The organism is Mucilaginibacter sp. P5_A6, from assembly GCF_056400585.1.
The window spans coordinates 57,672-114,898 of sequence record NZ_JBFUKZ010000001.1 but is presented as its reverse complement, the minus strand read 5'-3'; the positions used below and the strand labels follow the sequence as shown (position 1 = coordinate 114,898).

General features: G+C 42.5%; 56 protein-coding genes (2 of these 56 cut by a window edge). 27 read left to right on the top strand and 29 right to left on the bottom strand.

Features of this window, described 5'->3' with window-relative positions:
* The 3 genes from AC1DO4_RS00575 to AC1DO4_RS00565 form a co-directional block, all read right to left on the bottom strand.
* A protein-coding gene (locus AC1DO4_RS00575) for a glycoside hydrolase family 65 protein (RefSeq protein ID WP_477411957.1) crosses the window boundary here: on the bottom strand, window positions 1-2,220 show its 5' portion. 90 nt of this gene lie to the left of the window's left edge; the window shows 2,220 of its 2,310 coding nt (coding positions 1-2,220); its start codon is at window positions 2,218-2,220; its stop codon lies off the left edge, out of view.
* A gap of 68 nt (window positions 2,221-2,288) precedes the next feature.
* A complete protein-coding gene (gene pgmB / locus AC1DO4_RS00570; protein ID WP_477411955.1) occupies window positions 2,289-2,936 on the bottom strand; it encodes a beta-phosphoglucomutase in 648 nt (215 codons plus the stop codon).
* A gap of 44 nt (window positions 2,937-2,980) precedes the next feature.
* Window positions 2,981-4,843: a glycoside hydrolase family 13 protein gene (locus AC1DO4_RS00565; protein ID WP_477411953.1), complete on the bottom strand. Its 1,863-nt coding sequence runs from the start codon at window positions 4,841-4,843 to the stop codon at window positions 2,981-2,983.
* 192 nt (window positions 4,844-5,035) lie between these two features.
* On the opposite strand from AC1DO4_RS00565, the gene AC1DO4_RS00560 reads away from it, so the two are divergent.
* The gene (locus tag AC1DO4_RS00560) at window positions 5,036-5,398 is read left to right on the top strand and encodes a hypothetical protein (RefSeq protein WP_477411951.1); all 363 of its coding nucleotides are present in this window, start codon (window positions 5,036-5,038) and stop codon (window positions 5,396-5,398) included.
* 110 nt (window positions 5,399-5,508) lie between these two features.
* Complete coding sequence (locus AC1DO4_RS00555; RefSeq protein WP_477411949.1) at window positions 5,509-6,039, top strand: ferritin; 531 nt, start codon at window positions 5,509-5,511, stop codon at window positions 6,037-6,039.
* Between the two features lie 102 nt (window positions 6,040-6,141).
* On the opposite strand, the gene AC1DO4_RS00550 is transcribed toward AC1DO4_RS00555, so the two are convergent.
* Window positions 6,142-6,402 carry a (2Fe-2S) ferredoxin domain-containing protein gene (locus AC1DO4_RS00550; protein ID WP_477411947.1) on the bottom strand — a complete coding sequence of 87 codons (261 nt, stop codon included), beginning with the start codon at window positions 6,400-6,402 and terminating at the stop codon, window positions 6,142-6,144.
* A gap of 128 nt (window positions 6,403-6,530) precedes the next feature.
* Entirely contained in the window at window positions 6,531-7,679 is a 1,149-nt protein-coding gene (locus AC1DO4_RS00545) for a DUF3095 family protein (RefSeq protein WP_477411945.1), read from the bottom strand.
* Between the two features lie 228 nt (window positions 7,680-7,907).
* Here AC1DO4_RS00545 and AC1DO4_RS00540 point away from each other — a divergent pair, with 228 nt between their 5' ends.
* From AC1DO4_RS00540 to AC1DO4_RS00525, 4 genes are all read left to right on the top strand, one after another.
* A complete protein-coding gene (locus tag AC1DO4_RS00540) occupies window positions 7,908-8,264 on the top strand; it encodes a glyoxalase superfamily protein (protein ID WP_477411943.1) in 357 nt (118 codons plus the stop codon).
* Window positions 8,265-8,475: 211 nt separating this feature from the next.
* Window positions 8,476-9,051 (top strand): thermonuclease family protein, encoded by a 576-nt coding sequence (locus AC1DO4_RS00535; protein ID WP_477411941.1) that lies wholly within the window; start codon window positions 8,476-8,478, stop codon window positions 9,049-9,051.
* 34 nt (window positions 9,052-9,085) lie between these two features.
* Window positions 9,086-11,527 carry a penicillin acylase family protein gene (locus AC1DO4_RS00530; RefSeq protein WP_477411939.1) on the top strand — a complete coding sequence of 814 codons (2,442 nt, stop codon included), beginning with the start codon at window positions 9,086-9,088 and terminating at the stop codon, window positions 11,525-11,527.
* Between the two features lie 5 nt (window positions 11,528-11,532).
* A complete protein-coding gene (locus tag AC1DO4_RS00525) occupies window positions 11,533-11,868 on the top strand; it encodes a hypothetical protein (RefSeq protein WP_477411937.1) in 336 nt (111 codons plus the stop codon).
* 51 nt (window positions 11,869-11,919) lie between these two features.
* On the opposite strand, the gene AC1DO4_RS00520 is transcribed toward AC1DO4_RS00525, so the two are convergent.
* The 3 genes from AC1DO4_RS00520 to AC1DO4_RS00510 form a co-directional block, all read right to left on the bottom strand.
* Entirely contained in the window at window positions 11,920-12,588 is a 669-nt protein-coding gene (locus tag AC1DO4_RS00520; RefSeq protein ID WP_477404757.1) for a lipid-binding SYLF domain-containing protein, read from the bottom strand.
* A 131-nt stretch (window positions 12,589-12,719) separates the two neighbouring features.
* A complete protein-coding gene (locus AC1DO4_RS00515; RefSeq protein ID WP_477411935.1) occupies window positions 12,720-13,391 on the bottom strand; it encodes a lipid-binding SYLF domain-containing protein in 672 nt (223 codons plus the stop codon).
* Between the two features lie 94 nt (window positions 13,392-13,485).
* The gene (locus AC1DO4_RS00510; RefSeq protein ID WP_477411933.1) at window positions 13,486-13,965 is read right to left on the bottom strand and encodes a DUF1203 domain-containing protein; all 480 of its coding nucleotides are present in this window, start codon (window positions 13,963-13,965) and stop codon (window positions 13,486-13,488) included.
* A 235-nt stretch (window positions 13,966-14,200) separates the two neighbouring features.
* Between AC1DO4_RS00510 and AC1DO4_RS00505 the strand changes: the two genes are divergently transcribed.
* The 3 genes from AC1DO4_RS00505 (at window position 14,201) to AC1DO4_RS00495 (ending at window position 17,103) form a co-directional block, all read left to right on the top strand.
* Window positions 14,201-15,187, top strand: a complete 987-nt coding sequence (locus AC1DO4_RS00505; RefSeq protein ID WP_477411931.1) for a LuxE/PaaK family acyltransferase — start codon at window positions 14,201-14,203, stop codon at window positions 15,185-15,187.
* A gap of 59 nt (window positions 15,188-15,246) precedes the next feature.
* A complete protein-coding gene (locus AC1DO4_RS00500; protein WP_477411929.1) occupies window positions 15,247-15,939 on the top strand; it encodes a PH domain-containing protein in 693 nt (230 codons plus the stop codon).
* Window positions 15,940-16,122: 183 nt separating this feature from the next.
* Window positions 16,123-17,103 carry a type I phosphomannose isomerase catalytic subunit gene (locus AC1DO4_RS00495; RefSeq protein ID WP_477411927.1) on the top strand — a complete coding sequence of 327 codons (981 nt, stop codon included), beginning with the start codon at window positions 16,123-16,125 and terminating at the stop codon, window positions 17,101-17,103.
* Between the two features lie 137 nt (window positions 17,104-17,240).
* On the opposite strand, the gene AC1DO4_RS00490 is transcribed toward AC1DO4_RS00495, so the two are convergent.
* The 7 genes from AC1DO4_RS00490 to AC1DO4_RS00460 all read right to left on the bottom strand — a co-directional run bounded on the left by AC1DO4_RS00490 (window position 17,241) and on the right by AC1DO4_RS00460 (window position 23,343).
* Window positions 17,241-18,722 (bottom strand): PAS domain-containing sensor histidine kinase, encoded by a 1,482-nt coding sequence (locus tag AC1DO4_RS00490; RefSeq protein ID WP_477411925.1) that lies wholly within the window; start codon window positions 18,720-18,722, stop codon window positions 17,241-17,243.
* Between the two features lie 432 nt (window positions 18,723-19,154).
* Window positions 19,155-19,808 (bottom strand): DNA alkylation repair protein, encoded by a 654-nt coding sequence (locus AC1DO4_RS00485; RefSeq protein WP_477411923.1) that lies wholly within the window; start codon window positions 19,806-19,808, stop codon window positions 19,155-19,157.
* 4 nt (window positions 19,809-19,812) lie between these two features.
* Window positions 19,813-20,277 (bottom strand): YciI family protein, encoded by a 465-nt coding sequence (locus tag AC1DO4_RS00480; RefSeq protein ID WP_477411921.1) that lies wholly within the window; start codon window positions 20,275-20,277, stop codon window positions 19,813-19,815.
* Between the two features lie 88 nt (window positions 20,278-20,365).
* A complete protein-coding gene (locus AC1DO4_RS00475) occupies window positions 20,366-20,665 on the bottom strand; it encodes a type II toxin-antitoxin system RelE/ParE family toxin (RefSeq protein WP_477411919.1) in 300 nt (99 codons plus the stop codon).
* Window positions 20,650-20,895: a hypothetical protein gene (locus AC1DO4_RS00470; protein ID WP_477404229.1), complete on the bottom strand. Its 246-nt coding sequence runs from the start codon at window positions 20,893-20,895 to the stop codon at window positions 20,650-20,652. Before AC1DO4_RS00470 ends, AC1DO4_RS00475 begins: the two co-directional genes overlap by 16 nt.
* Before the next feature lie 96 nt (window positions 20,896-20,991).
* Entirely contained in the window at window positions 20,992-22,116 is a 1,125-nt protein-coding gene (hppD, locus tag AC1DO4_RS00465; RefSeq protein ID WP_477411917.1) for a 4-hydroxyphenylpyruvate dioxygenase, read from the bottom strand.
* Window positions 22,117-22,185: 69 nt separating this feature from the next.
* A complete protein-coding gene (locus AC1DO4_RS00460; protein WP_477411915.1) occupies window positions 22,186-23,343 on the bottom strand; it encodes a homogentisate 1,2-dioxygenase in 1,158 nt (385 codons plus the stop codon).
* A 392-nt stretch (window positions 23,344-23,735) separates the two neighbouring features.
* Here AC1DO4_RS00460 and AC1DO4_RS00455 point away from each other — a divergent pair, with 392 nt between their 5' ends.
* Window positions 23,736-24,731: a fumarylacetoacetate hydrolase family protein gene (locus AC1DO4_RS00455; RefSeq protein WP_477411913.1), complete on the top strand. Its 996-nt coding sequence runs from the start codon at window positions 23,736-23,738 to the stop codon at window positions 24,729-24,731.
* 13 nt (window positions 24,732-24,744) lie between these two features.
* Complete coding sequence (locus AC1DO4_RS00450) at window positions 24,745-25,638, top strand: flavin reductase family protein (RefSeq protein ID WP_477411911.1); 894 nt, start codon at window positions 24,745-24,747, stop codon at window positions 25,636-25,638.
* Window positions 25,639-25,886: 248 nt separating this feature from the next.
* On the opposite strand, the gene AC1DO4_RS00445 is transcribed toward AC1DO4_RS00450, so the two are convergent.
* Window positions 25,887-27,197 (bottom strand): flavin monoamine oxidase family protein, encoded by a 1,311-nt coding sequence (locus tag AC1DO4_RS00445; RefSeq protein ID WP_477411909.1) that lies wholly within the window; start codon window positions 27,195-27,197, stop codon window positions 25,887-25,889.
* A 202-nt stretch (window positions 27,198-27,399) separates the two neighbouring features.
* Between AC1DO4_RS00445 and AC1DO4_RS00440 the strand changes: the two genes are divergently transcribed.
* From AC1DO4_RS00440 to AC1DO4_RS00415, 6 genes are all read left to right on the top strand, one after another.
* Window positions 27,400-27,807, top strand: a complete 408-nt coding sequence (locus AC1DO4_RS00440; protein WP_477411907.1) for a LiaF transmembrane domain-containing protein — start codon at window positions 27,400-27,402, stop codon at window positions 27,805-27,807.
* A gap of 401 nt (window positions 27,808-28,208) precedes the next feature.
* Window positions 28,209-29,066: a LiaF transmembrane domain-containing protein gene (locus AC1DO4_RS00435; RefSeq protein WP_477411905.1), complete on the top strand. Its 858-nt coding sequence runs from the start codon at window positions 28,209-28,211 to the stop codon at window positions 29,064-29,066.
* A gap of 179 nt (window positions 29,067-29,245) precedes the next feature.
* Window positions 29,246-29,581 carry a DUF4288 domain-containing protein gene (locus AC1DO4_RS00430; RefSeq protein ID WP_295714116.1) on the top strand — a complete coding sequence of 112 codons (336 nt, stop codon included), beginning with the start codon at window positions 29,246-29,248 and terminating at the stop codon, window positions 29,579-29,581.
* Between the two features lie 28 nt (window positions 29,582-29,609).
* Window positions 29,610-30,644, top strand: coding sequence for a sensor histidine kinase (locus tag AC1DO4_RS00425; protein WP_477411903.1), 1,035 nt, complete (start codon window positions 29,610-29,612; stop codon window positions 30,642-30,644).
* Window positions 30,641-31,387, top strand: a complete 747-nt coding sequence (locus tag AC1DO4_RS00420; RefSeq protein ID WP_477404249.1) for a LytR/AlgR family response regulator transcription factor — start codon at window positions 30,641-30,643, stop codon at window positions 31,385-31,387. The genes AC1DO4_RS00425 and AC1DO4_RS00420 overlap by 4 nt, the downstream gene beginning before the upstream one ends.
* A 453-nt stretch (window positions 31,388-31,840) precedes the next feature.
* Window positions 31,841-32,545, top strand: a complete 705-nt coding sequence (locus AC1DO4_RS00415) for a hypothetical protein (RefSeq protein ID WP_477411901.1) — start codon at window positions 31,841-31,843, stop codon at window positions 32,543-32,545.
* 93 nt (window positions 32,546-32,638) lie between these two features.
* On the opposite strand, the gene AC1DO4_RS00410 is transcribed toward AC1DO4_RS00415, so the two are convergent.
* The gene (locus AC1DO4_RS00410) at window positions 32,639-33,019 is read right to left on the bottom strand and encodes a hypothetical protein (protein ID WP_477411899.1); all 381 of its coding nucleotides are present in this window, start codon (window positions 33,017-33,019) and stop codon (window positions 32,639-32,641) included.
* Window positions 33,020-33,544: 525 nt separating this feature from the next.
* Between AC1DO4_RS00410 and AC1DO4_RS00405 the strand changes: the two genes are divergently transcribed.
* Window positions 33,545-34,072 (top strand): dihydrofolate reductase family protein, encoded by a 528-nt coding sequence (locus AC1DO4_RS00405; RefSeq protein ID WP_477411897.1) that lies wholly within the window; start codon window positions 33,545-33,547, stop codon window positions 34,070-34,072.
* 810 nt (window positions 34,073-34,882) lie between these two features.
* On the opposite strand, the gene AC1DO4_RS00400 is transcribed toward AC1DO4_RS00405, so the two are convergent.
* The gene (locus AC1DO4_RS00400; protein WP_477411895.1) at window positions 34,883-37,297 is read right to left on the bottom strand and encodes a TonB-dependent receptor; all 2,415 of its coding nucleotides are present in this window, start codon (window positions 37,295-37,297) and stop codon (window positions 34,883-34,885) included.
* 227 nt (window positions 37,298-37,524) lie between these two features.
* Here AC1DO4_RS00400 and AC1DO4_RS00395 point away from each other — a divergent pair, with 227 nt between their 5' ends.
* Both AC1DO4_RS00395 and AC1DO4_RS00390 read left to right on the top strand, forming a co-directional pair.
* Window positions 37,525-38,646 (top strand): sensor histidine kinase, encoded by a 1,122-nt coding sequence (locus tag AC1DO4_RS00395; protein ID WP_477411893.1) that lies wholly within the window; start codon window positions 37,525-37,527, stop codon window positions 38,644-38,646.
* Between the two features lies 1 nt (window position 38,647).
* Window positions 38,648-39,361 carry a LytR/AlgR family response regulator transcription factor gene (locus tag AC1DO4_RS00390; RefSeq protein ID WP_477411891.1) on the top strand — a complete coding sequence of 238 codons (714 nt, stop codon included), beginning with the start codon at window positions 38,648-38,650 and terminating at the stop codon, window positions 39,359-39,361.
* Window positions 39,362-39,614: 253 nt separating this feature from the next.
* Here the strand turns inward: AC1DO4_RS00390 and AC1DO4_RS00385 are convergent, their stop codons facing one another.
* From AC1DO4_RS00385 to AC1DO4_RS00365, 5 genes are all read right to left on the bottom strand, one after another.
* Window positions 39,615-40,373 carry a carbonic anhydrase family protein gene (locus AC1DO4_RS00385; protein ID WP_477411889.1) on the bottom strand — a complete coding sequence of 253 codons (759 nt, stop codon included), beginning with the start codon at window positions 40,371-40,373 and terminating at the stop codon, window positions 39,615-39,617.
* Window positions 40,374-40,840: 467 nt separating this feature from the next.
* Window positions 40,841-41,602, bottom strand: a complete 762-nt coding sequence (locus AC1DO4_RS00380; RefSeq protein ID WP_477411887.1) for an SDR family NAD(P)-dependent oxidoreductase — start codon at window positions 41,600-41,602, stop codon at window positions 40,841-40,843.
* Window positions 41,603-42,041: 439 nt separating this feature from the next.
* Entirely contained in the window at window positions 42,042-42,629 is a 588-nt protein-coding gene (locus AC1DO4_RS00375) for a Crp/Fnr family transcriptional regulator (protein WP_477411885.1), read from the bottom strand.
* A 379-nt stretch (window positions 42,630-43,008) separates the two neighbouring features.
* Window positions 43,009-43,632: an NADPH-dependent F420 reductase gene (locus AC1DO4_RS00370; RefSeq protein WP_477411883.1), complete on the bottom strand. Its 624-nt coding sequence runs from the start codon at window positions 43,630-43,632 to the stop codon at window positions 43,009-43,011.
* A 62-nt stretch (window positions 43,633-43,694) separates the two neighbouring features.
* Window positions 43,695-44,450 carry an SDR family NAD(P)-dependent oxidoreductase gene (locus tag AC1DO4_RS00365; protein WP_477411881.1) on the bottom strand — a complete coding sequence of 252 codons (756 nt, stop codon included), beginning with the start codon at window positions 44,448-44,450 and terminating at the stop codon, window positions 43,695-43,697.
* A 101-nt stretch (window positions 44,451-44,551) separates the two neighbouring features.
* On the opposite strand from AC1DO4_RS00365, the gene AC1DO4_RS00360 reads away from it, so the two are divergent.
* Entirely contained in the window at window positions 44,552-44,929 is a 378-nt protein-coding gene (locus AC1DO4_RS00360) for a winged helix-turn-helix transcriptional regulator (RefSeq protein WP_477411879.1), read from the top strand.
* Between the two features lie 214 nt (window positions 44,930-45,143).
* On the opposite strand, the gene AC1DO4_RS00355 is transcribed toward AC1DO4_RS00360, so the two are convergent.
* From AC1DO4_RS00355 to AC1DO4_RS00335, 5 genes are all read right to left on the bottom strand, one after another.
* On the bottom strand, window positions 45,144-45,572 hold the full coding sequence (locus tag AC1DO4_RS00355; protein WP_477411877.1) for a VOC family protein: 429 nt from the start codon (window positions 45,570-45,572) through the stop codon (window positions 45,144-45,146).
* A gap of 81 nt (window positions 45,573-45,653) precedes the next feature.
* On the bottom strand, window positions 45,654-46,154 hold the full coding sequence (locus AC1DO4_RS00350; protein WP_477401747.1) for an SRPBCC family protein: 501 nt from the start codon (window positions 46,152-46,154) through the stop codon (window positions 45,654-45,656).
* A complete protein-coding gene (locus AC1DO4_RS00345; RefSeq protein WP_477411875.1) occupies window positions 46,151-46,471 on the bottom strand; it encodes an ArsR/SmtB family transcription factor in 321 nt (106 codons plus the stop codon). Before AC1DO4_RS00345 ends, AC1DO4_RS00350 begins: the two co-directional genes overlap by 4 nt.
* A gap of 263 nt (window positions 46,472-46,734) precedes the next feature.
* Window positions 46,735-49,095, bottom strand: a complete 2,361-nt coding sequence (locus AC1DO4_RS00340) for an ABC transporter permease (RefSeq protein WP_477411873.1) — start codon at window positions 49,093-49,095, stop codon at window positions 46,735-46,737.
* A gap of 173 nt (window positions 49,096-49,268) precedes the next feature.
* Window positions 49,269-50,090: a class I SAM-dependent methyltransferase gene (locus AC1DO4_RS00335; RefSeq protein WP_477411871.1), complete on the bottom strand. Its 822-nt coding sequence runs from the start codon at window positions 50,088-50,090 to the stop codon at window positions 49,269-49,271.
* A gap of 390 nt (window positions 50,091-50,480) precedes the next feature.
* On the opposite strand from AC1DO4_RS00335, the gene AC1DO4_RS00330 reads away from it, so the two are divergent.
* The 5 genes from AC1DO4_RS00330 (at window position 50,481) to AC1DO4_RS00310 (ending at window position 54,925) form a co-directional block, all read left to right on the top strand.
* On the top strand, window positions 50,481-51,299 hold the full coding sequence (locus AC1DO4_RS00330; protein WP_477411869.1) for an SDR family NAD(P)-dependent oxidoreductase: 819 nt from the start codon (window positions 50,481-50,483) through the stop codon (window positions 51,297-51,299).
* A gap of 71 nt (window positions 51,300-51,370) precedes the next feature.
* Window positions 51,371-52,261: a helix-turn-helix domain-containing protein gene (locus AC1DO4_RS00325; protein ID WP_477411867.1), complete on the top strand. Its 891-nt coding sequence runs from the start codon at window positions 51,371-51,373 to the stop codon at window positions 52,259-52,261.
* 116 nt (window positions 52,262-52,377) lie between these two features.
* Window positions 52,378-52,953 (top strand): Crp/Fnr family transcriptional regulator, encoded by a 576-nt coding sequence (locus tag AC1DO4_RS00320; protein ID WP_477411865.1) that lies wholly within the window; start codon window positions 52,378-52,380, stop codon window positions 52,951-52,953.
* Window positions 52,954-53,021: 68 nt separating this feature from the next.
* Window positions 53,022-54,044: an NAD-dependent epimerase/dehydratase family protein gene (locus tag AC1DO4_RS00315; protein WP_477411863.1), complete on the top strand. Its 1,023-nt coding sequence runs from the start codon at window positions 53,022-53,024 to the stop codon at window positions 54,042-54,044.
* A 230-nt stretch (window positions 54,045-54,274) separates the two neighbouring features.
* Entirely contained in the window at window positions 54,275-54,925 is a 651-nt protein-coding gene (locus AC1DO4_RS00310) for a formylglycine-generating enzyme family protein (RefSeq protein WP_477411861.1), read from the top strand.
* Window positions 54,926-55,078: 153 nt separating this feature from the next.
* Here the strand turns inward: AC1DO4_RS00310 and AC1DO4_RS00305 are convergent, their stop codons facing one another.
* The gene (locus AC1DO4_RS00305) at window positions 55,079-56,449 is read right to left on the bottom strand and encodes a glycosyltransferase family 39 protein (RefSeq protein ID WP_477411859.1); all 1,371 of its coding nucleotides are present in this window, start codon (window positions 56,447-56,449) and stop codon (window positions 55,079-55,081) included.
* Window positions 56,450-56,729: 280 nt separating this feature from the next.
* Between AC1DO4_RS00305 and AC1DO4_RS00300 the strand changes: the two genes are divergently transcribed.
* Window positions 56,730-57,227: the 5' portion of a methyltransferase gene (locus AC1DO4_RS00300; protein WP_477411857.1), read on the top strand. It continues 543 nt past the right edge of the window; the window shows 498 of its 1,041 coding nt (coding positions 1-498); it begins with the start codon at window positions 56,730-56,732; the stop codon falls past the right edge of the window.

Below are 57,227 nucleotides of genomic sequence, written 5' to 3'. Positions count from 1 at the left end.
GATCTGTACCCCCTCCTTGCTTACCTTGATATTCAGCAGTGCTCCCCTAAAACCGATATGGAACGAGAACGAAGCCCATTTCTCGGGTATAAACGGCTGAAACAATAATTTGCCATCCCTTACACGCATTCCGCCAAAACCTTCCACAACGGCCATCCAGGTACCAGCCATCGAGGTAATATGGCAGCCATCTTCGGTATCGTTGTTATAATCGTCCAGGTCCAAACGCGCGGTGCGCAGGTAAAACTCATAGGCACGAGCCTCATCGCCCAGTTTGGCGGCCAAAATAGCGTGTACACATGGCGATAAAGAAGATTCATGTACTGTACGCGGCTCATAATAATCAAAATTCCTGCGGATGGTTTCTATATCATACTGATCTTCAAAAAAGTAGATCCCCTGTAAAACGTCGGCCTGTTTAATGTAGCACGAACGAAGAATCCTGTCCCAGCTCCATTTCTGGTTCAGCGGGCGGTCTGTAGCAGGCAGATCTTTAACCAGGATCTGTTCTTTATCAAGGTATCCATCTTGCTGTAAAAATACCTGCTGCTTTTCATCGTAGCCATAATACATTTTATCAATGATATGCTTAAACCTCGATGTTTCGGCAGCTTCATCAAAGCTGATCCTGCTTACCAGCGCTTTGTATTTGGCACTATCTGTGGCTTTTACCTTTTCGATAACCTCCATGGTATATTCCATACACCAGGTAGCCAGTTTGCTGGTATACCAGTTGTTGTTAACGTTGTTTTCGTACTCATTCGGCCCGGTTACGCCCAGCATCACATATTGCTCCTTATCCTGCGACCAGCTTACCCTTTGCGACCAGAACCTTGCTATAGCGATTAAAACTTCCAAACCATAATCCGCCAGGTAAGCTTCATCGGCAGTATAGCGCACATAGTTGAAAATGGCATAGGCAATGGCGCCATTACGATGGATCTCCTCAAAGGTAATTTCCCACTCGTTATGGCATTCGGTGCCATCCATAGTGACCATGGGGTACAGGGCAGCGCCGTTTTTAAAGCCTAACAGAGCCGCATTCTCAATGGCTTTACCCAATTGCTTATATCGGTATAAAAGCAGGTTACGGGTCACCTTTTGCTCTGCAGTGGAAAGATAAAAAGGAACACAATAAGCCTCGGTATCCCAATAGGTAGAGCCGCCGTATTTTTCGCCTGTAAAGCCTTTAGGGCCAATGTTAAGGCGATCGTCTTCGCCGGTATAGGTTTGGTTTAGCTGGAAAATATTAAAGCGGATAGCCTGCTGTGCCGATTCATCACCCTCGATAATGATATCGTTGTGTTTCCATTTCTCGGCCCAGGCAGCTGCCTGTTCGGCCAGCATGGTATCAAACCCTTTTTTGCTGATGCGATCTAAAGTTGATGTTAACTGCCCAACCAATTCTTCGGGCTTATAATTTTGTGAGGACAGGTTGGCAACATATTTAATAATGCTGATGCTTTGCCCCCGCTGTGCCTGCAGTTCAATTTTTGAGGCAATGTATTTTTCTTTTTGGATGGATTCTGTTTTAGGTTGGATAACCTCGCCATTTTGCACTATGCTGAACTTCATACCGGTTGCCACCTCGAAGCCTGTTTTCTTGGTGCGCATCACAACATAACCGCCATCGCCCTGGTTTGCCTTGCTGATCTCGTCCCAAAACTTCTCATCGTAGTTAGAATCTTTGTTCATTACATCACCATCGATAGCCGGGGTGATGATGATAGTACCGCTAAAGTTTAAAGGAGTGATGGTGTAATTTATAGCAGCGGTTTCATCATCTGCCATGCTGCAAAAGCGACAGGCTTCTACAGAAACTTCTTTGCCTGATGCTGTTTTAGCGGTGAAAGTACGTTTCAAATAACCTTCCTTCATGTTCAGTTCTTTGCGGAAGTTGCTTACCTCGCATTTGGCCAGGTCAAGCTGCTCGCCATCAAGCACAATATCAATGATAGTCCAGTTGGCGGCATTGAGCACTTTGGCAAAGTATTCGGGATAGCCGTTCTTCCACCAGCCTACGCGGGTTTTATCGGGATAATAAACCCCGGCAACGTAATTACCAAGCAGGGTTTCGCCGCTATAGGCTTCCTCAAAGTTGGCCCGTTGCCCCATGCGGCCATTACCCAAACTAAATATGCTCTCAGATATTTGATGATGATGCGGGTTAAAGCCCTCTTCAATTATCTTCCACTCATCAACTTTAATATAGTCCTTCATTTAATTGCAATTGTAATAATGTTTAAGCCTTGTATATCATTGCGAGCGCGCAATGACGTATCGGGGCTCTATAATTTAAATAATTTATCCAACGTCATTTTATCTAAACCGCTTATCACCAGGTCGGCATCCAATACGCCGGGCTGACCTATGCCAACTACCTTCATACCGCCGGCTTTGGCTGCTTCAACCCCGGCAATGGCGTCTTCAAATACCACGCATTCCCCGGGTTCAACGCCTAATTCTTTTGCACCCTGTAAAAATACTTCAGGATCGGGTTTTGCCTTACTTACTTTGTTGCCATCAATAACCGCGTCGAACAGGTTGGTGATCCCTGTTTTGTTGAGTATGGTCATGGAGTTTTTACTGGCCGATCCTAATGCTATTTTAATACCGGCCTTGCGGCATGTTTCAACAAACTCCTTTGCGCCGGGCAGTATCTCATCGGGTTTCATCTGGTTCACCATTTCCATGTACCAGGTGTTTTTTTGTGTCGCCAAAGCCTCCTGCTCTTCTTCCGTTTTGGTAACTCCCCCCCACTCTAAGATAAGCTGAAGTGAGCGTACACGGCTTACACCTTTCAATTGTTCATTTTGGTGCTCTGTAAAATCGAACCCTAATGAATTTGCCAACCTTTTCCAGGCTTTATAATGATAAACAGCTGTATCTACAATTACACCATCCAGATCGAAAACACAGGCTTTAATATTGTTCATTTTTAATTTTTAAGTACGTGGTATAAAGCCACTAAGATATAGTTTTAATGAGTAAGGCCGGGTAAAATCTCCAGCACCAATGCCGTTTTGCCGGGTACGGTAAGCTGCGCCAGGTCAACCGGCTCATCGGTAATCACATTTCGGGCTTTTTTGGCATCTCCAATGCGTTCAAAATACCTTTCGGTAGTAGTGGTTTGCTCTTTTTCGCTGCTGTTAAATATAATCATCACCGTTTTTGCCGCATCGTACCTAAAATACACATAAATCCCTTTTTCGGGTACAAACTGCATCAGTTTACCGGTTTGCAGGGCGGTTGTTCCTTTGCGGTAATTAGCCAGTTTACTTACATAGTTATAGGCTTCGTTTTCTTTTTTGCTCCTGCCATCTGCACTAAATTTGTTGTCTTTATCGCCTTTCCAGCCACCAGGAAAATCCTCGCGGACCAAACCATCCGGATCGGAATAGTTTTTCATCAGGATCTCATCGCCATAATATAATTGCGGTACCCCACGCATGGTTAACAACATTGCCATGGCCGATTTGTATTTGGTAAAATCTTCTTTCACCATAGATAGTAAGCGACTCATATCGTGGTTATCCATAAATATGGTATTGCGGGTAGCATCCTGGTATAAAAAATCCTGTGCTATTACAGAGTAAAGGCGACCAACACCATCCGTCCAGCCGTCGTTGCCATTAATCGCCTCATAAATGGCATCCTTAAGCACGGCATCGGTTACACCAGGCAAGTGGGTATCCATACCGCGGTTAACCGTATTGCCTTGTGTAAAAAAGGCCTGGTTAGCAGCCGACCATACCAGGGTTTCGCCAAATATAGAAAGCTTAGGGAATTCGGCTTTAACATCCTGCGCCCATTTAGCCATGTAAATAGGATCGTTATAAGGATAGGTATCCAAACGGAAACCATCTATACCGGCGTACTCTACCCACCAGATGTGGTTTTGAGTTAAATAATTTTGAACGTAAGTATTATTCTGATTCATATCGGCCATCCGGTGGTCAAACCAACCATCGGCCATCAGTTTACGGTCCATTGGCGAAGCATGCGGATCCATCACCGCAGCATCCCTGAAATTTGATTTGGTATAGGTTGGCCACTGGTGTACCCAACTTTTCATCGGCATATCCATAATGGTATAGCCTTCGGTACCGGCATGGTTGTGTACAAGATCTTTAATAACCTTTAAACCCATGGCATGGCATTTCTCTACAAACTTTTTGTACAGTTCATTGGTGCCATAGCGTGGGTCTATCTTATAATAATCGGTAACGGCATAACCGTGGTATGATGCATGCGGCTCATCGTTCTCAATTTCTGGTGTTAACCATATAGCTGTTACGCCCAAACCTTTCAAATAATCCAGGTGGTTCATTATGCCCTGCAGATCGCCGCCGTGGCGGCTATACATCGAATCGCGGTGCACACCTTTTTCGCGCATGCTATCAAAGGAGTCGTTGCTTTCGTCGCCGTTACTGAAGCGGTCGGGCATAATCAGGTAGATCAGGTCCTTACTGGTTACGCCCTGTATCCGGCCGGCAGATTTGTCGCGATTTTTAAGCGCATATTCATAAACAATGTCCTTTTGTCCGGCCTTTTTAAATTTTATCGGGAACGTTCCCGGACGTGCAGATGAAAAAAATTGCAGATCGAGGAATAAATAATTTGGATTTTCGACTTTGTGCACTGCTTTAAGCTTAACACCGGGGTAATTTAAAGTCACATTGCAGCTTGCAATATTGTTGCCATGAACAACGAGCTGAAGATTGGGATTGCTCATACCCACCCACCAAAACATGGGCTCAACACGCTCTAAAGCGGGTATTTGAGCCATAGCGCCCAATGCAAGCATAACACTGCACAAGGTAAAAAGTAAAGTTTTTTTCATATGGAAACAGGTCAAAAAATACAATTGGCTGCGTAACGGGTTTGTGACCAGCATCGGCGTTTCAAATTTATAATAAAATTGATTTGTTGTGCGAAAATTTTAATAATTATTGACGTGGATAAACCGCGGATCAAAAAAAAGTTTAATCTTATTTGGATTAATTATAAACAATGGTGATATTTGCAATATTATATGATTGCAACTCCCACCCTAATAACCCAATGGACTGATGTTTTTGAAACAGCCAAAGGTGCCATTTATCAATGCGACGAAGAGCGCTGCTGGTATGTTGATTTTGCCGGTAAAGTTGCCAGGTTTGATTACCGTTGTTTGCTGAAACTCCGTAAAGCCGTTTATCATATAGATATTGAGCATGCCCTGTTAAACACTACCAAAGATCCGGATGTGGAGATCATTTTCATCTGCGCCTGTGATCATTGCTATGTTTTATCCCTTTTACAGATCATCGCCCTTAAAGAGCTTTTAGAAGGCACTTTTGTAATGCTGGAATTGAACCACATCCTGCATGATCGTTTATGCACCGTTAGTGTATAGTAATTTAGATTAATTTCATATTGCTTTTATATTGAACTAATATAAACTTATTGCGTTAATATTGTATAACCCCGCAGTAACTTAATACATCTATTCAATTTAATCCGATCATGAAAGACTTACTCCGTATAAAAAGCCTTATTTCTACCGAGATAGAAGCGCTTTTAAACCAACAGGTAAAAAAAGAAGCATACTCGTCATCTGTATACCTGTCAATGGCATCATGGTGTAACCGTAACGGTTATGACTTCTCGTCCGACTACTTTTTTAAACAGGCTGAAGAAGAAAGATTACACCAGTTAAAATTTTATAAATACATCCTTGATATGGGTGGCAATTCTATCTCCCCGGAAATTACCGGCATTAAGCAGGAGTACAACTCGTTCCGTGAAGTGTTTGAGGAGGCCTTGGACCAGGAGATCGGCGTTACCAATGCCATCAAAAATATATATGCGCGCTGCATGAAAGAGCAGGATTTTATAACTATGGAGTTTTTAAACTGGTTCCTGAAAGAGCAACGCGAAGAAGAATACAAAGCCCGCCGCGCCCTTGAACTGTTTGATGTTATAGGCGAAGAGGGAACCGGCCGCTGGCAGATTGACAAACACGTTGGCGAGATAAAATATAACGGCGAAGCATAGAAACCTCACCGTACCCTCTCCAAAGGAATACGTTCTGAAAAACAAAAAAAGGTCCTTTTGCTGGTGCAAAAGGACCTTTTTTTTATATAGCCGGAGTTCCTCCTATTCAATCAAATCCATCAGTTTCAATACATCCTTCGCCTTATATTCACTTAACCAGGTGTTGCCGGGTTGAATACTGCAAACCGGGGCAAATTTGCACCTGTCGGTACATTCTGTTTCTATCACTTCAATTTCTTCCTTACCATGATAATGCTTAATGTACGATTTGGCCAGTTTGTACATCTCCTTGCCACCCCTTTTGCCGCATTTACTGCCTGTGCACACGTACAGTACTTTATCGGGTATAGTGAACTTACTCATATCGAGGTATGTTATAACAATGTTAAGCTATAACAAAGTTATAACAATAAAGTTCCATTAAGGTAATTCAGACCGTTGATTTATTTGCTGTAAAGAAGTAGATAACTTTTACATACGATTCTTCTCACTCATTTATTCAGTTTTGCCTTTATCAATTTGGCTGCCATGGTATACCCGCCTTCGGCCCCGTCTACAAAATGGATGTGGCCATCGTCCCAATCCCTTACGTAACATGACATTACCGATTCACGGCTTACATGAAATCCATAATACAACTCACCATTATTCTCCAACTTATTTAAGGCATCCTGCAATGCTTTACGCTGAAATGATGTGCCGGTTATAACCGTATTTATTTTCCCGTCTATCACCAGCGTATCCGACATTTCGACCAGTTTATTCAAATAGTGCTTTCCTTTTTCCATTCGGAAATAAATAAACCCGTATAAATTAGTAAGCCAGGTTTGCATCAGTTCAAAAAAGCGGACCTTTCCCATTCTCACACGTATTTCGGTCTCAATTCTGTCAACACTTATTTTAAGCCTGAGCTTCGCTACCGAAATGGGTTGTCTCTTTTTTGGATCGCCGTAGATCTCGTCGATATGGCAAATGACCTTTCTGAAAACATCGGGCTGTTGGTCTTCATGCAATGCCACAACTAACAGTGAAATTACCTCCTGGGTGTTTTGCGGCGGAGCAATTGCATCCCAGCGGCATTGCATGCCTGTCAGGTCAAGCTCCTCTAATTGGACGGCATAGGCAGGTTTACTGTCATTCCCTTTAATCGTTTTTTCGGCGAAGCTTAAACCATTCCCCAAAACAATGGGAATTGAAAATGCTTCGGACATTCGGAATTTGGCTATCCTTAGTTTATACCCCTGCTCATAAACCTTTTTCACAGGTACGGTACCGGTACGCAGCTCCATTTCAAAATTGGTCATTGTATTATCCCTGTACAATAGCAAGGCGCTCATAACATCGTTAATAATTGAAGAAGGTACAAGGAAAGTTGCGCCATCCCCGCCAAAGAAAAACGGAACGGTTATATGATTTTTTAAAGCAATATTAAGCACCGATACGATGCTGCCCGTGGCGATAAGGTTTACATTTTGAGAGCCACCAGCAAGTACTGCAAGGGTTGAACTTTTAATATCTGTAATAATAATGTGCCAATCATCTGGTACATCCTTAAACAGATCGTCCTTAATAAAAAGCTCGCCAAGCGGGATGTTGTTAACCCGCAGGTTACCATAAAACTGATCATCATTTGTTAACATGATTTTATGAAATATGCTTATCAAACTATGAATATAACCTATTGAACCTTAATACTAAATTAACCTTTTGACACCGGATATTATTGATTTTTTAGAATTACAAAACCGAGTTAAAAGGCGGTCGAAAAAGAACAAAAAAAATTGCATAACCCATAAGTTACCGATAAACTTGAATAACCTATGGGTCTACTCCATGGGCCTTTTAACCAAAAACATAAAACCAAATACATGAAAGCAATTGAAATTATTTCTATCCCGGTTACCGACCAGGTAAAAGCAAAAGAGTTTTACCTGCAGCTTGGTTTCGAAGTCCTGGTTGAGGCCCCTTTCGGTCCCGGCCAGTCGCAATGGATCCAGATGGCCTACCCGGACTCGGCAGTTTCTATTACGCTGGTAAACTGGTTTCCCGAGATGAAAGCAGGCAGCATCCGCGGCTTTGTAATTAAAACCGATGATCTTAATGCTGATATTACCGATCTTACCGCTAAAGGCATCCAATTAGGCAAGGTAGACGAAACCCCATGGGGAAAATTCCTGAACATCAAAGATCCCGATGGGAATGTGGTGAGCCTGCATGAGGATTGATGAGCAAATATACAGATTTCAAATGTGCAGATGACTTTGTCTGATTATTGTCTGAACCGGAATTCATAGAATTAAGGAATTACCAAAATTCCAAAAATTCGTAAATTCGATAAATTCCGGTTCAGAAAAAATTCCCAGTTCAGACAAAAAATCAAAAAAATCCATGCAACATCTGCACATCTGAAATCTGAAATCTGCACATTTGTAACAGATGTTCAAAAAGTATTCCACCTCCCTCCTTGTCATTATCCTTTTTTCCCTGTGGGGATGCAACCGTAAGCCGGATAACCTGTATAAGGTTGTAAAAATTAAAGATGGTGATACCCTTGGTTTACTCAGCAGCGATAACCAGGAAGTGACTGTCAGGCTGGCCGAGGTTGATTGTCCAGAGAAAACGCAGGCATTTGGACAGGCTGCTAAAAAATTCACATCCGATATTTGCTTTGCCAGGTACGTAAAGCTGGTAGGCAACGTGCATGACCGTTATGGCCGCACCGTGGCCCTGGTAATTTTAGAAGATGGCACCAACGTAAATTATGCTTTGGTAAAAAATGGCTTTGCCTGGCAGTATAAACAGTATTCACAAAATGCTGAATTGGCAGGATACGAATTGCAGGCCCGCGAAAACAAACTCGGGCTTTGGGCCGATCCTGATCCTACCGCACCCTGGGAGTATCGGCGCGAAAAGAAGCCGGCTTACCACAAAAGTAAGCCTGATAGCCTCGAAAACAAACCCCGTAAAAAACATTACAGGAAGCGTAAACCAAAGCTTGAAGAAGTATATTAAAACCTTAACTTTATAGGCATTATACCTCACACTAATGAAGTTTATAAAAGCATTTTTATCCATTGCCTTTACATTGACCCTAATTTGGGCCTTACAAACAAAATTTGGTTCGGTGCCCCCCCTGGGCAAGTTTTTAAGTCCGGCGGATGGTTTTTGGCAAAATGCCGAGAGCAAGAATATCTTAACTGCCGGCACATTAAACCTGCCGGGGCTTCAGGCTGAAGTAACCATTAAGTATGACGAGAACCGTATCCCCCACATATTTGCCCAAAACGAACATGACCTGTACTATGCCCAGGGTTATGTAACGGCAACCGATCGTCTTTGGCAAATGGATATCCAAACCCGTAGCGCTGCAGGCAGGCTGGCAGAGATTGCCGGCGCGCAGGCATTGGAGATAGACCGTTACCACCGCCGTATGGGCATGGTTTATGGGGCCGAAAAAACGCTGAAAGCCATGATGCGCGATAAGCCGATAGCTGAAATGATAACAGCTTATTCTGCTGGTGTAAATGCTTACATACACCAGCTTGGACCAAGGCAATACCCGCTTGAATTTAAGCTGTTGGATTATGCTCCTGAAGATTTCAAGCCTATCAACTGCGCATTTTTATTAAAGCTAATGTCCGAGACATTGGCCGGCGGATCAAACGAATTTGCGATGAGCAACATTTTAAAACGGTTTGGGGCCAACGCTACTAATGACCTGTTTCCTGATTATCCCTTCAGGGAAGACCCCATTATCCCTGCAGGCACCAAATGGAGTTTTAAACCTTTGCCTATCCCAAAACCGTCGGCCAGTTTTTTAGCTTCGATGAATGCTAACGCAAAACGGGTAGTAAAAGAAGAAGGCATTGGCAGTAATAACTGGGCGGTTTCCGGCAGCAAAACCGCTAACGGTTATCCCATTTTAGCGAACGATCCGCATTTGAATCTTACCTATCCATCCATCTGGTTCCAGGTGCAGCTTTCCGCTCCTGGTGTAAATGTTTACGGCGTGAGTTTGCCCGGTGCACCATGCGTTATTCTTGGTTTTAATAATAACATCAGCTGGGGTATTACCAATGTTGATGCTGATGTGCTTGACTGGTACCAGGTTAAATTTAAGGATGATAAAAAGACCGAATACTGGTACAATAATCAATGGAACAAAACCAGCCGAAGGGTTGAAGTGATCAATATCCGCGGGCAAAAACCATTATATGACACCGTTATTTATACCCATCACGGGCCGGTTGTTTATGAGGACAAAAGCAAAATAACAGCTCATACCCCCGATTTTGTTCCTGTTGGCGATGCCCTGAGATGGATAGCCCATGATGAATCGGATGAACTGATGACCATGTACATCCTGAACAAGGGTAAAAACTATGATGATTACCGCAAGGCGCTCACTTATTTTAATGCCCCGGCATCAAACTTTGTATTTGCCAGCAGGGATAATGATATCGCTATTACACCTAACGGTAAATTCCCGCTGAAGTTTAAAGATCAGGGTAAATTTATTTTGGATGGAAGCGACCCTGCAAACGACTGGCATGGCTGGATCCCTTTTGACCAAAACCCCACCGTTAAAAACCCATCAAGGGGATTTGTTAGCTCGGCCAATCAATCCTCAACAGATCAAACTTATCCTTATTATATCAACTGGTCGTTTGCGCCATACCAACGCGGCAAGCGCATTAATGACAGGCTTAGCCTAATGCAAAAGGCTACCATTGATAGTATGCGCATTTTGCAAACAGATGTATACAGTGTCCGGGCACACGATAATTTACCGGTACTGCTCGTTTATATTGATGCATCCAAGCTAGACCAAACCCAGTTGGCTGCATTAAATATGGTAAAAACCTGGGACAATAACTTTTCAATAAATTCAACAGGTGCTACCATTTTCAACTCCTGGTGGTTGAAAATTTATAATATGGTCTGGGGCGATGATTTTGCCGGTAAAGACCTGCAGACCAACTATCCTTCGATGGATCGAACCGAACAACTCATCCAGAAAGAACCGGGTTCAAAATGGTTTGATAATATCCATACTCCTGCAAAGGAAAACTGTGCCGATATTATTAACCAGGCTTTTACCAGTGTTGTTGACAGCCTCACCCGCCAATACGGAAAACCAGGTAAAAGGTGGCAATGGGGGCTGGTTAAAAAAATGGAGATCTCGCACTTAACCGGCCAGGAGGCGCTAAGTTCGGGCAATTTTGAATCAGGCGGGACAGGCACTACGGTTAACGCTTTGAACAACGGGCACGGCCCATCATGGCGCATGGTAGTACAGATGGGGCCTATTGTAAAGGGGTATGGCATTTTACCCGGCGGAGAAAGCGGCAACCCCGGTAGCTTTTTTTATGATGATATGTTAAAAACCTGGCAAAACGGGCAGCTTAAAGAATTGCTTTTTATGCAATCGCCTAATGAAAAATCAAATCGCGTCAAAACAACCTTAACTATCAGCAACAAAAAATAAAAACTATGTTATTTCTCATTATACTCATACTTTCATTTGCAAGCGGTTTCTTTTTACCCTGGTGGGTAGTGGCTATCGCTGCTTTTTTTGCGGCTTTTTTTGTGGGCAAAACACCTGGGCAGGCCTTTATATCCGGGTTTGGCGCAGTGTTTATTGTTTGGATAGTTTTAGCGCTCTTCAAAAGTGTTCCCAACGACCACCTGTTGGTTAAACGAATAGCCGAACTTTTCCATTTGCCCTCCTGGGGTTTTATACTGGTAATCAGCGGCATTGTTGGCGGTTTGGTTGCCGGGTTTGCGGCGCTGTCGGGATTGTTATTGAAAAAAGCGCTCGAAAAATAAGTTCATAAAAATGCCCGGCATTGCTGACGGGCATTCGCATGGGCAGTTTTACTATAGTGATCTTAAAGTTTCTTTCARTACACTAACAGCTTCAGATTTGTTTTTCGACGTAGCAAAAATATCTGCTGATGAATTGTTATGTCCATAAAAGTTGGCGTTGGCCGTTTTATCAATAGCCAGGTTTGAGCCATTGATAGTTATCCCGGCAAATAAACCACGACTGCGCGAGTAGGAATATATCTCGGCTTCCAGCTTATAATCGGTGTTAGCAGTAGAGCTGCGCCCAACCGGACCGGCAGCTGCCGATATATCGCCACCAATAGTAAAATCGCCGTTTTTTACTTTGGTGAGCACGCCTTTATGGCGGAACACCAAAACCAGATCGACAGATTGCACCCCTATCTGTAAGCCAAAACTACCACCTGTAAGAGTAACAAATACGGGATCGCTCCACTTTCCATCAGCTAATTTAACCATAGCCACACCTTTGCCGCGCTTGCCGCCAATAGCAAGACCTGCATTAATCAGTTTAGGAATAATGATGATACCTTCATACTCCTGTAACAATTGACGGGGTATGCTCTCCTTCATTTTGCCAAACTCTTTTAACACATTGGCCGAATTATGTAAACGTTCTGTTTCTTTATCTCCCTTTGCAGAGATCAACAAAAAGAAAAGGCTCAGTATTAACGGAACCCTTAAAAATTTCAGTGCTTTCATGGGGTCAAATATTTAATTACAATTATTTCCATTAAATAATCAACCTTAAAAACACACCGTTGTTTTTAAATTATCTGAAAGTTGTGATTGATAGCAAGTATTACTTAAAACACACGTATTTTGTTAGCACTTTAAAAGCCGGCTAATGTTTCTTTCAGCACATTAACAGCATCAGAATTATTTTTTGCAGAGGCAAAAATATCCTGCGATGAATCGTCATTACCGTAAAAATTGCTGTTTGAAATATTATCTATAGCCAGGTCCGAACCATTGACACTAATACCGGCAAACAAACCCCGGCTACGTGAGTAAGAGTAGATCTCGGCCTCCATTTTGTAATCTGTAGTAGCAGATTTGTTCTTGTTAACCGGGCCTGCTGCTGCAGATATATCGCCACCGATAGTAAAATTACCTTTTTTGATTTTGGTTAACACATCTTTATGACGAAACACCAAAACCAGGTCGACAGATTGTACACCTATCTGGAAACCTACGCTGCCACCTGTAAGGGTTACAAAAACAGGGTCGCTCCATTTGCCATCGGCCAGCTTTACCATGGCAATTCCTTTGCCCCGCTTGCCGCCAATTCCAAAACCCGCGTTGATCAGTTTCGGGATAATGACAATGCCTTCGTACTCCTTTATTAACTCTTTGGGAATACTCTCTTTCATCTGGCTAAAATCCTTCAATACGTTGGCCGAACTGTGTATTCTTTCCGTTTCTTTATCAGCGGCCTTTGCCGATATCAGCACAAAAAAAAGGCTTAATATCAACGGGAATCTTAAAAATTTCAATGTTTTCATTGGGGTCTGTTAGTTAAAATGCAATGTTAACAATTAACGTAACCAACTCATAAAACGTGCAGGTGTTTGACAATTAAATTATTTAACCATGACTTTACACCCGTTCAACTTTGCAAATAAAACAACAGGCCTGCGCATTACGGGCATGTAAGTATTCAACCTCCGGGTATTTATCAAAAACCTCACCTATTAGTTCATCAACATCTGCATCGCCAACAAGCCGGGTTAAAACCATCATCTGATCGCGATTATAACCAATGAGCGACAGCGGAAAACTTTGTTTATTAGCCTTAATCTCCGGCGGGAAACGAAATATATCACGATACTCATCCACATCCGTCGCATTTACAAATACCGGGCCGGGCTGGTTATAAGAATTCTCTACCTCAAAAGGCGAATGCTTAAATAACAAACGCTTATCAACACCCTTATTAAATGGTTTTAAGGATATGCGGCAGGGTCCCAACCCCGTAGCCAGTTGTTCCACAACCGGGTTACCAAAATCATCGGTCATGTTTGTTTTTATCTGTTGAACCAAGGCTTTTGAAAGCGGTACTATTTTAAATTTGTTCATAATGTTGTTTTTTTTTGACATATCAAAAGTGCAGTTATCCGTATCGGTTTAAAACCCGGAACTTGCGGAGATTTTGCATGAACCAAACCCTCCGGATTAAAGAATTTTTAGGATTTGTGTATGAATCAGCATTACAGAATTTTTAAATCCGGCTAATTCTTTAATTCTATTTCGGTTCGGGCAATCTACACATCTGAAACTTGCACATCTGCACATTTACCTATCTTTGCATTAAATGAGTCTCCCTAATAAACAACAGGTATTTTCAATAGATAACAAAGAGCAGTTTGAAGCAGCGGCACTGCAGATTTTTAAATACCAGGCCCAAAACTGCGCCGTTTACAAGCAATTTATTGCAGGATTAAAAATTGACCCTGCTAAAATTACCACTGCAGATCAAATCCCTTTTTTGCCCATAGAGTTCTTTAAATCGCACCGGGTGCTCAGCATAAATGCACCGGTCGAGGTGACGTTCACAAGCTCGGGCACTACCGGAATGGTAACCAGCAACCATTATGTAACCGATAAAACCTGGTATGAGGATAGTTTTAAAAATGCGTTTAAATTGTTTTATGGCGATATAAAAGATTATACCGTGCTGGCCCTGCTGCCATCATACCTGGAGCGGGAAGGTTCATCGCTGATTTATATGGTTGATGAGCTGATCAAACTATCCTGTAACCCGAATAGTGGCTTCTTTTTGTATAACCATGATGAGCTTTATCATCAGCTTAAAAAACAACAGGATGCCCAAAAGCCTACCCTATTAATTGGTGTTACTTTTGGCCTGCTTGATTTTATTGAGAATTACCATATTAATTTCCCCGGACTTATTGTGATGGAAACCGGGGGGATGAAAGGCCGGCGTAAAGAAATGATCCGTGAGGAACTCCACGAAGTTTTATGCGAGGGATTTGGGGTTGGCGCCATTCACTCCGAGTACGGTATGACCGAATTACTTTCACAAGCCTATTCAAAAGGCGAGGGTATTTTTGAATGCCCACCCTGGATGAAAATCGTCATACGGGATACCAACGACCCCATAAGTATGTTAACCACTGGTAAAACCGGTGGCATCAATGTGATGGACCTGGCTAATATTAATTCCTGCGCGTTCATTGCCACACAGGACCTGGGTAAAACCTATACTGATGGCTCGTTTGAGGTATTGGGCAGGTTTGATCAAAGCGACATACGTGGTTGTAATTTGCTGATTGCTTAAAACTAATAGGCAATTGAAGTATTATCATTATTTTTGCGGGCATCATAAATGCTAAAAACATGATTGAGAAATTTTTAAACGAGGAACAAGATCCAAAAACGGTTGAAAAAGTTTATTCCCGTTTGGTCGACCTGCTTTCTTCTGGTGAAGAGGTAATATATATTGCTGTTCAGAAAAAACCATTGGTAAATTTATTTCCTGATTGCATAGCCATAACCAACAAACGTATATTGTTTTTTACCCCGGCAAATCTTGGCCTTTCTATAAAGTTTGTTGATTTTGTGTGGAAGGATATTGTTGATGTATACACCAAGGAAGAGATCATTGGCGCTATATTCAGTGTAAAAACTACCAACGGTGCCGAGATGGCTGTTGATTACCTGCCTAAAATACAGGGCCGTAAATTATACCAATATGCCCAGGAACGTAAAGAGGTTGAGCGTGAAGCCCGCCGCCTGCGCGATCTGGAACAAAAACGTGCGGAGTCTGGCTCTATTCAATTTGAAAATCCGGCTGCAGCACATGCTTCAACCGCGCAACAGGTGTACGCTGCGCAAGCACCTGTAGCTGCTTCACAACCTCCGGCACCAGCCCCGGTTGTACCACAGGCCCCTGCCCCAATAGTTCATGAAACGCCAAAGCCTGATGAGCTTACTGAAAAATTGAAGAGGTTGAAAACCCTTTTCGATAATGGTTTAATATCGCAGGAAGAATACAACAATAAAAAACTGGACCTGCTAAGCGACTTTTAAGTTATTTGACATATAAACAAAATAAGCTATCTCAAAAAGGGTCGGCTTATTTTGTTTCGGGGATGTTTGAATTAAATATTGGAAATAAATCAACAATCCTTATTTATTCCAATCAATTATAGTTTGAAAGTTATTTAGGGCTTTTTTAATTTAACTTTTAACTTAGCAGCTAAAATTTAAACGATGTCGGCATTATATCCATTAAAATTTAAAACCATATATAAAGATAAGATATGGGGTGGTCAAAAAATCAAAACCTATCTTCATAAAGATTTTGGAGATCTGCCAAACTGCGGCGAAACCTGGGAAATATCGGGCGTAAAATCTGATGTGTCTGTAGTAGCAGGCGGAGCCCTGGAAGGTGAATCACTTGCCGGTTTATTGGAACAATATAAGGAGGAACTGGTTGGTAAAAAGGTTTATGATCATTTTGGTAATATTTTCCCGTTACTGGTGAAGTTTATTGATGCCAATGACGATCTATCTATCCAGGTGCACCCTGATGATGAATTGGCCAAAAAACGCCACAATTCCTTCGGTAAAACCGAAATGTGGTATGTTATTGAAACCGATCCCGGATCGACACTGATTGCCGGCTTCAACCAGGAACTGGACGAGCAAACTTACCTCGATAAGCTGAACAGCGGCCATATCATGGATATTTTAAATAAGGAAGATGTAACCGCCGGTGATGTTTTCTTTTTACCTGCCGGCCGTGTACATACTATTGGTAAGGGTTTACTAATTGCCGAAATACAGCAAACATCAGATATAACTTATCGTATTTATGATTTCGACAGGGTTGACGACCATGGAAACAAACGCGAACTGCATACCCAGGAAGCCCTTGCAGCCATTGATTATAAGCATTATCCTGAATATAAAACCAAATATAAGCCCGAAAAAAACGAGACTGTTAAATTGGTAAGCTGCCCTTACTTTACCACCAATTTGTTGGATTTTGATAAAAGCACTTCAAAAGACTACTCTTCGCTTGACTCTTTTGTGATTCACGTTTGTGTTGAGGGTGCTTATAACGTAACTTATAATGGCGAAACTTATCCTGTTAAAATGGGCGAGTGTATATTGCTGCCAAAAAGCATAGATAAGGTTGAGCTGGAAACCACCGGTGGCTTTAAAATACTGGAAAGCTACATTGAATAACAAAGGCTATATAAGTATAGGTCTTGAGCTATCAGGGTCTATACTTATAATTTTTTTTTCTGATCGCTCCTTCCCCTTTAAATTGATTAGTTTTTCTGCACCTTTTTTTGCTTCATATACAAATTGTATAATTATTGTTATACAAATCTGATAGTAAACTTTGTACCGATATTTACTGTACTGTCTACCTTAATAGTGCCGCCGAGTGCCTCTATCTGGTTACGGGTTATAAACAAACCAATTCCTTTAGCATCAGGGTTTTGATGAAATGTTTTATACATGCCGAAAATTTTATCACCATAGCGCTCCATATCTATACCCATCCCATTATCCTCAAAAAACAGATAGATATGATTGCGGTCTTTCAATGTGCTGCATTTAATAACAGGCTTCCTTTCCGGATCGCTGTATTTTAAAGCGTTGGTAAGCAGGTTTTGCAGAATGCTCTCCATATAAGCCGGGATATAGCTTATTTGCGAACATTTACTAAAATCAAATTCTATTGTAGCATCAAGCGCTTCTATATTGCTTTTAAGCGCCGATAAGATGTTTTTAAAAAGCGTTTCGAAGTCGATTACCGTTTTTTCATTGGTAATTTCGGTTTGTATCGTAACTATTTCATTTAAGTGCTCAATGGTAGCGCTTAGGCTATTACTTATGGATTTAATATGCGAAAAAATCTCTGACCTGTCTTCTTCAACTGCGGTATCATCATATAAATTTACCATAAACTGCAAATTACCTGTATGCGACCTCAGGTTATGAGATACTATATAAGCAAAGTTTTGCAGCCTCCGGTTTTGATCTGTCAGTAAATTTAATGAGGATTCCAGCGCGAGTGTTTTTCGCCTTTTATTGTCAATGTCCTGGATAATGCCGCGTACCGTTACACATTTACCAAAATCATCAATAATAGGTATTCCTTTAACCCTCACCCATATTACTTTATTTTTTGCTGATCTGAAAAGTAATTCCAGCTCATAAGGCTGACAAAATTCGATGGTGTTATCAATAGCATTTTTTATAACCGGGCGATACTGGGGTTCAAAGAAACTTATAGCTTCTTCAATTGACAGTTTAACGTGGTTTTGCAGTTCATAAATATTATATAACTGGTTTGATAACCATAACCCCATGGTAGCAGTATTGATTTCCCAGCTACCCAATTTAGCAATTTTAACAGTCTCGTTGTAAATCAGATCATTATGCGCGGCCTGTATTTGAACTTGTTTAAATTGATTGATATTGATAACAGAGCCGTAAATGATCTGTCCGGTTTCGTCACTATATTTTTTTACAGTACTTTCAAACCAGTGATAGCCCGATGCTTTGGTTAACAGTCTTATTTGTAAAGGTTTAACAATACCGGATGGTTGATCATTTAAAGCCACCAAAAAAGCTGGCTTATCCTGGTGGTAAAGCAGGTGTTCAAAAAACATGTGGTTTGAGCATTCTATTTCGCCGGGTTCGTACCCCAAAACTGTATAAAACCCCGATGACCATTTAATATTTTTAGTTGTAATATTATACTCCCATATACCGGCATTAATATTATCAATAATTTGAGCAAGATGCTGCTTGCTATCATCAGAAAATTTATGCCCTTCAGAAAAACTCATACTATAAACAACCTTTTCTTTACTTATTTAATGACGCATATCAATAATAAATTATGTGCCACAATTAGAAAACAACCCTATTTACAACCTCTGGTTGTTTATGTTTTGCTGAACCTTTAAATTTTTTTAATAATTATGGGATTCCAAATATAGTATTTGATATGATATAAACTACTCAAATACTGATAATTACAAAATAAATTTATAACTTAAAATTCGATTGATTATGACAATAATATGTTAATATCATCTGATTTTGTAGGCTTAGTAAGCCATTTTTGAATGTTTAAACACGAAAATCGTTTTTTTAAATGTTTTTAGGGGATTTATTTAAAAAAAATCCAAAAAATGGAGATTTACAAGTAAAAAGTTTAATTTTTTTTAGTTTTATCCCATATTTTCAGGGATTTTTTATGATATTATTGATAAATATTACTTATTTATCAATTCGGCTAATGCATTACTGCCAATCCATTTTGCCGACTTATGATTTTGCAACAGCATACGCCGGGAGGCGGCTATTGCTTCGGCTTTTAAAAACTCATTCTTTTTACCAATTTGCCTTAAGGCCCAGTTCACTGCTTTTTTAACAAAGTTACGATTATCCCAGGCCTCGCGTTCCATGATAGTAAAAAATGGTATAAATGTTTCATTGGGTGCTTTTTTGTTGTGCATAGCATATTCGGCCATTAAAACAAACCCGGCCCGTTTTACATATTCTTCTTCGCAGCAGCTAAACTCAATAGCTTTGGCAACTGCAAATGGCGTGCGGTCGAAAAGATTGCCGCAAACCTGGTCGCAAAGATCCCAGGAACAAAAACCTTTTGTCCAGCTATCCATTTGCTCTTCGGTAACTAAAGCAGGATCATCTACCAGTGAGGCCATAATGCGGGCCTCGTGAATACCTGTATCCCAAAGTTCCTGGGCCAGGGTATGATCCTTTTTTATCGTTTTGGCCAGCTTACGCAAGTCGGGGATCTTAACACCAAGCGCACTTGAATTGTCAATTCCAAAGCGTAACATGCCGGCAAGATAGGCAGGGTTAGCCTTTTGTTTTAGCAGCCCGATAACATTGGCAGTTTGCATTAATTTAATCAACAACGCTTTTACGTTCAATGGTATGATGAATCCTCACCACTTCCATTAAAGCAGCGCTGCCATACCACGGGTGTAACTCCATTACCAATTCGCCGGCTTTTATTGCCGGGTCGGTTTCAGTTAATTTTTTAGCTTCTTCAACGCTTTCTACATTAAAAATAAATATTCCCCGTATAGGCTGATCATCCAAAAACGGACCAGCAACAATTAATTTACCTTCGGCAGCCAGCTTCATAATATTTTGCAAGTGTGCTTTTTGCAACTGAGCGCTTGCAACCGAGTCTTTGATTTGCGTAGGTCCTTCTTTTAAAAAAGCCATTACATATTTTTTCATCCCATACTTATCGGCCCCTAATTTTTTAGCCAGTGCCCCATCGTAAACAGGTTTGGTTGTAGTTTGAGCCAAGCAGCTAAAACTTAGTGCAAGGATTGCGATTAGCAGACTGATCTTTTTCATGTGATTAAGCGCTTATTCATATCAAATATAGGCTATTGTTTAATAAACAAAAAGCCGGGCTATTCACCCGGCTAAATAGATATAGATCTTAAATATTCGTTTTCTTTTGAGGATGTTGTCTGTTATCAAAAAAATTTAGAAGGATTATCTTATCGTTTTCAACCCTGTAAAACACTGTATTATGCTTAGTAATTACAAACCCCCGAATTTGTTTTTCTTTATTCTCCAATGCTCCGATTTCTGGATTCTGAGCAATAATTTCAATTATTCGATAAGTTTTAATGACAAAATTTCTTGCTACATTATGGCTCCAGTCACTTTGCTGGTATGCAATAATCTCGTTAAACTTAATACTGGCTCTGCGGTTCCATATTATTGCTTTAGCCATTTTTCATGTTGCTGTTTTACCTGCTCATGACTTATTAAATTGTTTTCATCGAAGCTCTCATCATAAGCTGATAATAATTCTTGCTTTTCAGTTTCGCTCAGATTGTTCCAGAGATTGCCCGTTTGATCAGTATTTAATCGTTGTATCAGCTGATAATAGTCTTTTAAAAGCTGTTCATCATCAATAGTATCTATTAGATGATGAAAATCCTCTTTTATATTCATGTCCATGATTTATTAAGTCAAATTACAAAAATTTATTTAATAACAAAAACCGGGCTAAAGCCCGGCTAAAATAAAGTCTCAAATCTAACCCCTTATATCTAATTAAAGATTCCCCCTCAAATCCTGTTCGCGCTCAATAGCTTCAAACAATGCCTTAAAATTACCTGCTCCAAATGATTTGGCACCTTTACGCTGAATGATCTCAAAGAAAAGCGTAGGCCTGTCTTCAATCGGTTTGGTAAAAATCTGTAGCAGGTATCCTTCATTATCCCTGTCAACCAAAATACCCAGCTCTTTAAGTGGACCAAGATCTTCATCTATATGACCAACCCTGTTTGTTAGTTCATCATAGTAGGAATTGGGTATAGTTAAGAATTCAACACCGCGACTCTGCAATTCAGTTACCGTTGCTACAATATCATGCGTGGCAAGGGCTAAATGCTGTACACCTTCGCCTTCATAAAACTCAAGGTACTCCTCAATCTGCGATTTCTTTTTGCCTTCTGCCGGCTCATTGATAGGGAACTTAACGTAGCCGTTACCGTTACTCATCACTTTGCTCATCAGGGCCGAATATTCTGTCGAGATCATTTTATCATCAAACGTCAAAATATTCTTGAAACCCAGTACTTCCTCATAAAAGTTAACCCATTCATTCATTTTATGCCAGCCCACGTTGCCTACACAATGGTCAACATACAATAAACCTGTCTCAGTGGGGTTATAGGTGGTTTCCAGCTCTTTATATCCCGGTAAAAACAAACCTTTATAATTTTTTCGCTCAACAAAAAGGTGAACGGTCTCGCCATAAAGCTTAATCCCGCTGGTGCGTACCACGCCATTTTCATCCTGGAGGGTTTGTGGCTGCTGGTAAGGCTCGGCACCGCGACTTGTGGTTTGCTCAAAGGCATCATAAGCATCATCAACCCATAAAGCCAGTACCTTTACACCATCACCATGTTTCTTAATATGCTCAGCAATGGGATGGTCAGAATGTAAAGGAGTAGTTAACACCAGCCTGATCTTTCCTTGTTTTAAAACATAAGAGGCCTTGTCGCGAACGCCGGTTTCGGGGCCGGCATAAGCCAGCGTTTGAAAACCAAAAGCACTTTTGTAATAATGGGCGGCCTGCTTGGCGTTACCCACGTAAAATTCAACATAATCGGTACCGTTAAGCGGTAAAAAATCTGTCGCTGTTACTTTTTTATCTATGGTTTTTGTGTGCATTGTTTTTTTAATTAATGGATTAGCGGGTTAGTGATTAGGCTGTGACGTAGCCCCCTTTTGGCTTTCGCCTTATTCTTGCCAGCTTTTATAATAATTCTCATCCTCAATCTTAACAGCATCTTCTGTCAGCATTAGCGGGCGGAAGGGATCAATCATTACGGCCAGTTCATCTGTTGATTCTTTACCGATCGACTTTTCTACCGAACCGGGATGCGGCCCGTGCGGAATACCACCGGGGTGTAGGGTGATCTGTCCTTTTACTACGCTTTTGCGACTCATGAAATCACCATCTACATAATATAAAACCTCGTCGCTATCTACATTGCTATGGTTGTATGGTGCAGGGATTGACAAAGGATGATAATCAAACTTACGGGGAACAAAAGAGCATATCACGAAATTATTGCCCTCAAAGGTTTGGTGTACCGGCGGCGGCTGATGCAGGCGCCCGGTTATTGGTTCAAAATCATGAATAGAAAGCGCCCATGGATAATGAAAGCCATCCCAGCCAATAAAGTCAAAAGGGTGGGTACCGTAAATGTATGGATAAATAAGTCCCTGTTTTTTAATCAGGATCTTAAAATCGCCGTGTTCATCATGGGTTTCCAGGTCTGTAGGCCGCTTAATGTCGCGCTCGCAATACGGCGAGTGTTCCATCAATTGCCCATACTGGTTGCAGTAACGTTTTGGCGGGCGGATGGGACTAAAACTTTCTACAATAAACAAGCGGTTTGCTGTAGTATCAAACTCTATTTGGTAAATAGTACCACGGGGTATCACCAAATAATCGCCATACCCGAACTTTATATTGCCAAACCCGGTTTTTAATGTCCCTGTCCCTTCATGTATAAAAACTACCTCATCTGCCTGGCTATTTTTGTAAAAATAATCAGTCATGCTTTTACGGGGGGCCGCCAGCGAAATATGCAGGTCGTTGTTTACCAGTACCGGTTTTCGACTTTGCAGGTAATCATCTTCGGGCTCGATATTAAAGCCAATGAGGCTGGTATGTTTCAGATGCTTTTCGCGCACTATTTTAGGTTCCACACTGTAAKGCTCACCTAATGATTTTACAATAGTAGGTGGGTAAGCATGGTAAACCAGCGAGTAAAGGCTCGAAAAACCCTCAGTAGAAACCAGCTCTTCGGCATATAACGTACCATCGGGCTTACGGAACTGCGTATGCCGTTTGGGCGGAATAGCTCCTAATGTATGATATACAGGCATGGTGTTTTAATTGATTGAAAATAAAACGTTTAAACTATCCGGATAGTTTCACAAGCGTATCAAAAACGCCGGGAAACACATAAATAAACCGCTTTAAAAAAGGTTTATTGACAATTAGAAAGGAAAAAAGAAAGAATTTAGTATTGAGCCAATACTATCTTGGCAAGCATAGCATCCCTAAACGATGATGCATCGCTCATTGAGGTTAGACCGAGGGAAAATAAAAAATGCTTTTGTATGCTCATGATTTGTGTTATACGAAGTTAGGTGGAATTATTTTAATTTGAAAATATTGGAGAGTAGTTATAATAAATTACCATCAGTTTATTTATTAATCTCCAAATTTTCAAATAAACAATTGTTAGCTTTGAAATAACCAACTACCTCAATGTATGAAATTAGTATCCTATAAAACCGAAGACCGCGAGCATTTAGGCATTTTTATAAACGGCCACATTTATAACCTCAACTCGTGCGATAAGCTGATCCCCGATAATATGAACGAATTTTTGTGGGGCGGTGATGAGCTGATGGATCGTGCCAGGCGGGTTCATGAAGCCATAAGCTCGGGTAAAATGGAGGCTAAAGAAGAATTGTTTTTTGAACTGATAGCTCCCGTGCCGCACCCGGCATCGTGCCGCGACGGATACGCCTTCAGGCAGCACGTAGCCGCCGCCCGCCGCAACCGCAAGGCAGATATGATACCCGAGTTTGACCAATACCCCATATTTTATTTTACCAACCATAATGCCATACAAGGCCCCGGCGAAATTGAGTGCATGCCAGATCATTTTAATAAACTTGATTTTGAACTGGAGATAGCCGTGGTACTAAACAAAAAAGGCCGCAACATAAGGGCTGCCGATGCGGATAGCTTTATAGCCGGTTATATGATTATGAACGATATGAGTGCCCGCACCCTGCAAATAGAAGAAATGCTATTGAACCTTGGCCCGGCAAAAGGCAAGGATTTTTCAACCGTAATAGGCCCCTGGCTGGTAACGCCCGATGAGCTTGAAAAATATAAGGTAGCTGCCAAACCAGGCCATACTGGTAATGCCTATAATTTAGAGATGAAATGCGGGGTGAATGGCAAGCAGGTATCCGCAGGCAATATGGCCGATATGGACTGGACCTTTGCCGAAATCATTGAACGTTGTGCCTACGGTTGCGATGTGCTACCTGGTGATGTGATTGGATCTGGCACGGTTGGTACCGGATGTTTCCTGGAACTTAACGGAACGGGATTACTGCATGAACCCCACTATCAACCCCAATGGCTTAAAGCTGGCGACCTGGTAGAGATGGAAATAACCGGTTTGGGTATGCTGGGCAATATCATCACCAAGGCCAAGGATGATTTTTCGATTTTGGGGTTGAAGAAATAAGCCCCCAGGTAATATGCTATCCATCAATATAAAAGATCTTACAACTTTAGAGCTTCAAAACTATCTTAATCATGCGGTGGCCCCGCGCCCCATATGCCTGGCATCAACTATTGATAAGGATGGCAATGTTAACCTGAGCCCGTTTAGTTTTTTTAATGTTTTTAGCATTAACCCGCCCTTATGCGTGTTTTCGCCATCGCGCAGGGTACGCGATAATACCACCAAGCATACGCTGGAAAATATATTAGAGGTACCGGAATGCGTGATAAATATTGTTAATTATGATATGGTGCAACAGGTCTCATTATCAAGCGTGGAGTACCCTAAGGGGGTAAATGAGTTTATTAAATCGGGTTTAACCCCGGTAGCCTCTCATTTGGTAAAACCGCCAAGAGTGGCCCAATCAACAGTACAGTTGGAGTGCGTGGTGAATGATGTAATAAGCCTGGGCAAAAGTGCAGGCGCCGGAAATTTGATTTTGGCCGAAATAAAACTGATCCATATCAGCGAAAGTATTTTGGGGGCCGACGGAAAGATAGATCAGACAAAAACAGACCAGGTAGCCCGCCTTGGCGGCGATTGGTATTGCCGGGTAACTAAGGATAACCTTTTTAAAGTAGCTAAACCAAACGTTAAAATAGGTATTGGGGTTGATGCTTTGCCATATGCTATTCGCAATTCGAGGATATTAACCGGGAATAACCTGGGCCAGTTGGGCAACCTGGAGCTGCTACCCACAGATGAAGCCATTGAAACCTATGCACTGGATCCCGAAATAAAAGAACTGCTTGATGCCACCATTGGCGATAGCAAAACCCGCGAACTGCAATTGCATTTAAAAGCCAAACAACTGCTTGAAATGGACAGGGTTGAAGAAGCGATGATGGTGTTGCTGATGGGAGGTTAGATGTGCTGATTACAAATGTGTAGATTTCAGATTTCAAATGTGCAGATTTCAGATGTGCAGGTGATGTTTTGATTGTACGATTCTTATCTGAACCGGAATTTTTCGAATTCATGGAATTATTTGAATTTTAAGAATTCTGTCGCATAATCTAAGTTTGATAAAATTCTGTTCATTCTTTAATTCCAAAAATCCCGGTTCAGACAAAATCTGCACATCTGAAATCTGTAATCCGCACATCTAACCTTTCTTTATTTAAAATCCAATATCCTTTCTGCCATTCTTAAGCCACTGGTAAGGGCGGCTTCAACGGTACCCATGGCGATGCCTTCGTAAAGGTATTCGCCGGCGAAGAAGATGGTATCCCGTACGGGTTCGCACAAAATATTTCGTGATTGGTTGGCTTCTACGGTATCATATGCGTAGGAGCCGCGTGTGTATACATCTGCTGTCCAGTTTACTACATGCCAGCTGAGGAGGCTTTCTTTTAACTGTTGTGGATCGCGCGTAAAGATATTTGCTAATGATTGCAGGCTCTGCGTTAATATCTCTTCATCTGGGGTATCAACTTTTTCACCTGCTTCGGGGCCGCCAAGCCAACCGGTTAACAAGGTTGTATGATTGGGCACCTGTGTCCACCAGGTGGGGATCTGTTCGTTGCTGAACAGGAAACCCATATTTTTCAGGCTCGTAACCGGGAGTTTTTTTGTTTTCACTTCCTCCCAAAAAGCTTTATCAAACTCCAATAATACTTTAATCACCGCACCAAAACCCAGGGTATTTACGGCTTTGATGTAATCAGGTATTCCCGGATCAAAATTTATCGCTCCCACGCCATCTTTGGCGGCCTGTAAAACACCCAGGGGCAATGCTACAAGTAATTGCCCGGCGGTATAGGTAATACCTGCGTCGGTGGTTATTTTTACCTGGTGTGGCTGCCAGTCAATATGTTGTGCCACAGCATTTAAATAAATATTTCCCCCGGCCTGAACCAATTCATCTGCCAGGAATTTAACCAGCCTGATATATCCGCCCTCGATACGATACTGCGCGTTTTCATCCTCTGATTGCCATTCTTTTCTTAACGAAAATGCGCTTGCCTTCCCAGGGTCGGCATTGTCATAGCCCGAAACATATTTCCTTATCGACTCCCTTAAACCCTGGTATTCATCACCCTTAAACTCCTGCATCAAAAAGTTGCTGATATTGGTGTCCTGCTGCAAGGCGTTAAGCTTTTCTATCAGGAGATCCCAGTGTTCAACAAAACTTCCATCGTTTTTAAAGTCACCGTCGTCGTATCTCCACATAGATGCATTGGCATGACGATAAGCTATACCAGCCTCATCCAGAAGGCATTGCGTAACAGGCAGATCGCCATGAATAAACTCGGCGCCCATTTCTAAAGGTTGTTGGGTTGAACCATATTCCAGCGTATGAATGCGGCCCCCTACCCGGTTGCGGGCCTCCAATACGGTTACCCGTTTGCCCGATTTTGCCAGCGTACGGGCAGCCATCAATCCTGCCGCACCGGCACCAATGATAAGTATATCGGCATCTGTCATAATCATAATTAGCTAAAGCAATATAAGCATTTACGGGCGATTAAGCGGCATAGTTTCGACCTCAAAGTTCCGGTAAAATCCCCATCCGTTTTCACCGACAAAATCCTATTCCTTACCGGGTAGTTTAGCCCCAGTCGCCAATATAGGCTTGCCAACGCCTTTGTACCGCCGTACTTTTAGGTATAATTTAAAACTCAAGACGATGAACAACGATATAAACACCACCATTAATACCCCAAACAACGGCAAAGCTGCTGCCGGGGCAATTTTATTGGTAATAGGAAGTATATTACTGATAAACGAATTTAACATGTTTTTTATACCCGACTGGCTGTTTAGCTGGCCGATGTGGATGATAGCATGGGGCACCTATATGGCTGCCAAATACAACTTCAGGAAACCATCATGGATAATTATTATTGCGATAGGTGTAGCCTGCTTAATTGATAACAACATCCCCGGTGCCGACCGCATAGTTTGGCCGCTTGCCATCATGGGCTTTGGTACCTGGCTGGTATTAAAACCACGCAAAAATAAAGAAGAAGAATATACTTTCGGCGAGCCTAAAAAGCCATTCAATTTTGATAAAACCGCCGGGCCGGAAGTGTAATTGATTTAATAGTTTGATTTAAGGGAGGGCCCGTATAGGTTCTCCCTTTTTTGCGGGTGTTCGTTTTTTTGTTCGGGGTTTACATGCCCGGACGCTTGTTTTTTTGTAAGATCCGAACACTGGCAGGATCTTGTCAGTGATGTTGACGAAACCAGTATACCTGCTGCTTATTCCTGTTAAAAAAGTCCGGTTTTATAGTAGTTTTATACAGGTTTTGATGATAAATGAGCGAGTTTTATTCAACTTTAATCTACTTTTATGTAATTAATATATCACCCTCCAATTTTTTCACCGACAAAACCTCCCCCCTCACCGATTTCTTTAAATACATCACCAGTTTTTGTTTGGCTCAACTATAATGTTACCTTAGTTTTGGATATGATTTAAAATGCATATAACAAATGAACAACGATATAAATTCTCCACAAACCCCTAATAAAGGCAAAGCAATGGCCGGCATTATTTTGCTTGCCGTTGGGGGGTTACTGCTTATAAAGCAGTTATCATTCTTTTTAATCCCCGGCTGGCTGTTCAGCTGGCCTATGTGGCTTATTGGCTGGGGGCTGTATATTGGTGCCAAGCATAATTTCAAAAATTCATCATGGGGTATACTGGTGTTTTTAGGTGTACTTTTTTTATTCAATAATAATATAGACGATGCCGGAAAAGTTGTTTGGCCGATAGCGCTCATCGCTTTTGGTTTCTGGCTGATTGTACGTCGCGGTAAACACGGCGATCCACAATGGGCCAGGAACAAATGGGAAAAAGATTTCAATTGGACTAAAACCGAAAAACCAAAGTTCGACTTTGATAAGGTGAACGACCCTGTGGTTGATTATACGGTAAAGGATAGCGACGATATACCACCTAAAGACCCTTTTACCCCTCCGCATACCCCACCATTCGGGCATCATAATGGGGATGATTACCTTGATACCGTATCTGTTTTCGGCGGGGTAAACAAAACCGTTTTATCAAAAACCTTTAAAGGCGGCGAAATAGTGAACATTTTTGGCGGCGCCGAAATTGATTTTACCCAGGCCGATATTGAAGGCCGGGTGTACCTTGACATCACCCAGATCTTCGGCGGCACCAAAATTATTGTGCCCTCCAACTGGCAGGTAGTGTCAGATCTGGCTGCGGTGTTTGCCAGTGTGGATGATAAAAGGATAAAAAGCACCGCATCAAACGTTAACGGTAAAATACTGGTGCTAAAAGGAGTTTCCATTTTTGCGGGGGTTGATATCCGCAGTTATTGAGGAGCCCCACCCAAACCCTCTCCGCTGGTTAGCGGAAGGGCTTAAGAAAAAGTCTCCCCTACCGGGGGAGATTTAGAGGGGGCTGGAGGGGGCTTAGATATTTAAAAACAAACAATACCCCAAAAACTCCCCGCCAACCAGCGGGGGAGATTTAGAGGGGGCTTAAACATCATACAATCATGAACTGGTACGTAGCAAAATTAGTTTTCAGGGTAATAAGCGGCGATGGGGATCATCAGGCGCAATTTGATGAACAGTTGCGCCTGATAAGTGCCGAAACTGAATTAAATGCCTTTGAAAAAGCTAACAAGATTGGCCATGCCAACCAGGATAGCTTTAAAAATATAGAGAAACAAACCGTTAAATGGCAGTTTATTGATGTGGCCGAATTAAACCGCATTAACGAACCTACCGATGGAGCCGAACTGTATTACAACATTCACGAAACGCCGGATGCCGACCTTTATATTGCCTGGGCACACCATAAAGCGGCGCTGTTGGGCATCAGGAATTAATCAATAAAAAAACACAAAAACCTAAGTTTTGGCAATATCCTCATCATCAGCCTCAAAATTATATGGTGCATTTATAGGATGCGGCTTTTTATGGGCCGCATTGCAAACTTATATTATCCATAGCTTTGGTTTTTTGTGGTTCACCGCTACTATAGATGGCCTGCTGAGCGCCGTTTTATTGTTGTGCGCCTGCTGGCTTATCAACAATAACCTGCGCTATTACCAGCCGGGCAAAGGCAGCTATATCAACCTGTTTATCTGGGTGGTTGCCCTGGCGGGCATTTGCGCCGCCGGTTGCCGTTACCTGCTGCCATTGCTCAACAGCGATAAGGTTTTCATCAGCTTTGTAACACAATCGCTGACCATCAGGTTTTTTGTAAACTTTTTGGCCGTGGGCTGGATGGCCATGCTCAGCCTGTTGTGGTACTCGCAGCTTGATCAGAAAGAAACCCAGAAACGCAAAACCGAGGCCGAACAGTTAGCCCGCGATGCCGAGCTGTATAACCTGCGCCAGCAGTTACAACCCCACTTTTTATTCAACAGCCTTAACTCCATCAACGCCCTTATCGGCTTTAAACCCGATGAGGCCCGCAGGATGATTCACCAGCTTTCTGATTTTTTACGTGGTACGCTAAAAAAAGACGATCAGCAGCAGGTGCCATTGTCTGACGAGCTGGCCCACCTTAATTTATATCTGGATATTGAAAAGGTACGCTTTGGTCACCGCCTGCAAACCGAGATTAGCTGCGATCCCAAATGCGGTGCCGCCCTGCTGCCATCAATGCTGCTGCAGCCCCTGGTAGAAAATGCCATAAAATTTGGCTTGTACGATACCACCGGCGATGTAACCGTAAGCATCCGCGGCGAAATGGAAGAGCATTACCTGGTGATCATGATCCAAAACCCTTATGATCCGCAAACCTCGCGCCCTAAAAAAGGTACCGGTTTTGGCTTGCGGGGGGTACAACGCCGCCTTTATTTATTATTTGCCCGTAACGACCTCATGGAAACTCACGCAAATGATAATATATTTACAACCATAATAAAAGTACCACAGTTATGAGGCGAGCCTTAATTATTGATGACGAACCATTAGCACGCATGGTTGTAATGGAATACCTGCAAAATTTTAAAGAGATTGAGCTAATACAGGAATGTAATGATGGTTTTGAAGGCCTGAAAGCCATACAACTGCACCAGCCCGACCTGATTTTTTTAGATGTGCAGATGCCCAAGATCAATGGTTTTGAGATGCTGGAACTGGTGGAGAACCCGCCGGCGGTAATATTTACTACCGCTTTTGATGAGTATGCCATTAAGGCATTTGAAGCCCACGCGGTGGATTACCTCATGAAACCCTTTAGCAAGGAACGTTTTAATAAAGCTGTTGAAAAATTTCTGGCCGCCGCGCCCGAAAAACAGGCCCAAAAACATACCGAAGAGCTGTTGGAAAGCGTAGCCGCCCATTCGCCCGCCCAGCACGAGCGGATTGTGGTTAAAACCGGCACCAAGGTAAAAATTATCCCCGTTGCCGATGTTGACTACCTGATGGCCGACGACGACTACGTAAGCGTTATCACCAAAGAAGGCTCCTACCTCAAAAACAAAACCATGAGCTTCTTCGAGCAAACCCTCGATCCACGCCAGTTCGTGCGCGTGCACCGCTCCTACATCATCGCCATACAACAAATCACCCGCATAGATCCGTATGAGAAAGATGCCCATTTAGCCATCCTAAAATCGGGGGCCAAGATCCCTGTTAGTAAAACGGGCTATGTGAAGTTGAAGCAGGTGCTGGGGATATAAGCAGAAAGCGGAAGGCTGAAAAAGCTTAAAGTCGAAGGCCTAAAGCTAAAAGCCTAAAAAAAATTGTCATTTCGATGGAGCAAGGGAGGGCAGAGAGCGGGGGGCGAAAGAGAATGCCGTGCATCGTATAGCGGCAAGTCGACTCACCCCGACGAGGCTACGCCCGTCTGCCCCTCTCTCCGACTGCGTCGCATAGAGGGGCGAAAAAAAATAAAAAATGAGCTTCACCCTCTTTGCGGCGTAAGCCGGAGAGAGGGTCGACCGGCGGAGCCTGGTCGGGGTGAGTCGATGCCAGCGTTCAAAGCCGATGGTTATCTAAAACGGAATTCGAAAATAAAAATACCGATAGCCTCACCACCATCCAAGCCCCGGCCCATGTGCGATTCCTTCCTCGGGGAAGGGAAGGAAGGGGTTTAATGAACTATGCAGGTAACACAAACAACAAATAAACCTATGCTTAAAACCTTAACCATCGTACTTACAGCAATAATTTCTATCGCCCAGTTTGGATGTACCCTCCCGGCAAAACCTAAAGAAACCCCCCAAAAGGAGTTTGAAGGGGTGATCACTTACCACGAAGTTCAATTTATTAATTACCCCGATGGCAAATCTTTTTTAAACGACACAGTGCAGCTTTTTTACTCCCATGGTAATTACGTTGGCATACATTCCGAGAAATCGGCAAAATTTCACATAGTTAAAGATTACTACCTTGAAAGTAAACCTTTACGATTGTTTCTTTATAATACCTCGGATACTTTGCATCAATTAAATTTAAACTTCCCTGTTCAAAAGCTCGACGGGTTTAAAGTGAAAAAAATAAGCGACAAAATACTTTCGAGAGACTGCGAAAACATCGAGGTAAACGTTAGTTATCCCCAAAAGGATTCTACCACTTACACCGATTTCAACTTTATAATTTCAAGGGGATATTTAAAAATAGATAAGCAACACTTTAAAAACTGGAACCTGGGCTTTTTTAACAAAGTTTTAGCCGAATCCGGCGCTTACTATTTAAGATTTCAAACAGTACACTATGATAGTACGCACAAAAATATTTTGTCAGCCAGAGCGTACGATGTTATATCTGTAAAGGAACAACCTGTCGATCCTAAAATGTTTGAAATTGATACCACAATGATCGAATGGGCTAAATAATTATGGCGTAACCCTCCTTTGGTCGGGTCGGGCTATGCACTTATACGGCTTCAGTCCGCCAGTCGGCGGAGCGAGACGGTTCGGCATTAGAATTTAAATCTCGCTGCTGTAAATCACATTGACAACAGACAACGACTCGACATTTATTTTAATTGTTGCTCTTTTAGTATTGTCTAAATCCTTATAGTAAATATAAGAGAAAATAGAAATCGACTTCGGCCCGGTTTTAAACAATGCAAAATCCATTTGCTCGTTTTTAAAGTCCCCGCAATCAAAAAAACCAACCCATTTATAATCAACTAATAAATATCCTTTATTTCCTAAAAAAGGTATCACAAATCGCTTTATTGCACTTTTAATAAACAGGCGAAAAAGAAGTAGATTCCCCACTAATATCAAGGGAAATATCATTAAAATCGCTACAATTTCCACTGTCATTTTACTAATAAATAAACCATTATTAAAAGCTTTCAAAATAAGCTTAAATGTATAAATAAGTTATAGCAATATGATCTCTCAAATTGGCACGCCGCTCAAATAATTATGGCGTAACCCTCCTTTGGTGGGGTCGGGCTATGCACTTATACGGCTTCAGGCATTAGGCGCGGGGCCGGTATTCGTTGCTATCCCTTACGCGGAGGCTTCCAACTAATATGGGATATAATTAGCATTTCAAGTGCGCGGTTAAAACATACGGGATTTGCAAATTCATTACTTAACAAAACGCTAACCTATCAGCGGGGCACCTGCGACACGCGGGAGCCAGCGAAGGGAACTTTCGTAAATACACTGTATCTTAGTTGTATTGCCGCAAGTTTGGTGATATTGGGTTGCGACAATACAAGAGTTAGCGGTCATTGTAAAGTAACACCCTACTACCTTTATAATATAAAATATCCCAGTCGTAATCACCCTTCTATTTTGTCACTTTTGGCTCGCATCTTTTTTAATTATATCCTACATTTTTGTACCACTACAAACAATTAAAATTAAAACGTCATGAGAAAATTAAAAGTACAAATGAATTTTGAGGGAATAAATTGGGATGATGATATGGTAACCTTTTGCATTGACAACCTTAAAAATGTGGACAGTATCTTACTCGGACGAATCACGGCTGAAGGTTTTATTCCATATTGGAAGGATGTAGCCGAGAATCCTGATCCCAATGATATTAATAGTAGAATTGGAAAACCAATTAATGATACTCACAAGGATATTTTTTCAAATACACTTAAGGTCAATCAGTGGGATAATGCTACTATCATAAGTGGCGATATTGCAGAAGAAATAAAACAATTGAAAGAAAATAAAGGGGAAGACATCATTGTTTATGGAGGTAATAAATTCGTATCATCTTTAATCGGACACAAATTAGTAGACGAATACTATTTACTTGTAAATCCGCTTGCCAGTAATAGCGATGAACCAATTTTGAAATTCATCAATAGCAATTTGCTATTAACATTGAAAGAATGTAAATCATTTCCTTGCGGAACAGTGTTATTGCATTATTCAAGTCAATAATAAATGACTAAAAATAACAACGAACCGCTAACATAGCATTGCCGCAATTTGGGCAGACAGTCATATCATCGGCATTATTGCTCTACCCTTGTTGGAGTTGCTAAGCGAACTTGGCATCACCACCATTCAAGCCCCGACCCACGTGCGATTCCTTCCTTGGGGAAGGGAAGGAAGGGATTTAATGAACAATGCAGGTAACACAAATAATTCAGCCTCTGGTCGGTGTTTTCACCACACCAACCAATGCCTCTGTGTATTGCAATTGGCCTACACATTACAAAGTAAAACATGGGTACATACCGAATAGCAGTAGTCAGGTTTTTTGGAAAACGAGACCTTTCGGTAGAATGGTGCGGTGAAAACACCGACTATAAGCTAATGGCTTTGCGTGCCAGAGGTACGCTACCTAATGTTCCGTACCTCTGGCACGGAGCTTCATTTTTGTTTTTTTTGCTACAAAGCTATTCCCCCGCTGGGGGAGAAACTCATTTAGCCACTGATCGGTGTTTTCACCGCACCAGCCAATGCTTTGTGTATTGCAATTTGGCCTGCTCAATACAAAATAAGACATGGGTACGTACCGAATAGCGGTGATCAGGGTTTTTCGAAAAACGAGACCTTTCGGCAGAATGGTGCGGTGAAAACTCGACCACAAGCTAAAGGATTCCGCAAAAAACTCGATATACTCCGCCAGTCCGGGACAAGCATTGCTGACGCGGTAAATTATGCGGATGTTATCAAATATTTCAACTATTGTCGCACCCAAGACGCATTTTATTAAAAATAGTGACGAACCCGTCTTCATTGAGTTCAAAGCCGCTGCTGTTCTTCTTTTGTCCCGTTATTATTGCGGGAAGCTTTTTTACTGTTCGAACCAAATGAACGGCTGTAAGACAGCTTGATGATCGGGCGGAAGCCGGATTCTCCATGATAAATGACATCCACAACGTTGTTAAAAGCATCAGCAATTAGCGCTCCTTGGTGGCCGCGATAAATATCGGCGCTAAAAATATTAGATACACTTAACTGAAAACTACCATGATCCTTTTCAAGGTTTTTTTTAAAGCCCATGTTGAAAATGGCATTTCCATTCGAGCGGGAGTTGCTGTTATAGGATGAGGAGTTATAATAGCCCGACAGTTCAAGGGCATAGCGCTTTGGCAGTTTAAAACTTTCGGTAAAATTCAGGGAATAGCTGAAATAGCTTTTCTCCAGCAATTCCGGGAAATAGGTGATCCGGTATTTGTGCCAGCCGCCGCTCAGGTTATAGTTCATCTCCCACCAGGTTGCAATTTTGACCGGAATGGTCGCCTGCACAGCCAGGTTATTCTGCCAATTGGCATTTTCAGGCATCAGGTAAACCAGCCCTTTGGTGGGGCCGGGAACGCCCTGCACACCCTGGATAGGGTCGGTGTCATGGCTATACAAAAGGGAAAACAAGTAGTCACCTGCGTTATAAGCCAGCTTTAAGTTATGGGTGATGGTCGGCTTTAGCGCCGGGTTGCCTGTAAATACAGAGGTTGGAGAGTTATAAGACACATAAGAAGCCAGATCGGCAAAAGATGGGCGGCTAATGCGCTCGGTATAGGATAATTGCAGTTCAACTGTCGCATTTAGCTTCCGGCTAAGAAACACCGCCGGAAACATTTTAGACAGCCGGCGGTCGACAAAATATTGCGCATTGAGCGAATGATCGGTCGCGTTGCGCGAGTATTCGTACCTGGCCCCTGCAGACAGGCTGGTTAAACTGTCGGGTTTCCAGATCAGCACTGCATAACCTGCAGCGATCAGTTCGCGGGTAGCCAGGTCGTTCGAGGTGCCTGCCCCGACCGATACCCAGTGGTCACCCACCAGGTTTTCAAGGGCAGATGTGCTTTTGCTACGGGTGTAGGTACTTTTTAAACCGGTTTCCAGTTGCAGCCGCTTGTTAAAAGAATTACTGTAATCCAATTGAGTCACAAATACATGGATGTTGGCATTGGACAGGTTACGCTGGCGTGATGCAAACAGGCTATCACTGAAATTGCTTTGCACCTGTGTGGGGCCATTGCTATGAAGGCCAAAATAATCCAGGTTGACATTAAACTTTTGATTGTTACCAATGGTTTCCTCCAGGTAAAGGCTGGGGTGCAGGTAGCGCGTATGACTGGTGCCGGCCAGTTGCGAATCGAACACCAGGTTGGTATCGGCCAACGCGTAATTGCCAAAGTTATGACTGCCGTTTTGATTAGAGCTGATGCTATAATAAACGCCGCCGCCGATAGTGGTTTTAGCACCCGGACGATAATCCAGGGCACCGCTAAAGCCCTGATAATTGGATACGGTATTACTTTGACTATTGTAATAAAAAGTGTTTTGCCCGCCAATGATAGGCGTGTTACTTGTGCCCTGCGCCAGTAGTAAAGCATAGCTATGGTCGTGGTTATAACTATAAGAAGCGTGCAGGCTAACTTTACCGCTATTTTGGTTCAGATCAATATCGGCAGATTCTTTATCGCCTTTACCATACCCTGCCGAAGCAGTTACCGAACCGTTGGTGCCGGGCCGCTTAGTTTTTTTAGTGACGATGTTGATCAGCCCGGCATTGCCATCCGCATCATATTTTGCGGGCGGTGTGGCAAGCAGTTCGATCTTGTCAATATCACCTGCGGTCATACCGTTCAGCAGGGCGGCCACCTGGTCGGCAGACAGGCGCAGTAACTTGCCGTCCAGCATAACCATGACCCCGCTTTTCCCATTCAGGCTAATTCCGTTGGTCTGGGGGTCAACCATAACGCCCGGTGAGCGTGAAAGCACTTGCAAAACCGAGCTGCCTTTGGTGAGGATGCTGTTCTGTACATTGACCACCAAGCCTCCTGCGGTTTGCTGGGCCAGGGGTTTGCTGGAACGGATCACCACTTCGCCCAATTGTTTACCGGATGTTTTTAGCCGGATCGCTCCGGCATCAAAAGCCGGATCGCGGATAGTCAGCGGTGAAAAATAGTCCATATAGCCTATACAACTGATTTTAAGGGTATAAGTGCCGGATGGTGCAGCGCTAAGCCTAAAAACCCCTTTTTCGTCCGAGGCCGCCGAACGCACCAGCGTACTGTCTGCACTTTTCAGCAATACCGCCGTGGCAAATGGTACCGGGCTGCTATTGGTATCAATAATGGTACCTCTTACCTGGCTTTGGGCAATAGTGCTTAATAACAATCCGTAAAGAATGAGTACCAACGTTTTCATGCTCAAAGAAAGTTTGTATAACCAGCCTGTGGAAATGTGATTGACGAGCTGCGGCAGCTAAATGACCAGGCGCATGAAATGGCACGAATCAATGTCGCCGGTGATTGAAACAGGGTAATCTGCCGGTTATCCTTTGCCCGGTGTATTTCGTCAATTAAAAGCGGCCATTGGTATATCGGCCTGTATTTATTAACGGAATAGCCGTAACTTTATTAATTATGCCATCCATGACGACTTCTCAAAACTGGTTTATTAAATACAAGATCTACCACATCCCATTCTGGATGTTGTATAACTACGTGTTCTGGGCGCTGACTGTAGGCAGTCTCTATGAGGCCGCCCATGAAATGTTCTTTTCGGTCTTTTTTGTAAAATCGTTCTTTTACACCATATTTCCCGCTTTCGCGGTCTATTTCAACTTGTATTTTCTCATCCCGCGTTACCTGCAGAAAGGCAGCTATAGCTTGTACATCCTTATCCTGGCATTAACGGTTGTCGCTTCTTCCTTGCTCATCGTGCCAGGCTATTTCCTCAGCGCATGGCTGGCTGGCAGTAATGCGCAAAAAATGTTCGGCCTTACCTGGAGCTGGAACAGCTTCTATAACGCTGCAAAGGGGAGCCCTTTAACAAACACCATAGCCGCCATTACGCTGGGCATGAGTATCAAACTCACTAAGAACTGGCTCGAAACGCAAAGACGGCACCAGGCGCTGGAAAAGGAAAAGCTGGAAACCGAATTAAAATTTCTTAAATACCAGTTCAACCCGCATTTCCTGTTCAACAGCATCAATTCCATTTTCTTCCTGATCCATAAAAACCCGGATATGGCCTCGGCCTCACTGGCGAAGTTCTCCCAACTACTGCGACACCAGCTTTATGAATGTAACGACCAGCAGATCCCATTGGACAAAGAGATCGCCTACCTGGAAAATTTTATTGAGCTGGAAAAGCTGCGCCAGAATGAAAACTTAGCAGTTAATTTCAATTTAAACGAAGCCCATTCGCCGGGTATGGGCATAGCACCATTTGTTTTGATGACCTTTGTGGAGAATGCTTTTAAACACTTATCCAAGCATAAAAAACAACCCAATTGGATCAATATTGATCTGGCCGTAACCGGGCTACAGCTTCATTTAACGGTTGCCAACAGTACATCAGAGAATGGATCGTATGAAGTGATCAACTACGGAGGTATCGGTTTAAAAAATGTACAGCGCCGGCTCGACCTGATCTATCCCGGGCAATACAAACTGGATATTCAGAAAAACCCGGAAAGCTTTGTAGTGAAACTGGAACTGCAATTGTCTCAATTAGAAATATCCCCTTCTGCACAATTAATAGCTGAATAAAATGATCAACTGTGTAATAATTGATGACGAACCATTGGCGAGGGAAGGCTTGGCCAACTATGTCAGGGAAGTTGATTTTCTGAACCTGGGCGGTGTTTGCGAAAACCCGCTGGAACTGCTGCCGCTGATCGATAGGCAAACTGTCGACCTGGTATTCCTGGATATCCAGATGCCGAAAATGAACGGCATCGAGTTTCTGAAGATCCTGCAAAAACCGCCGATGGTGATAATCACCACCGCCTATCCTTCTTATGCGCTGGAAGGCTTTCAATTAAATGTCCTGGATTACCTGCTCAAGCCCATCACATTCGAACGTTTTTTTAAAGCCGCCGCCAAAGCCAGGGATTATTATAAGTTGTTAACCGGTGATCCCGCTAAACAAGCGGAAGATTATTTCTTTATCAAGTGCGGCAGCAAATACGAAAAGATATTCTTTGATGACATTCTCTACGTCGAGGGCATGCAAAATTACGTAACTATTTATTCCACTAAAGGTAAATATGTTACGATGCTTTCGCTCAAAAGTCTGGAGGACAAGCTGGCCCCGACGGCCTTTATCCGCGTACATAAATCTTTTATCGCCGCCATTAGCAAAATAGACGGCATCGAAGCAGCCGAACTGTTTATAGGTGGAAGCCGTATTCCCATCAGCAGGGGCTACCGTGAGCAGGTCATGGACCGGGTGCTGAGCAAAAGGCTTTGGGATAAAAAATGACCAGGGCGCCAGAAAAGCGTCACCGCGGCAAAGGCAAGTTTAGCCTCTGTTCGGTGTTTTCACCGCACCAGCCAATGCTTTGTGTATTGCAGTTGGCCTACTCAATACAAAGTAAAACATGGTACATACCGAATTGCAGTGATCAGGCATTTTCGGAAAACGGGACCTTTCTGTAGAATGGCGCGGTGAAAACACCGACCATAAGCTAAACGAGACCTTTCGGTAAAGCATGCACAAAGCCCGCAGCCCGTATTTATAAAAATACTACAATACCAGAATGGATATCATAATATCCGCCTATAATTTTTATTTCTCCCTTTGAATCCATGTCTTTCAGAATAGGGCTTTGGGATTTAATAGTTTCAATTGTATTCAGAACATTTTCTTTTGCAACCGCTTCCACATATAAGGGATTTTTAGAAGTCATTTCGCCCACAAATTTTTTCACCTTTTTAATTGCCGGTTTTATATTAGCCAGCATTGGTGTAATATTTCCAAGCTGTACATTATCAATGGCTCCTTTTACTGCGCCGCATGATTCATGACCCAGAACCAATATTACTTTGGCTCCTGATACCTTGCAACCAAACTCAAGGCTTCCTAATATATCAGTATTCGAAAAGTTACCTGCAACACGAGCTACAAACAAATCGCCAATACCTCTGTCAAATACATCTTCAACCGGTACGCGGCTATCTATGCATGATAGTATTACAGCTTTTGGATATTGTCCTTCTGATGCATTTCTTACCATAGCTGAATGATCTCTCAATGTCAGATTATTGTTTGTAAAACGTTTGTTCCCCTCTTTTAAAGCAGTAATTACATCATCAGGTTTCAAAGCTGCCTGCTCTGCAGCGGTCAATACATTTTCACGCAATATGGGCTGATCAATAGACGGTTTATTGACAGTATCCGGGGTTGTTTTTTCCGATACTATTGTCTTGGAAGTTTTCTCTTTGCAGGAAAACAGTGCTATTACCATGGAAAAGCAAAGGATAGTTTTTTTCATAGTTTAGGAATTAAATTTATAGTAAATATATTAAAATTTATCAAAATACAAATTTAACTTACTGAAAACCAATCATTACCATTTAAATGTTTCGCGCAAACATAATAATACAATGCAACTAAGTTAAAGTAACTAACGCAAGTTGCCATATGTGCTTAAGTAGGTTATCCATTTTCAGCTAAAATCCCCTTTCTGTCCCCGCGGGGGCTCTCGTTAGAGGACCCCGCGGTTGCATAATTCGAGTTGTAATCCCCTACGCGGCGTTTATACGAGGTGATCCGGCACCCTCAGGGTCCTTTTCTTTTTGGTTAAGTTATTTGAAGCAACAAAAAAACCCTGCTTCCGGAAGAAACAGGGATTTGAAAGAAACTTGTACTTTTGAAATAATTATTTTTTGCGTGGCAGGTGAAACCACCATCAACCAATTAATTCCGTCCCATCGCCTTTCATTTTTTTGAGTTTATGAATTAAAATCCATACATACCACCCGAAACGGAAATTTGCTCTCCCGTGATCCAGGCTGCATCATCGGAAGCAAGAAATACCGCAGCTTTCGCAATATCTTGGGGCTGGCCTCTGCGACCAAGCGGTGTATTGGCAATAAACATTTTTTCATACTCACTGCCCGCAGTTACACCCGCACTGGTTGCACCTTCTGTTTCTGTAGCACCCGGCAAAATAGAGTTGATTCGAACGTTTTTTGCACCCAGTTCTTTCGACAAAGAGATGGTTATGGCATCTAACGCAGCTTTAGTTGCAGAGTACAATGAGACTCCCGCCATCGGCGATTTGCTTGCACCCGAACTGATATTGATGATATTACCACCCTTATCGCCAAACAGTTTCAAGGATGCCTGGATAGTAAGTACAGGACCCAAAACATTGACGTTGAAATGCTGATGAAAAGCTTCTGCCGATACCTGTTCAATAGGTAAAAATTGCTGAAAGACCGCGTTGTTTACCAAAACATCCAACGTACCGAATGTCTTCCTGGTTTCTTCAAACAGCCTGGTTACATCGGCTTCTTTCGATACATCGCCCTGTACCGAAATGGCTATGCCGCCATTGTCGGTTATCTCCTTAACCACGCTGTCTGCGCCTTCTTTACTTGAGGCATAATTCACAACAACCTTTGCGCCTTCGGCCGCAAAGTGTTTTGCGATAGATGCACCTATTCCTTTTGAAGCACCGGTAACTACCGCTACTTTGTTTTTTAATTTACTCATCATTTTTATATGTTAATATATTCAAATTCTTCAGGTGTATTTTCCGTTCTGAAGTACATCCAAAGATATAGCCGCGTGACGGACTGTTTATTGACATGAATCATTAAGTACCTTTGATTTAGGTCAACTCAGGATGGTGACTTAAATCACGATAATTGGATAACTAATTGTAAAAAAGCAACTTAAGATAGAGGCAAAAAACCAAAGCAGCAGAAAGCCAGACCGGTCACAACGGCATATTTTGCGTTGGTAAGCACTTTTTTTGCATTCAGGAAGTATATCGATGAGAGTTTCTGAAGCGGCAATTGAAAAGCCGGCCGCTTTGTGGAAAAGCTATCTTAAAGCGTGTGGTTTGCGGGCACGTTATGGGATACTCCTGTTCGGGTAAAAAACTAAAACGCTATTTTAATTTGGATACCGAATTTCATCCTTGCATAAGGATCTATTTAAAAGAGTTTTTCCGTATCCTGCTCAAGGTTTCCGGGGATAAACCCAGGTAAGAAGCGATCATGTTTTGTGAGAACCGCTTTAAAAAATGCGGATAATTTCGAATCAAATCCTCGTAACGCTCTTCAGCCGTATAGCTCATTGCGGCCTGCATTCTTTTCTGGGTTGCAATGGTGTTATTCTGACTGATTACGTTCGCCATCGCTGAAAAGGCAGGTATATCCTTAAGAAACTCCTCAATTTGAGCATTGGTTGATTGCAGAACCTCCAGTTCCTCCAGCGCTTCAATATTAAAGCGACTTGGCGTTAACAGGTAAAAGCTTTCAAAATCGGCCAGCCACCAATTTTCCAAAGATAATTTCAGTATATGTTCATGCCCTTTTTCATCTACCGTAAAGGTTCTGGCAGACCCTTTTACAATAAACCCAATATATTTGCATACGTCTCCTTCCTGTAAAAAGTATTGCCGTTTTCGAAGTTTTTTGGGTTTGAAATGTGCCATCAACAGATGCTTATCATCCTCTGAAAGCAGTTTGCCTGATATTTCCTGGATGTAATCGAAAAGCGCTTCAAAGTTGGACATCGTTCAAGTATATAATTATTCGCAATTTACTCAAAACCGCCTGATAAAAGACTAAAAACAAACATCGCTCTATATCGTAGGCAGGCATCCGGTACATGTTTATGCTTATATGGCAATAAGCCACCTGGTCAACCAGAGGATTGTTGACCACCTAAATATCGATATTCAGCCAGCCGTTCGGGTATTTAGCGAGTGGCGGCCCGAATTGATTTTTATCCGCATCAAGATGAACATATTAGGTGTCGGGCCAAAAGTTCACATTCTCAACAAAAAATCCCTGCTTCCTGAAGAAACAGGGATTTAAAAGAAATTTATAGTCAAACGGTGGTTCCCTTTGTCCACGATGCAGAATCGCATCAAAATTTGCGATCACGATTCATCAGTCGAACTTAATCAAGTCCTGAAAGATGAGCTTACCCCAGCTATTTCCGCGCGCCTGCACAAGCAGTCCGCCTTCCGAAAGCCCGCCAAGTTGGATTGGTGCGAAACCGAGATTTTCTGCAAGCGCACCAATCTCCGCTGCTGCGCCGTCATCGTCGCTCGCAAGAAACACTGCTCTCCTGCCACCATGTACGGCCGAATCCTGGTCAAGAATGGCAGCGATCAAATGGTTGAAGCCCTTAACCAGTTTTGCACCGGTGAAGGCCTGCGCAACGAACCTGGCAGAAGGCTGTCCTCCCAGCTTCTCAGGTTGCACGCCGTAAGCATTGGTCACATCGACGATGATTTTCCCCTGCCAGGCGGGGAGCGCCTTGGCGACATCCGGATGCGATTCAAAACGCACAGCCAAAAAGATGACGTCCGCCTTGACGGCTTCCGCCAGTGTTGTGGGAATGATCCCGGGGCCGATCGCGGCGGCAACAGATGCAAAGCTTTCCGGGTCGCGCGTGGTTGCAACGGATACTTCAATGCCTTTGCGGGCAAACGCTCTGGCCAGGGCCTTGCCGATATTGCCGAAGCCGATAATTGCGTAGCCCGCTACGCTGTTTTCTGATTTTCTCATTTTGAAAATTATTTTAATTATTTAATGACACGAGTTACAAACCCGAGCTGTCGTGGCGTCAATTACTTAGCCAAATAGGTCATACCACCATCAACAAGGAGTTCGGCACCAAGCATGAACGAAGAATCATCGGAGGCCAGGAAAACCGCTGTTTTACCAATGTCAGATGGTTGCCCAATTCTGCCTATCGGCATTTCACTTGCAAAGTGTTTTTTTATAGCATCAATTTGTTCTGCAGGAACAAACTTGTCAAATGCTGGTGTATCTGTTGTACCTGGTGTGATAACATTTGCTCTGATTTTTCTGCCTAAAAGATCGCTTGAAAATCCTTTTGCAAAATGGATCACAGCCGCTTTGGTAGCACCATAAAGCGTAAAATTCGGATATGCCCGATGCGCTGCATTTGACCCAATCAGAATAATAGAGCCACCATCATTCATATAGGGCAATGCTTTATTAACAGTGAAGTAAACACTTTTCAGGTTTAAATCAATTGTCCTGTCAAAGTCGGCTTCGCCAAGAGTTGCCACAGTTCCTACAGTTCCACCACCCGCGTTGGCTACAACCACGTCTATTTTGCCAAATTTTTCAGCTGTTGCTGCAAACACCCTTTCCAGGTCGGCAAGGTTGGTTACATCGGCATTTATGGCTATAAAATTATCTCCAAGCTGAGCCACAGCACTATCTAAAGTATCCTGATTTCTGCCGACAATAACTCCTTTAGCACCTTCATTTTTAAATTCCTGGGCAATGCCAAACCCAATGCCACTATTACCACCTGTAATAACCGCTACTTTATTTTTTAATCTACTCATCATTTCTTTTTTTTAAAGATTGAGCGACAAAGCTATATCGATAAAGTAACTTTTAATAACTTTGTACCGATAAATAACAGTAACACAGAGGTAACCAAGTAACAATGGGGTGTAAAATAGAAGAGTTTCAACAGGAACAAAAGAAAAGAATGAGAGCCGTTCAGGATTCAATGGACGTGCTGAACGGGAAATGGAAGATTTCTATTATCTCGTCTATTTGCTGTTACGGTAAAAGGAGATTTACCGATATTTTGAATGATATCGAAGGAATTTCGAACAGGATGCTGAGCAAAGAATTAAAGGAATTAGAAATAAACCAGTTGGTAAAACGAACCGTTTTGGATACACAACCCATAACTGTTCAATATGAACTTACCGAACATGGCAATACGCTGCAAACCATCATTAGCAATCTGACAGATTGGGGAATTGTACACCGAAAGCAAATTGTCGGGGAAAAATGTCCGGTCTTGGTTGGGTGACGTCCTGCCATTGTTAGAGTTGCGTGCCAGAGATACGCTACCTAAGGTTCCTAACCTCAGGCACACAACTTCATTTTTGCTTTTTGCTACAAAGTTAATCCCCCCGCTGGGGGAGAAACTCATTAACTTAATAACATTGGAAAGACCCTGCGGAGACGGCGAACGTTTCTATGTCGTAACGAACAGCGAGGTTTTCTTGGGTTAAATTTATCCCTTATAATTTGGGGTCAAATTCCACAATCCATTCAATACCATATTTGTCTCTAAACATTCCGGCGTATGTACCCCATGGACTGTCGCCAATCTCCCCTTCCACATCTCCGCCTGCTGACAGGCCGTTAAATATTTTGTCTGCCTCTTCACGGCTTTCTGCACTAACTGATATTTTCGACCGGTTTTCGGCTTCGTTTACCCGTCCCATAAATTCGGGAACATCATTGGCTATTAGTACATTGTGTTTGCCAAGGGGTAAAGCAATGTGCATTATTTTATTGGCCTCATTTTCTGCCACCTGAAATTCGGGGCCCACCAGGTCCTTGAAACGGATGATCTTTGTAAACTCCCCGCCAAAAACTGATTTGTAAAAAGTGAATGCTTCTTCGGCATTTCCGTTGAAGTTGATCCAGGGATTAATAGTTCTCATAATTTTTATGTTTAAGTTGTTAATTTTTTTTGCTTAATTTCTTCGGTATTCCCGTTGTCAATAGGATTGACAATTTTCTGCTTATGATTTCTGCGATAAAGTTGCTAACAGATCTTCCAGGTTTTTTAATGTCATGGTAAAGCCTATTTTGAAGCCCTCCAATAATTTCTCCAATCGCTCAAACGATTCATTAAAAATGGTAATGTCCACTTTGGTTATTCCATTTTGTTCGCTGAAATTATAATCCCACTCAGAACCCGGCAGTTCACGGTTTTCGTCTTTATCTGCAAACGCGTTGTACATCTTAAAATTGGTTTTCGGGGTAATCGATGTAAATTCCTGCACCGACCAACGTTCCTGCCCATCGGGGCTTATCATCGCGTAAAATCGCCGCCCGCCTACTTCAAAATTCATATACTTGGTTTTGGCTCGCATAGGTGCAGGTGCGCCCCATTGGTCAAGCAGTTCGGCTTTGGTAAAGGCATCCCATACTAAAGACTGTCCGGCATTAAATTCCCTGGTTATATAAACCGTTTTCGCTGCTTTGTCAACGTTAAAATCAAATAGCAAATCATTGTTCATTTTTCTGTTTTTTTAATTGTTGATAATAGTTGGTCGAGTTGATTGAATTGAGTTTCCCAGCTTTGCCTGAATTGGGCTAACCAGTTATCGAATTCCTGCATTTTTTTTGCATTAAAGTGATAATAAATCTCCCTGCCACTCTGCTCGGGTTTAATCAATTCGCATTCGTGTAATACTTTAATATGTTTTGATACTGCCTGTCGGCTCATATCAAATTTTTGGGCCATGGCATTTGGTGTTAATGCCTGAATAGCAATTAAAGTTAAAATAGCCCTGCGTGTCGGGTCAGCTATAGCCTGGAATATGTCTTGTTTCATTTTGTAAAGTTCAATTAAGCAACCTGCAGGTTGCAAATATATATGCAACTTTTGAGTTGCGCAAATTTATTTTCTTTTTTTTATGGGATAAATGGCGGGAAGTCTTCCGTCCACGGGGGGGCTCGTAGAAACCAGCGGTTGCACAATGTAAGTCGTAATTTCCAGAGCTGCGTTTATGCTAGGCGACAGGCCCCCCGTATAAAATACAAAATCCCGGATGCAATTAAACATCCGGGATTTGCATAAACTATGATAAAAACACCTTATTCGCTCCTCAAACTTTTCACCGGGTTTGCCAGCGCTGCCTTGACGGATTGAAAACTGATGGTAACAAAAGCGATAACGATAGCTATAAACGCGGCCAGTACAAAAACCGTCCAGTGAATAGGGATGCGGTAGGCAAAGGCATCGAGCCAGTTGTTCATGGCGTACCAGGCCAAGGGAGTAGCTACAACAATGGCAATGAGTACCAGCTTGATGAAATCCTTAGCCAACAGGCCAATAACGCCCGTAACAGATGCGCCTAATACTTTGCGCACACCAATTTCGCGGGTGCGTACCTGCGCAGTGTAGGCTGCCAGGCCCAACAGGCCCAGGCAGGATATTAATATGGCCATGCCTGCAAAGTAGTTAAACAGGGTGCCTTCGCGTTGCTCGCCCTGGTAAAGGTTGTTGAAAATTTCGTCCAGGAAGTTATAGCTGAAAGGGAACTCGCCGTTGTATTGTTTAAACTGAATACCCGCCGCGGCTATGGCTCCGGCCGCGTTATTAGTGCTGGTTTTTATATACAGGGTTTGGTAAACGGCCGGGCGGTAAAAGAAAATAGCGGGCGCAATTTTTTCGCGCAGGCTGGCAAAATGAAAATCTTTTACTACGCCAATGATGGTGCCGTTGGTTCTTTGGAAACGGAAGCGCTTGCCGATGGGATTTTTAAGGCCGATCTCTTTTACGGCGGCTTCGTTAAGTATAAAATGGGCCGAATCGGCTACAGCGCCGCTGAAGGTGTTACCCTGCTGCATTTTTAGCTTAAAAAACGAGATGAAATCCTTATCTATCCCCATGGGGTGCAGGATAAAGGTTTGGCCCGGTGCTTTGCCATCCCATGAATTATCGCCCGAGATCATGCTGCTGCTGATGATGTTGCTGGTTGCACGGGTTACGCCTTCTACACCGGGCTGCTTTAAAAGCTCGGCCCGCACGGCATCGTAATGTTTTGACGCATCGCGCATCCAAACCCCAAAAACATGGCTTTTATCGTACCCCAAATTTTTTGACTGGATGTATTTCAATTGTCGGGTAATAACCAAAGTGCTCACAATGAGCACTACCGAAAAGGTAAACTGCACCACCACCAGTATTTTGCGGAACAGCGCATCGCCAATACTGCCGTTTATTTTGCCCTTAAGCGCTTTTAACGGCTCGAACGAGGACAATAACATCGCAGGGTAAATACTGGATAAAGCCAGCGTTGCTATAACGGTGATACCAATAACAAGCCAGATATGAGGATCGAGCAGGTTAAGTACCAATTGTTTGCCGGCCAGTTGGTTAAATACCGGCATCAGCAGGTATATGGTGAATAAGGCAAATAGCGTGGCGATGAAGAACAGTAGGGCTGTCTCGACCAGGAACTGCATAAACAGCTGCATTTTGGCCGCCCCTATAATTTTACGCATACTGATCTCTTTGGCGCGCAGCAACGAGCGCGCTGTTGAAAGGTTTACATAATTGATGCAGGCTATCAGTAAAATAACCAGGGCTATAATGACAAAAATGCGCACCGTTTGGATGCCGTGGTCGGTGCCGTCGGCATTGTACAGGTGAATTTTATTGATAGGCAGCAACAGGTAGTCGGCATCGGTATCTTCGGCACGGTGCTTAATGTGGATCTTGAACAGGTCGGCCGAGAGCTTTTTTAACGATGTGCCCGGTTTTAATTTAACATAAGTTTGATAGGAATAATTATTGAAATCGGTGTTCGCATCCACCTTGCCGTTTACCAGTATATATTTAATGTGGTAACTCATGGGCATAATCATATCAAAGTTGATGCTGGAGTTAAGCGGAAAATCGTTAATAACGCCGCTCACGGTAAAGTTTTCCTTGCCTTCTGCCACAATCACTTTGCCTAAAGCATCCCCGGTGCCAAAATATTTTTGCGCTGTTTTTTTGGTGATGACAACCGAGTTATCATTAAGGAATGGCCTGGCGGTATTGCCTTCAATAAGCGGAAAATCAAACACGCTGAACAGGGAAGGATCGGCAAAGCCTACGTTTTGTTCGCCAAAAACTTTTTCCTTGTATTTATATAGCGAGAAGAACCAGTTGGGAGTAATGCGCACCTGCTCCTGCACATCGGTGAGTTCCTGTTTAGCCAATGGGCCGATAGGCGCCACCGTAGTTTGCCATATCTGTTTACTGGCGCCTGTGCCGCCAAAAAGCTCTACGCGGTAAATGTTATCGGCGTTTTTATGGAAGCTATCGAAACTTAATTCGTCCTGTACCCAAAGCAATATCAAAATGCCTATAGCCAACCCGGCGGTGAGCCCCGCAATATTGATCAGCGAATAGAACTTATTGCGAAACAGGTTTCGCCAGGCGGTTTTAATATAGTTCTTCAGCATAGCTATAATGTTTTGAACCAATTGCATTACAAAATCATGCCATTTTTTTAACTTATTGATTGTAAAATATTTATATAGTTTTTTTTCGGGGTTCACTGTTCATAACCGTACGGTTACGTTCGTTTGTGTTACAGGGAGTTCAAGCAATTAGTGTTAAGTTATTAGTACACTGACTATTTCCGCGCCTGGCTGATTACAGCGCTTATTGGAGCGATCATGGGAGCAGCTCCGAATTTTTCGGCAAGTTCTTTTTCCACCTTAATTTTTATCTCGTCTATCCAGGTAGGATTACGCTTTTTGATCTCCTCATAAATAGGCCCCCACGCTACAAGACCGTTTGTTGCTTCTTTTGCGGTTGGACTGACGGCAAAAAGTTGTACTTTTTCAATTGATATTTTTGCAAACCCGGCATGCTGTAATAATGGTGTTATGACAGCTTCATCACTCATCGAGGTTGCCAGATTATAAGATTCGGGCAATGGCTCGTCCAAATATTGCTGTGCTATAGTTCTGCAGGAATAGGACGCAGCGTTATTCTCCAGCTTATCCCAGGTTGTAAATAAAAATAAGCCACCCGGTTTTAGCACCCGGTATGCTTCTGCAAATGCCTTTGGCTTATCCGGAACAAACATATACCCGAAGCAACAAATAACCATGTCGATACTATTGTCGGCAAAAGGAAGTTGTTGGGCATCTATATTTTGCCAGTCGATATCAAGATGGCTTAATTTTTTTTTGGCTACGGCCAACATATCCTCGCTAATATCTGAAGCGATTAGTTTTACCGGGGGTGGAATTCGTTCCCGGATATGGCGGGTAACACGGCCTGTTCCGGCCGCAATTTCCAGTACAATAGAAACCGGGGCCGGGTCAATTCGTTTTGCAACTTCTATAGCATATGGCTCAAAGTATAACGGACCAAAGAATTGATCATATTGAGTGGCAGTTTCTCCCGGCAAATCAGGGGAAGGAACTTTAGTCGAAGCATCATTCATGAATCATTGATTTTATATTTTAGCAAACGGCACAGCCGTTAGCTACGGCTACCGTTTCATTTGCATCGTTTTTCATAATCCGTCCCCGCGGGGTCTCTCGGATGCTATCAAGGTATGAAAAACAGCCTGAGATAATTTCACGCAAAAACGCTAAGGCGCAAATCAAAAATAAGCAAATCAATTGCGTCTCTGCGTCTTCGCGTGAAAAACCTTTTGACTTCCTGACATTGGAGACCGAGGGAACAGCATTTATCAATTTTCCCCTCATCATGACACTCCCATTACCATCCACCCTCACCTACGTAAAAATGTATCATTCTTCCCCACTTCCGTATAAATCGGGCGGCAAAAGGCACTCTACATTTGTGTCATAATTAAAACAACAAAACAATGGCAAAAACAATTTTTATTACCGGCGCCTCACGTGGCTTTGGTAAATTATGGGCCGATGCACTACTGCAACGCGGCGATAAAGTAATAGCAACAGCCCGCGACCTGCGTACCCTGGATGACCTGGTAAGCAAATACGGCGACAATATTTTACCCCTGCAACTGGATGTGAACGACCGTGCTGCCGGTTTCGCGGCCATCAATAAAGCAAAGGAACATTTTGGCAGTATTGACGTGTTGATCAATAACGCCGGTTACGGCTTATTTGGCAGCGTTGAAGAAACTACCGAGCAGGAAGCCCGCGAACAAATGGAGACCAACTTTTTTGGCTTGCTATGGCTTACACAAGCGGTATTACCTGTAATGCGCCAACAGGGGCACGGCCACATCATCCAGGTATCGAGCGTACTGGGCCAGGTTACCCTGCCTGTGCTGGGCTTATACAATGCCTCAAAATTTGCGGTAGAGGGCTTGAGCGAAACCCTGGCTGCCGAGGTAAAGGGTTTTGGCATTAACGTAACGCTGATAGAGCCTAACGGTTTTGCCACGGATTGGGCAGGTGCTTCATCGGCACATACCACCGAGATGCCGGAGTATGATGGCTTGCGGGCAGCTTTCCAGGCTGGCTTAACCGATGATATTTTTGGTATTCCCGAAGCAACTAATGATGCGGTGCTAAAGTTGATCGACAGTGAAAACCCTCCCCTGCGTTTATTCCTGGGCAGCCAGGCTTACCCCTGGATTAAACAGGTTTATGAAAGCCGTTATGCCGAGTGGGATAGCTGGAGCGAGGTATCGGCAGCAGCACACGGTAAATAAATATTTAATGGTATTATACTGACACAATTTACGCCGAAATTCGGCGTAAATTTGTTTAACCTTTTTTGATCATGCAGCATTTTAAAAATTTAGCCGATATGCACCGCTTCAACGGCTTTGCCCCGCCCGAGAACCCACTTATCAGCGTACAAAGATGCGTACATACCTGTTCGTTCGGCAACCGGGAGTTTACATCCGATTTTTATATGATAGGGTTTAAAAAGCTCAAGTCGGGCGTTATTATGTACGGCCGCACCCGGTATGATCATGATAACGGCAGCATGATGTTTGTAAAACCCCGCCAGATCATGGAATTTAACAGCGTTGAATATGAGGACGATGCCTTTGTCATCTTCATCCACGAGGATTTTCTGAACGGTCATATTTTGCATACCGAGATCAATAAATACGCCTTTTTTGATTACGAGGCCAACGAGGCGCTGCACCTTTCGCCGCAGGAAGAACAAACCATGTGGGACCTGTATCATAAAATAGATGCCGAATACCGCAACAATACCGACGAGTATAGCCGCGACATTATGCTTACGCACATTGATTCGATGCTCAAATATTCGCAGCGGTTTTACAAGCGCCAGTTTATCAACCGGCGCGAGCTATCGGGCAAAACGGTGTCGAAATTTAATGATGCTTTGGCCGCCTATTTTAAAAACGGCTTATTGGTTACCCAGGGCCTGCCTTCGGTAAGCACGCTGGCATCGCGCCTCAACCTATCTCCCCGTTACCTGAGCGATCTGTTGAAGCAGGAAACCGGCAAAACCGCCATCGAACTGATCCATATTTACCTGGTAAACGAAGCCAAGAACCGCCTCATGGGCGATGACCAAAGCGTATCTGAAATAGCCTACCAGCTCGGGTTCGAAAACCTACCCTATTTTTCAAGGCTTTTCAAAAAGGAAACCGGCATCAGCCCCAACCAGTTTAAAAAGCAATTGGTTAACTGAGATTGAAGTTTTCATTCCGCGGAGCAGACGAACATGCGAATACTTACCCGTGAAATGCTTTTCCGCAAAACAAGATCCTTCGGCAGAATCGTGTTATTTATTGATAACTTGGTGGTATGCACAAGCACTTACTAAATATAATATCTCAAAAGGGACCGCTAACAGCAGCTGATAATGATTTATGCAAAGCATGTTTTGAGCCGGTGTTGTTGCCTAAAAACAGAATTGTTGAACAAGCCGGATACATACCCCAATACTTGTATTTTGTTGTAAAAGGCTTTATGCGTATTTTTCATTACAATGAAAATGGCGACGAAGTAACAACTCATATTAATTGTCCGCCGGGCTTTTTAACTTCTTACTTTCATTTTATTAATCAAACTAAAGCTGATGAAAGTGTAGAATGTATTACGGAATGTGAACTGCTTAGGATCACAAAACCCAATTTAGACAGACTAACCAGTAAAAGCGCCGCGTTTAAAGATTTCAGTATTGAAGTATTTCAGCAGTCTATAGCTTACAACGAGAACCGTTCAAAAGAACTTGCCACATTAACAGCAGAGCAACGATATAAAAAACTTATCGAAAACTATCCGGCTATCATCCACCATGTCCCGGTGCAATACATAGCTTCGTTTCTGGGCATGAAACCCGAAAGTTTGAGCCGTATCCGCAAACGGATGCTTTCCTAACATTTGTCAAGTGGATTAGCTTTTATAGTTGGCAGATTTGAACCATTAATTATAGAAAAAATAAGCAAATGGAAAATCAGCAACTATCATTGGTTAACGGTGCAAATGGGCACCTTGGCAACAATTTAGTACGACTCCTGATCAGCAAAGGCATTGCGGTTCGTGCATCGGTAAGGAACATTAATAATAAAAAACCTTTTGAAGGTTTGGATTGTGAGGTGGTTCAATCAGACATTACTGATAAGCAATCGTTGGTGAGGGCACTGCAAGGTGTAGATACCTTTTATGCAGTAGGCGCCGCGTTTAAGCTCTGGGCCAGAGATCCCCAAAAAGAAATTTATGATGTAAATATCCGGGGCACCAGGAACATGATAGAAGCAGCCGCAGAGGCTGGGGTCAAAAGAATTGTATACGTGAGTTCAATAGCCGCGTTAAATTATACCACCATCCCGGCAAAGGAAAGTTACGGCTATAACCCAGATCGCAGGGATGTGTACTATAACTCAAAAAACGACGGCGAACAACTGGCTTTTAAACTTGCAAAGGAATTTAATATAGAGTTGGTAGCTGTATTGCCATCGGCTATGATAGGAGGTGAAGCTTTTGCGCCATTAAATGTATCGTACAATATTCTCAGGTTAATTCTGCAAAAGGAAATCCCGGTAGAAACTAATATTGCGCTTAACTGGGTAGATGTAAAAGATGTTGCCGAAGGTTGTTATTTAGCGGCAACTAAAGGAATCAACGGAGAAAGGTATATCCTGGCAAATGAAAAATGTACATCTATTAAAGATACTACTAAAATGGCACAACAGCTTTTCCCCGAATTTAAAATCAAATTACCGGTAGCAGTGCCAAAACTTATTTTATTTGTTATTGCCTGGTTAATGGAATTAGGAAGTAAAATGAATGGGAAAGCACCATTATTGAGCACTAAAGACATTGCTATGTTTTCAGGATTGCAACAGGACTTCTGTTTAACAAAATCGAGAAAAGAATTAGGCTTTAACCCCACAAATACCAACATGGTTGTAAAAGAATCAATGCAATATTTGATCAGGCATCAATTGGTGCAATTAAAGACCTCTTAAACCCGCGGGATTGTGCAAATCAATCATAAAAAAGAGTTTGGCTTTTGTAATGTGCGGCCACATTTTAACCCATCCATGGGAACAGCGTGGGAAAGATCATTTGAAAAGCCTTCAGATAAAACCCGGAGGCTTTTGTTTATTTTTTATACATTTAAAATTAATTGCAATACCGGTAAATTATAGTGGACAGCATTAACGATATTATAGACATTGAAAAAATAATTAGCGGAATGGTGCGAATTCCCTTAGGGGAAATTACTTTAAGAGATGATCGTATAAAGCATAGCTGGAAAGTAGAAATACAACCGTTTTTATTAGCTAAATATCCTGTAACACAGGCTATTTACTATGACATTATAAAAGAAAGCCCCAGTGTATTTAATGGGGATGAGAACCCTGTTGAAAATGTATCATGGAAAGATGCCGTATTGTTTTGTAATAAGCTTTCTATCAAAACAGGTCTTGAACCTTTCTATATTTTAGAGCCATCGGGCAATATCGTATATAATTTAAATACTGAAGGCTATAGACTTCCTTCTGAAGCGGAATGGGAATATGCCTGTAAGGCAGGCACGGATGGAATAAGGTACGGCGGGATTGATGACATTGCCTGGTACAAAAAAAATTCAGGACAAACAACGCATAAGGTTGGAATGAAAACACCAAATCCCTGGGGATTATATGACATGCTGGGTAATGTTTGGGAGTGGTGTTCTGACGTGTATGATGAAACCGTTTATGGCTCTTATCGCATTTTTCGCGGGGGTGGCTGGTGCGATGAAGAAAGGGGCTGTATGTCGACAAATCGCAGGCGAAGTCATCCAACAAGTTTTAAAATTGACGATTTGGGTTTCCGTATTGCACGATCCATCGGTGAGTAACCTGCCGCGCAATCCAATCAGCCATAAAAGAGTTCCCGTTTTGTTTCTAAGTGAATGGGTAAAGCTATAAGACCCTGATCTTTAACGCTTACGTTCACAGCTGTTAAGTAAGCTGGCCGAGACTCCTTAGTCCCGGCCGTTAATTAGATAAATTTAGATGGTTATCGGGTAACTTTTTAATTTATTACGATCTGTTGCGAAGCTGATTTTATCGATGTATGAAAACAAGAGAATGATAAGGGCAGGCATAGCGGGTAAAATTAGGCGGGGGTATTCGGAATATCCACCGATAATAGCTACTGCCACCTGTGCAAAAATTAGTAGCCACAATAACAGGCTAAACCAGGGTATTTGTTTTTTCTTGAGCCATCCGGTAATAATCATCATCAAAGTAACCACGATAAAAATATAGAGGATATTAAACGTCACACAAAATAACATGTACTCGATATTATTCATCCGAAAGGCCAGAAAACAGAGCTTATGATCGGCGTAATTGGTGAATATATTGAGTGTTTGTAAATCGATAAGTTTGCCACCGATAGCCAAAGCAAAAGCAACCGGCTGATTTTTAATACACGCCACGATGAATTGATGTATCCGGTCGGGTTCAAATTTCAGCATCACATTCTCGCCCTTACTGGGCTTCCCGGTGTTTTTTTGCTGCAGATCAAGATTAGCTTTTATGGCTGCGGTAATTTCGGGGTCATTACCATATTGATAAATATTAGCAATGACGATGACCGCCATTTCGTTATTATTACTTACCACGGAAATGCCGTTAAAATTGTGATTCTTTTTGTTTAGATGAGAATAACCCATTATTAACAACATAACAACTACAGAGGCAGTCAGCCCGGAAAGGCACATTTTCCAGTCTTTGCGGAAGAAAAGCAACCTCGAAATCCAAAACACAACAATCAACGGCAATAAATAAACAAATGATGGCCGCAACATGATGCAAACAAAAGCAAACAAGGTGAGCGCCCATGCCTTGCCACTGCCCGGCCGTTGCAGGTATTTAACCCCCATATAGATAACCAGCAGGCAACAGCTGATGGAGAGCGATTCGGTGAGCACCATCTTATCAAAATTGATGACGGGTAGCAGTACCCCATATAATAATGTTGCAGAAAATACTACGCCGCTTTGCTTGAAACAAATCTTCACCACATTATAAAACAAAATGATCGCGAGAAATGAAATAATGATTTGTGCAACAACCACATGATCCATCAAATTTTGCTCACCAAACAGCTTCACCAATTTGACAAAGTACGGGTACACCGGCGTACGCAGACGATCGGTTTCGCCTTTTAAAATATTGGCGGGGTAGTTAATATAAGTTGCTGTATCAACCGCACGGGTGGTTAATAAAACCGAATAATAAATTGCCCGCACAACGCCACTGACAAGTAAAATCCAAAACAATGGGGCAGTAATAATTTTTACCAGGGTATTATTCCACTTTCCCTTTTGGGCAAAAGCGTTCAGCTTTAAATGCAGATCGGTTTTTAGGCTCATTCTTTTTATTAATGGGTGACTTTAGTTGTATTCGTAACCGCTGGGCAAAAGGTTGCTTTGAAGTTCAGGAAGACACCAGTAATAACCATAATTAATTATTAGCCTTTTGGCGTCAAAGGGAAACTATAGAGGGGTGATTCGGCCGTTTATCAAATATTCTTTTATTCTTATTTCAAATTAAATCGCCGTATTTTAGATAACCCAATTTTTACCTGCCTCCCGGTAGCATTCCCTGGCAGGCAAACCAATTTATTAAACCGACAATTAATAAGATAAAAAAATGGAACAGCAAACTAACCAGCCATCACCAGAAAACATTATGAAAATTGGCACGGGCTTTTGGGCCTCAAAAATTCTTTTAACTGCAGTGAGTTTTCAATTATTCACCACGCTTGCCGAAAAGAAAACGATGAAGGCCAAAGAAGTAAAAGACATGTTGGGGCTTAAATGTACAGACAGGAATGTTTATGATTTTTTAGATGCTTTAACCGTGTTTGGTTTTTTAAAGCGTGAAGGCATTTTGGATACCGCTATTTATTCAAATACTGTGGACACAGATACATTTTTAGATAAAAACAAACCATCTTATATTGGAGGGATCCTTGAAATGATGAACAATCGTTTATATGCATTTTGGGGTAACCTCGGCGAGGGGCTGCTTACCGGGCTTCCGCAAAACGAAGCAAAAAGAAGTGAAGATTTTTTCGGTTTGATATACAAGGACCCTGAAAAATTAAAAGAATTTACCAATGCAATGACCGGTATCCAAATGGGTAAT

What these genes read in the sequence shown, in the direction of transcription:
- pgmB (WP_477411955.1), bottom strand. Translation starts at nt 2,936, where the DNA reads ATGAACAATATTAAAGCCTGTGTTTTCGATCTGGATGGTGTAATTGTA.
- AC1DO4_RS00565 (WP_477411953.1), bottom strand. Translation starts at nt 4,843, where the DNA reads ATGAAAAAAACTTTACTTTTTACCTTGTGCAGTGTTATGCTTGCATTG.
- AC1DO4_RS00560 (WP_477411951.1), top strand. Translation starts at nt 5,036, where the DNA reads ATGATTGCAACTCCCACCCTAATAACCCAATGGACTGATGTTTTTGAA.
- AC1DO4_RS00555 (WP_477411949.1), top strand. Translation starts at nt 5,509, where the DNA reads ATGAAAGACTTACTCCGTATAAAAAGCCTTATTTCTACCGAGATAGAA.
- AC1DO4_RS00550 (WP_477411947.1), bottom strand. Translation starts at nt 6,402, where the DNA reads ATGAGTAAGTTCACTATACCCGATAAAGTACTGTACGTGTGCACAGGC.
- AC1DO4_RS00545 (WP_477411945.1), bottom strand. Translation starts at nt 7,679, where the DNA reads ATGTTAACAAATGATGATCAGTTTTATGGTAACCTGCGGGTTAACAAC.
- AC1DO4_RS00540 (WP_477411943.1), top strand. Translation starts at nt 7,908, where the DNA reads ATGAAAGCAATTGAAATTATTTCTATCCCGGTTACCGACCAGGTAAAA.
- AC1DO4_RS00535 (WP_477411941.1), top strand. Translation starts at nt 8,476, where the DNA reads ATGTTCAAAAAGTATTCCACCTCCCTCCTTGTCATTATCCTTTTTTCC.
- AC1DO4_RS00530 (WP_477411939.1), top strand. Translation starts at nt 9,086, where the DNA reads ATGAAGTTTATAAAAGCATTTTTATCCATTGCCTTTACATTGACCCTA.
- AC1DO4_RS00525 (WP_477411937.1), top strand. Translation starts at nt 11,533, where the DNA reads ATGTTATTTCTCATTATACTCATACTTTCATTTGCAAGCGGTTTCTTT.
- AC1DO4_RS00515 (WP_477411935.1), bottom strand. Translation starts at nt 13,391, where the DNA reads ATGAAAACATTGAAATTTTTAAGATTCCCGTTGATATTAAGCCTTTTT.
- AC1DO4_RS00510 (WP_477411933.1), bottom strand. Translation starts at nt 13,965, where the DNA reads ATGAACAAATTTAAAATAGTACCGCTTTCAAAAGCCTTGGTTCAACAG.
- AC1DO4_RS00505 (WP_477411931.1), top strand. Translation starts at nt 14,201, where the DNA reads ATGAGTCTCCCTAATAAACAACAGGTATTTTCAATAGATAACAAAGAG.
- AC1DO4_RS00500 (WP_477411929.1), top strand. Translation starts at nt 15,247, where the DNA reads ATGATTGAGAAATTTTTAAACGAGGAACAAGATCCAAAAACGGTTGAA.
- AC1DO4_RS00495 (WP_477411927.1), top strand. Translation starts at nt 16,123, where the DNA reads ATGTCGGCATTATATCCATTAAAATTTAAAACCATATATAAAGATAAG.
- AC1DO4_RS00490 (WP_477411925.1), bottom strand. Translation starts at nt 18,722, where the DNA reads ATGAGTTTTTCTGAAGGGCATAAATTTTCTGATGATAGCAAGCAGCAT.
- AC1DO4_RS00485 (WP_477411923.1), bottom strand. Translation starts at nt 19,808, where the DNA reads ATGCAAACTGCCAATGTTATCGGGCTGCTAAAACAAAAGGCTAACCCT.
- AC1DO4_RS00480 (WP_477411921.1), bottom strand. Translation starts at nt 20,277, where the DNA reads ATGAAAAAGATCAGTCTGCTAATCGCAATCCTTGCACTAAGTTTTAGC.
- AC1DO4_RS00475 (WP_477411919.1), bottom strand. Translation starts at nt 20,665, where the DNA reads ATGGCTAAAGCAATAATATGGAACCGCAGAGCCAGTATTAAGTTTAAC.
- AC1DO4_RS00470 (WP_477404229.1), bottom strand. Translation starts at nt 20,895, where the DNA reads ATGGACATGAATATAAAAGAGGATTTTCATCATCTAATAGATACTATT.
- hppD (WP_477411917.1), bottom strand. Translation starts at nt 22,116, where the DNA reads ATGCACACAAAAACCATAGATAAAAAAGTAACAGCGACAGATTTTTTA.
- AC1DO4_RS00455 (WP_477411913.1), top strand. Translation starts at nt 23,736, where the DNA reads ATGAAATTAGTATCCTATAAAACCGAAGACCGCGAGCATTTAGGCATT.
- AC1DO4_RS00450 (WP_477411911.1), top strand. Translation starts at nt 24,745, where the DNA reads ATGCTATCCATCAATATAAAAGATCTTACAACTTTAGAGCTTCAAAAC.
- AC1DO4_RS00445 (WP_477411909.1), bottom strand. Translation starts at nt 27,197, where the DNA reads ATGACAGATGCCGATATACTTATCATTGGTGCCGGTGCGGCAGGATTG.
- AC1DO4_RS00440 (WP_477411907.1), top strand. Translation starts at nt 27,400, where the DNA reads ATGAACAACGATATAAACACCACCATTAATACCCCAAACAACGGCAAA.
- AC1DO4_RS00435 (WP_477411905.1), top strand. Translation starts at nt 28,209, where the DNA reads ATGAACAACGATATAAATTCTCCACAAACCCCTAATAAAGGCAAAGCA.
- AC1DO4_RS00430 (WP_295714116.1), top strand. Translation starts at nt 29,246, where the DNA reads ATGAACTGGTACGTAGCAAAATTAGTTTTCAGGGTAATAAGCGGCGAT.
- AC1DO4_RS00420 (WP_477404249.1), top strand. Translation starts at nt 30,641, where the DNA reads ATGAGGCGAGCCTTAATTATTGATGACGAACCATTAGCACGCATGGTT.
- AC1DO4_RS00415 (WP_477411901.1), top strand. Translation starts at nt 31,841, where the DNA reads ATGCTTAAAACCTTAACCATCGTACTTACAGCAATAATTTCTATCGCC.
- AC1DO4_RS00405 (WP_477411897.1), top strand. Translation starts at nt 33,545, where the DNA reads ATGAGAAAATTAAAAGTACAAATGAATTTTGAGGGAATAAATTGGGAT.
- AC1DO4_RS00400 (WP_477411895.1), bottom strand. Translation starts at nt 37,297, where the DNA reads ATGAAAACGTTGGTACTCATTCTTTACGGATTGTTATTAAGCACTATT.
- AC1DO4_RS00395 (WP_477411893.1), top strand. Translation starts at nt 37,525, where the DNA reads ATGACGACTTCTCAAAACTGGTTTATTAAATACAAGATCTACCACATC.
- AC1DO4_RS00390 (WP_477411891.1), top strand. Translation starts at nt 38,648, where the DNA reads ATGATCAACTGTGTAATAATTGATGACGAACCATTGGCGAGGGAAGGC.
- AC1DO4_RS00385 (WP_477411889.1), bottom strand. Translation starts at nt 40,373, where the DNA reads ATGAAAAAAACTATCCTTTGCTTTTCCATGGTAATAGCACTGTTTTCC.
- AC1DO4_RS00380 (WP_477411887.1), bottom strand. Translation starts at nt 41,602, where the DNA reads ATGATGAGTAAATTAAAAAACAAAGTAGCGGTAGTTACCGGTGCTTCA.
- AC1DO4_RS00375 (WP_477411885.1), bottom strand. Translation starts at nt 42,629, where the DNA reads ATGTCCAACTTTGAAGCGCTTTTCGATTACATCCAGGAAATATCAGGC.
- AC1DO4_RS00370 (WP_477411883.1), bottom strand. Translation starts at nt 43,632, where the DNA reads ATGAGAAAATCAGAAAACAGCGTAGCGGGCTACGCAATTATCGGCTTC.
- AC1DO4_RS00365 (WP_477411881.1), bottom strand. Translation starts at nt 44,450, where the DNA reads ATGATGAGTAGATTAAAAAATAAAGTAGCGGTTATTACAGGTGGTAAT.
- AC1DO4_RS00360 (WP_477411879.1), top strand. Translation starts at nt 44,552, where the DNA reads ATGGGGTGTAAAATAGAAGAGTTTCAACAGGAACAAAAGAAAAGAATG.
- AC1DO4_RS00355 (WP_477411877.1), bottom strand. Translation starts at nt 45,572, where the DNA reads ATGAGAACTATTAATCCCTGGATCAACTTCAACGGAAATGCCGAAGAA.
- AC1DO4_RS00350 (WP_477401747.1), bottom strand. Translation starts at nt 46,154, where the DNA reads ATGAACAATGATTTGCTATTTGATTTTAACGTTGACAAAGCAGCGAAA.
- AC1DO4_RS00345 (WP_477411875.1), bottom strand. Translation starts at nt 46,471, where the DNA reads ATGAAACAAGACATATTCCAGGCTATAGCTGACCCGACACGCAGGGCT.
- AC1DO4_RS00340 (WP_477411873.1), bottom strand. Translation starts at nt 49,095, where the DNA reads ATGCTGAAGAACTATATTAAAACCGCCTGGCGAAACCTGTTTCGCAAT.
- AC1DO4_RS00335 (WP_477411871.1), bottom strand. Translation starts at nt 50,090, where the DNA reads ATGAATGATGCTTCGACTAAAGTTCCTTCCCCTGATTTGCCGGGAGAA.
- AC1DO4_RS00330 (WP_477411869.1), top strand. Translation starts at nt 50,481, where the DNA reads ATGGCAAAAACAATTTTTATTACCGGCGCCTCACGTGGCTTTGGTAAA.
- AC1DO4_RS00325 (WP_477411867.1), top strand. Translation starts at nt 51,371, where the DNA reads ATGCAGCATTTTAAAAATTTAGCCGATATGCACCGCTTCAACGGCTTT.
- AC1DO4_RS00320 (WP_477411865.1), top strand. Translation starts at nt 52,378, where the DNA reads ATGCACAAGCACTTACTAAATATAATATCTCAAAAGGGACCGCTAACA.
- AC1DO4_RS00315 (WP_477411863.1), top strand. Translation starts at nt 53,022, where the DNA reads ATGGAAAATCAGCAACTATCATTGGTTAACGGTGCAAATGGGCACCTT.
- AC1DO4_RS00310 (WP_477411861.1), top strand. Translation starts at nt 54,275, where the DNA reads ATGGTGCGAATTCCCTTAGGGGAAATTACTTTAAGAGATGATCGTATA.
- AC1DO4_RS00305 (WP_477411859.1), bottom strand. Translation starts at nt 56,449, where the DNA reads ATGAGCCTAAAAACCGATCTGCATTTAAAGCTGAACGCTTTTGCCCAA.